A 49,359-nucleotide genomic window follows, 5' to 3' on the forward strand; every position below is an offset into this window, starting at 1 on the left:
GAAGCTTCGAACCCGGCGGCATTGCGGCCGGGCACCGCCAATGTCGCTTGCCGGTAGCGGCCCTGGCGTAAGAATCGAAATATTCGGATCATCGCGAACAAGTTCGCTCCCACAATCTCTGCCGGTAGCTTGCCCTTGTGGGAGCTTGCCCTTGTGGGAGGGAATTTATTCCCGATAGCGAATTTATTCCCGATAGCGAATTTATTCCCGATAGCGAATTTATTCCCGATAGCGGTGAGCATGGCACCCAGACGCCGCTATAGCTATGCGTCGTCGCGCGGCGGCAACAGGTGGGTCAATTGCCATTCGGCGAAGCGCGCACGCAGGTGCGCGCGCACCGCGGTCGGCGTGGTGAAGCGCAGGGTTTCCTCGACCAGCTCCCGGGCCGCGCTCATCGACACGCGACGAATCGCCGCACGCACCCGCGGCAGACTCGGCGCATTCATCGACAGCGCATCGAAGCCCATCCCGGTGAGCAGCAAGGCGCCACAGGGATCCCCGGCCAGCTCGCCGCACACCGACGTGGGAACACCCAGGCGATGGCTCTCTTCCGACAACCTGGCCAGCGCCGACAGCACCGCCGGATGGCAGGCGTCGTAAAGACCCGCCACACGCGGATTGTTGCGATCCACCGCCAGCAGGTACTGGGTCAGGTCGTTGCTGCCCACCGAGAAGAAATCCAGCCGTTGGGACAGCGCCTCGAGCTGATAGAGCGTCGCGGGGACCTCGATCATTACCCCGACCTGGGGCCGCTTGATCCTAGCGCCCTCTTCGTTGATCTCGTCGTTGAGCTCGGCCAGCGCCCGATCGAGCAGACGCAACGCGGCGTCGACTTCGTCGACGTTGGTGATCATCGGCAGCATGATGCGCAGGTTATCCAGCCCGGCCGACGCGCGCAGCATCGCCCGCAGCTGGACCATCAGCACCTCGGGATGGTCGAGGGTCACGCGAATCCCGCGCCAGCCGAGGAACGGATTGGCCTCGTGAATCGGGAAGTAGGGCAAGTCCTTGTCGCCGCCGATGTCCAACGTGCGCATGACCACCGGCAACGGCGCAAACCCCTCCAGCTGCTCGCGATAGAGCCGAGTCTGCTCGTGCTCGCCCGGGAAGCGCTCGGTGATCATGAACGGCACTTCGGTACGGTACAGCCCGACCCCGGCGATACGCGGCTTGAGCACTGCCACCGCATCCACCGCAAGGCCGGTATTGACCATCAACGGGACGCGATGACCGTCCAGCGTTTCGCTGGGCAGGTGCTGCTCGTGCTCGAGCACCTCGGCGAGCGCCAGCTCCTCGTCGATCTGCTTCTGGTAATGACGGGTCAGGTCATCGTCGGGACGCACCAGCAACCGCCCACGGTGACCGTCGAGTATCACCGGCGCACCGTTGAGGCGGGGCAACGGCAGATCGACCATGCCCAGCACGGTGGGAATGCCCATCGCCCGAGCCAGGATCGCCACATGGGAGGTACTCGAGCCTTTCAACGAGACCAGCCCCGCCAGGCGCTCGCGGGGCACCTCGCCGAGCATCGCCACGCTGAGCTCGTCGCCGATCACCACGCAGCGCTCGGGAAAGCCATCGAAACTCTCGCCGGCATCCTGTTGCAGATGTGCCAGCACGCGGCGCCCCAGGTCACGAATGTCCGCGGCGCGTTCACGCAGGTAATCGTCGTCGACGCGCTCCAGGTACTGGACGTGGCGGCGTACCACGTCGGCCAGCGCGCCGGGCGCCCACTGGCCCTCGCGGATGCGCTTCTCGACCTCCTGACCCAGCGCGGCATCGGCCAGCATCTGCTCGTAGACATCGAACAGCGCCAGTTCCTGGCTGGAAATGCGGCTGGCGAGACGCTCCCCGGCGCGCCGGATCTCGTGGCGCACCCGCTCGATCGCCTCGCTCAAGCGGCGAATCTCGAGTTCGATGTCGGTGGGTATCAGGTCGGGCACGTTGTCCAGATCGGCCGGTGGCGCGATGACCACCGCCTTGCCGATCACCATGCCCGGCGAGGCGGCGATGCCCTTGAAGGTCGCCATGCCGTCGGCCCGCGTCGGTCGCGCCAGGGTGCCGGTGGCCAGCGCATGCGCCAGCACGCCGGCGAGCTGCGCCGCCATGGTCACCAGGAAGGCCTCGTCGCCCTCGTCGTAGCGACGCTTCTCCTGCTGCTGGACGACCAGCACCCCCAGCGCGCGGCGCTGATGGATGACCGGCACGCCGAGAAAGCTCGAGAAGCGCTCCTCGCCGGTTTCCTCGAAATAGCGAAAGTGCGGATGCGCCGGGGCATCCTCGAGATTCAGCGGTTCCTCGCGCTGACCGACCAGGCCGACCAGGCCCTCGCCGAGGCGCATCGAGACATGACCCACGGCCTGGGTATTCAGACCGATGGTATCCATCAGCACCAGGCGGTCCTGGGCGGCATCGAACAGGTAGATGGAGCACACATCGGTGTGCATGGCCTTGCGGATGCGTCGCACCATGGTGGCCAACGCGGCCTCAAGACTGCGTGCTCCATTGACCTCCTGGACGATGCGTCTTAGTACATCGAGCATGGGCGTTCTTCTTGTAGTCGAAGGATCGGGGGGTGCCGCAGCGTCAACGCTCGCCCAGGGCGAGTCGCTGGACGCTTGGCGCCAGCTCTCGCAGGGCACGGCGATAGACCTCCCGCTTGAAGGGCACGACCTGCCCCAGCGGATACCAATAACTGACCCATCGCCAGCCGTCGAACTCCGGCTTGGCCGTGGTATCCATGCAGATGCGACTGTCCTGACAGCGAATCTTGAGCAGGAACCACTTCTGTTTCTGGCCGATGCATATCGGCCGCGATTGCGTGCGTATCATGCGCCGGGGCAGGCGATAGCGCAGCCACCCTCGGGTACAGGCCAGCACTTCGACGTCGTCGGGGGTGAGGCCGATCTCCTCCTCCAATTCCCGGTAGAGCGCCTGTTGCGGTGACTCGTAACCCTTGATGCCTCCTTGAGGAAACTGCCATGCATTCTGCCCAACCCGACGCGCCCAGAGCAGCTGGCCCTCAGGGTTGGTAATGATGATACCAACGTTGGGGCGGAAGCCGTCAGCGTCGATCACGGGCTTCACCTTATGAATCCGATATTGGATTCATTCTTCCACAAACGTCGAAAGCGCATCAACACACGGCCGAAAACCCGCGACGGTGGGCAAGCGCCGGGCGTTCTGCAATAATCGCCGCCGCCTTTGAAACCGCCGGCTGCGCCTGACATCAACCAGCCTGACACCAACCAGAGGAGAGTGCTCTTGAGCCTGGCCATCTTCGATCTCGACAACACCCTGCTGGGCATCGACAGCGACCATGCCTGGGGCGAGTTCCTGGTCGAACAGGGCGCCGTGGATCCGATCAGCTATCGCGAGGCCAACCAGCGTTTTCTCGCGGCCTACCAGGACGGCACGTTGGACATTCATGCCTACCTGGCCATGGCCCTCAAACCGCTCGCCGAAAATAGTCCCGAACAGCTGGCCGCCTGGCATCAGCAGTTCATGGCCAGCAAGATCGAGCCGCACATCCTGCCCAAGGGCGAGGAATTGCTGGCCCGGCATCGCGAACGCGGCGACACCCTGTTGATCATCACCGCGACCAACCGCTTCATCACCGGGCCGATCGCCAGGCGCCTGGGCGTCGACGAGCTGATCGCCGTCGATGCGGAAATTCGCGAAGGTCGCTATACCGGCCGCGTATCGGGCACCCCCAGCTTCCGCGAAGGCAAGATCCAGCGCCTCGAGGAGTGGCTGGCGAACCGCGACGTCAGTCTTGATGACGCCTGGTTCTACAGCGACTCGCACAACGACCTGCCGTTGCTCGAGAAAGTCGATCATCCGATCGCCGTGGACCCCGACGCCACCCTCGACAGCATCGCCCGCGCACGTAACTGGCGAATCATAAGCCTGCGATAGAAAAATAGCCGTGCTAGAGATGCTGCATCGCGGCATCGGCACCCTCGCCAGACATCCGCTCAAGTCATTGACTAAGCGGATTTTTTTCGGCCACCACAAAGACAATGTTTTGCTTATGACTAACGCCTCCTGCATAACCCATACCTTTTGAGTGGCTCGTCTTTTCCGCGCCGACCGGTATAATGGGCTTATTTGAATCAGCCCAAAGGGTGACAACCAACCATGCAAGAGGCCGTTGACGTCGTACTGGTAGGTGGCGGAGTGATGAGCGCCACGCTCGCAACACTGCTTCATGAACTGGAACCCACGGCGCGTATCGAGCTCGTCGAGCGCCTGGATTCCATGGCCAGCGAAAGCTCGTTTGCCTGGAACAATGCCGGCACGGGGCACGCCGGCTTGTGCGAACTCAACTACACGCCGCCCGGCGCCGATGGCTCGATCGACATCGACAAGGCGATCCGCATCAACACCCTGTTCGAGGAATCCAAGCAGCTCTGGAGCGCTCTGGTCGCGCATGGCAACCTCGGCGACCCCGCCGACTTCCTGTCGCCGGTGCCGCACCTGAGCTTCGTGCGTGGCGAGAAGAACGTGAGATTCCTGCGCGCTCGCCACGAAGCCATGAGCAACCACCACTGCTTCGAGTCGATGCAGTATTCGCAGGATCCCGCGACCATCGCCGCCTGGGCCCCGCTGCTGATGGCAGGGCGCACGGCCGACGAACCGGTCGCCGCGACCCGCGTCGAAGCCGGCACGGATGTCAACTTCGGGGCCTTGACCAACCGGCTGCTGACCCGCCTGACCGAACAGGACAGCGATCGGGTCGGCATCCGCACGGGCCAGACAATCAGGGATCTCGCGCGCAACGCCGACGGCACCTGGAATCTGCAGATCGAGACCCGCGCTGGCGGGCAGCGCGTCGTGCGCTCGCGCTTCGTCTTCCTGGGTGCCGGCGGGGCCTCGCTGCGCCTGCTGCAGAAAAGCGGCATTCCCGAAGCCAGGGGCTATGGCGGCTTTCCCGTCAGCGGGCAGTGGCTGCGCTGCGACAAGCCCGAGGTCGTCTCGCAGCACCGGGCCAAGGTGTACAGCAATGCCGCCGTCGGCGCGCCGCCGATGTCGGTGCCGCATCTCGACACCCGCCATGTCGACGGCAAGCCCTCGCTGCTGTTCGGCCCCTTCGCCGGCTTTACCACCAAGTTTCTCAAGAACGGCTCCATCCTCGATCTGGTCAAGACCGTGCGCGCGACCAATCTCAGCCCGATGCTGTCCGTCGCGCGCAGCAATGTCAGCCTGATGAAATACCTGCTCGAACAGGTTCGGCTCTCCCACGCTCAACGCGTCGAGGAACTGCGCGCCTTCTATCCGGACGCCCAGGCCGAGGATTGGCAACTCGAAGTCGCCGGCCAGCGCGTTCAGATCATCAAGAAGGATCCCCGGCGGGGAGGCACACTTCAGTTCGGCACCGAGATCGTCACCGCTAGCGACGGTTCCCTGGCCGCCTTGCTGGGCGCCTCGCCCGGCGCCTCGACGGCCACCTCGATCATGCTCGACCTGATCGAGCGCTGCTTCCCCGAGCGCTTCGCCTCCGTACAGTGGCAGGCGCGTCTCAAGCGCCTGGTGCCGGTGCGCGCCGAGACCTTGCAGAAGGACGCAACCCGGCTCGGCGAAGTACGCCGCGAGACGCATCGAATCCTCAAGCTCGGCGCCGCCGACCCCGCTTCCAGCCGCCCTGCCGAGTCGACACCGCGCGCCACCCGCGTGCCGAGCCGCAACGCCGATGAGACGCGGCATGAGTCGATGACGGCTTCCTGAATCATCTTTGCCTGATACACTGACTGCCCCGGCCATGCCCGGGGCAGGTGCGTTTACACGGACGATGGCCCGGGCCATCTTGGCCAAGGGATGGTTACTTCTATTATGCGTTGGCGATTCTCGTTGTCCCCTGCATGGCTCGCCCTGTTGCTCGGCGTGGCGCTATTGGTCTGGCTGGCCTTCGGCGACATGCAGCGCTTTCGCCAGCGGCCCCCCGAGGCGCAAGCGAGCGCTCAATCCAGCCTGCCGCGGGTCGAGGTCGAGACCGCCCAGGCCCAGGCGTATACGCCTCACGTCATCCTCCAGGGGCAGCTCGAATCGCGTCAGGAGGTCACCCTGCGCGCTCGCCGGGCCGGCGAGGTCATCGCCCTGCCGCAGCCCCGGGGCGCCAGGGTGGACGCCGGTACGCAGCTCGTGGAGGTCGACCCCGGCGACCTGCCGGCGCAGATCGAGCGCGCCGAAGCGCAGCTCGCCCTGAGCCGCTCGGAACTCGCCGGCGGGCAAAAGCTCAGCGGCCGCAACCTGGTCTCCGACAATGAATTGCTGCGCCTCAAGAGCGCGCTGGCCCAAAGCCGTGCCGAGCTTGCCGAGTTGCGTGAGTCGCTCGCCGACACGCAGATCGAGGCCCCCTTCGCCGGCGTGCTCGACCGGCTCGAGGTCGACATCGGCGAGTATCTGCAAGCCGGCGAGGAGATCGGCCTGCTGGTCGATATCGCCCAGCTCAAGGCCAAGGCGTGGCTACCCCAGCGCCGCGCCGACGAGGTCCGCGAAGACATGCCGGTCACCGTCACGCTGCTCGATGGGCGCATCCTCGAGGGACAGGTCAGCTTCCTCGCCAGCAGCGCCGAGGACGCCACTCGCAGCTACCCGCTCGAGGTCCGCGTGTCCAACCCGCAGCGCCTGCGCATCGCCGGAGCCAGCGCGACACTCGACATCGCCCTGCCCGAACGGCCGGCACAGCGCATCTCGCCGGCCCTGCTGGTGCTCGACGCACGCGGCCGAATGGGCGTCAAGACCGTCTCGGACGACGCCACGGTACGCTTCATGCCAGTCGACCTCATCAGCGCCGATGCCGATCAGGCCTGGGTCGGCGGCCTGCCTGACGCGGTGCGCCTGATCACCCTGGGCGGCGGTTTCGTCGAAGCCGGGCAGCGCGTCGAGGCGGTGGCGGCCGAGCGATCCACGGCCCAACCCGCCTCACCCGCCCCGGGTGATCGCTGATGCGCGCGCTGATCGATGCCGCGCTGGATCGCTCGCGCACCACCCTGCTGCTGCTGGCGTTCCTGCTGCTGGCCGGCGGCCTCGCCTACCAGGCGATTCCCAAGGAAGCCAATCCCGACGTCGCGATTCCCATGATCTACGTCTCGATGAGCCTCGAGGGGGTCAGCCCCGAGGATGCCGAGCGCCTGCTGGTGCGTCCCATGGAGCAGGAACTGCGCGCCATCGAGGGCATCGAGCAGATGACCGCCCAGGCCAGCGAGGGCTTCGCCTCGATCACCCTGGAGTTCGACGCCGGCTTCGATCCCCGCCAGGCGCTGGCCGACGTGCGCGAGAAGGTCGATATCGCGCGCAGTTCCCTGCCCGAGCAGGCCGAGGAACCGCGGGTCATGGAAGTCAACGTATCGCGCTTCCCGGTGCTCTCGGTGGGTCTGTCGGGACCGCTGTCGGCCGCCGAGCTGATGACCGCGGCACGCGGCCTTAAGGACGCCATCGAGAGCATCCCTCAGGTACTCGAGGTCGACATCGCCGGCGAGCGCGAACGCCTGATGGAGATCGTCGTCGACCCGCTGATCCTCGACAGCTACGGCATCGACTTCGACACCTTGCTCAATCTGGTCTCGCGCAACAACCAGCTGGTCGCCGCGGGCAGCATCGACAACGGCGCCGGTCGTCTGGCGATCAAGGTGCCCGGGGTGATCGAAAACCTCGACGACCTGCTCGGCATGCCGATCAAGGTCGACGGCGACCGGGTGGTCACCTTCGGCGACGTCGCGACCATTAACCGCACCTTCAAGGACCCCGCCGGCTACGCGCGCATCGACGGCCAGCCGGCGATGGTGCTGGAAATCTCCAAGCGCACCGGCGCCAATATCATCGCCACCATCGACGCGGTCAAGGCGCTGCTCGCCGAGGCCGGGCCGCAGTTGCCCGAGACCCTCGACGTGCGCATCATCATGGACGAGTCGACTACCGTCGAGCGCTTGCTCAACGACCTGCTCAACAATGTGCTGACCGCGGTGGTGCTGGTGCTGATCGTGATCCTGGCGACCATGGGGTTGCGCTCGGCGCTGCTCGTCGGGCTGACCATCCCCGGCGCCTTCCTGATCGGCATCCTGCTGATATGGGCGGTCGGCTATACGCTCAACATCGTGGTGCTGTTCGCGCTGATCCTGGTCGCCGGCATGCTGGTGGACGGCGCCATCGTGGTCGCCGAGCAGGCCGACCACAACCTCGTCGCAGGCCAGCCGGCACGCGCCGCCTGGGCCGGCGCGGCGGGGCGCATGGCCTGGCCGGTAATCACCTCCGCCGCCACCACGCTGGCGGTGTTCATGCCGTTGCTGTTCTGGCCCGGCGTGGTCGGCGAATTCATGAAATACCTGCCGGCCACGGTGATCCTGTGCCTGCTCGCCTCGCTGGTCATGGCACTGGTGTTCCTGCCGACCCTGGGCCATCTGCTGAGCCGCGAACGCTCCACCGGCAGCCTCCGGGTCAGCACCGGCGGCCGGCTCTACCGCCGTGTGCTGGCACGCCTGCTGCGTCACCCGGCACTGACGCTCATCGGCACGCTGCTGCTGATGGCGCTGGTCTACGTCGGCTACGCACGCTTCAACCAGGGCGTCGAGTTCTTCCCCTCGGTGGAACCCGACAGTGCCCAGATTCTGGTCCATGCGCGCGGTGACCTGTCGGTCGCCGAAAAGGATGCCGTGGTCCGGCGCGTCGAACGCCGCGTCGCCGGAATGGCCGAGATCAAGGCGCTCTACGCACGTTCTTTCGCGGTCCCCGACGGCCAGCTCGGCGCCGACGTGATCGGCCAGTTGACCTTCCAGTTGATCGACTGGAACCAGCGCCGTCCGGCGCGCCGGATCCTTGCCGAGATGGCCGAGCGCACCGTCGACCTGCCCGGCGTGCGCCTGGAATTCCGCGAACAGGAGCAGGGCCCGACCGGCGGCAAGCCGATCCAGATCGAACTCACCGCGCGCCAGCCGGCAGCGATCGAACCCGCGATCGAGCAGTTGCGCGCGGCGATGAACGAACTCGACGGCTTCCGCGACATCGAGGACAATCGCAGCCTGCCCGGGGTCGAGTGGCGGCTACAAGTCGATCGCGAGGCGGCAGCCCGCTTCGACGCGGATGTCACCACCGTCGGCAGCGCGGTGCAACTGGTCACCAACGGCCTGCAACTCGCCACCTATCGCCCGCCCGACGCCGACGACGAGGTCGACATCCGGGTGCGCCTACCCGGGGCCTGGCGTAGTCTCGACCAGCTGCGCCGCTTGACCGTCACCACCGCGCGCGGCCAGGTGCCGATCAGCCAGTTCGTGCGCCTCGAGCCGGCGCCCAAGGTCGGCACCCTGCATCGCGTCAACGGACGGCGCGCACTGACCCTGAAAGCCGACGTCGCCCCCGGCCGGCAGATCGACGAGCGCCTGCGCGCGCTGAGCGGCGCGCTCGATTCGCTCCCCGAGGGGGTCCGCTACAGCTTCGCCGGCGAGCAGCAAGACCAGGCCGAGACCAGCCGCTTCCTGGGCATAGCCTTCGGCGTGGCGATCTTCATGATGTCGATCATCCTGGTCACTCAGTTCAACAGCCTCTACCAGGCGGGCTTGGTGCTCTCGGCAATCGTCTTTTCCACCGCCGGGGTGCTGCTCGGCCTGCTGCTCAATGCACAGCCGTTCGGCATCGTCATGGTGGGCATGGGCATCATCGCCCTGGCCGGCATCGTGGTGAACAACAATATCGTGCTGATCGACACCTACAATCAGTTGCTGGCCGAGGGCCTGGATGCCTTCAACGCCGCGCTCGAAGCCGGCAGCCGGCGTCTGCGGCCGGTGCTGTTGACCGCCATCACCACGGTGCTAGGGCTGATGCCGATGGTGCTGAGCGTCAATGTCGATCTACTCTCGCCGATCCTGGGTTTCGGCGCGCCCTCGACCCAGTGGTGGACCCAGCTGTCCAGCGCGATCGCCGGCGGGCTGAGCTTCGCCACCGGCCTGACGCTGCTGCTGACGCCGTGCATGCTCTACCTGGGCGCGCGCATCGGGGCGCGACTGCGCAGCCGCCGCGGAACGACGCAAGGGGCGTGATAAAACCTTCAGCCCATGCGCCAGTGGCCATCCAAACCAGTGTTAGATAGGGGTCGGGAAGGGCTGAGCCCTCTCCGCCCTTAACGCTGAAAGTTGAGCATCCGCTCCAGCGGCTTGAGCGCCTCAAGGCGCAGCGCGTCGTCGACGAACACCTCGCCGCTGTAGTCGCGCAGCGCGCCGGCCAGGTTGTCCAGCGCGTTCATCGCCATCCACGGGCAGTGCGCGCAGCTCCTGCAGGTCGCGCCGTTGCCGGCGGTGGGCGCCTCGAACAGCGTCTTGCCGGGCACCGCCTGCTGCATCTTGAAGAAGATGCCGCGGTCGGTGGCGACGATCAGGCGCTGGTGGGGCAATTCGCGGGCGGCGTTGATCAGCTGCGAGGTGGACCCCACCACGTCGGCGATCTCGACCACCGGCGCCGGCGACTCCGGATGCACCAGCACCGCGGCGTCCGGATAGAGCGCCTTGAGGTCGTTGATGCCCTTGGCCTTGAACTCGTCGTGGACGATGCAGGCGCCGTCCCACAGCAGCATGTCGGCGCCGGTCTTCTGCTGGATGTAGCCGCCCAGGTGCTTGTCGGGGGCCCACAGGATCTTCTCGCCCCTGGCCTGCAGGTGCTCGATCACGTCGACGGCGATCGACGAGGTCACCACCCAGTCGGCGCGCGCCTTGACCGCCGCCGAGGTGTTGGCATAGACCACCACCGTGCGCTCCGGGTGCTGATCGCAGAACGCCGCGAACGCGTCGGCCGGACAACCGATGTCCAGCGAGCAGGTGGCTTCTAGAGTGGGCATCAGCACGCGCTTCTCGGGCGACAGGATCTTCGCCGTCTCGCCCATGAAGCGCACCCCGGCGACCACCAGCGTCGCGGCCTCGTGACGGGCGCCGAAGCGCGCCATCTCCAGCGAATCCGCCACGCAGCCGCCGGTCTCCTCGGCCAGTTGCTGGATCGCGTCGTCGGTGTAGTAGTGGGCGACGAGCACCGCGTTGCGGGCTTCGAGCAGGCGCTTGATCTCGTCGATGCGCGCCTCGTCCTCGGCGGGGATCCGCGTCGGGCAATAGGCGCGAGCCAGGTGCTCTTGCACCAGGGCGCGGGAAGTCATGATTGTCATCGTGTCTACCACTGTGACAGGCAGGGGCCCCCCCTGCGTGGCTCGAAGCGCCGGCGATCGATCGCTTCGATCGCGGCGCACCTGACGAGCATGGTACTGCGCACCTTGCGCGCTGCCCAGCCCGTCGTTACCTCATACTGCCTTGGACAATCTCGCGACCGCCAGGTTTCCGGCGGCCCGACACAGCAAAACGCCCCCGCAGCAAGGCTACGAGGGCGTCGAATCGCAATCTGGTGGGTCGTGTAGGATTCGAACCTACGACCAATTGGTTAAAAGCCAACTGCTCTACCAACTGAGCTAACGACCCGCAACGCGCCCTCGCGAGAGCGACGTTCGGCGGAGTGGTGGGTCGTGTAGGATTCGAACCTACGACCAATTGGTTAAAAGCCAACTGCTCTACCAACTGAGCTAACGACCCGCCGCCGGGTCCGTCGAGAATGGTGGGTCGTGTAGGATTCGAACCTACGACCAATTGGTTAAAAGCCAACTGCTCTACCAACTGAGCTAACGACCCTCCCGACAGGGCGCACATATTACCGGCAGCGCCCTCTCCTGGCAATACCTTTTTGTCGACGAATCAGCGCTTAACGCGAGCCCTTGGGCTTGCGCATCGCGCGTACCGGGCGGCGCTTGTTCTTGTCGCGGCTCCAGCGATTCTGCTCGTCGGGGGTCAGGCCCGGCACCTTGCGCGGGGCGAGACCGGCGAGCGTGGACAGGTCGTCGATCTCGCCCTGGGTGAGTTCGGTCCACTCGCCGGCCTTGGCCCGCTTGTCGAGAAAGATGTTGCCGTAGCGCACGCGCTTGAGCCGGCTGACGGTCAGGCCCTGCGACTCCCACAGCCGGCGCACCTCGCGGTTGCGGCCCTCCATGATCACCACATGGAACCAGGTGTTGATGCCCTCGCCGCCGAACTCCTGGACGTCGCTGAAGCGCGCCGGGCCATCCTCGAGCATCACCCCCTCGACCATCGCCACGACGTGCTCGCGCTCGACCTGGCCCATCACCCGCACCGCGTATTCGCGCTCGACCTGGGTCGAGGGGTGCATCAGCCGGTTGGCCAGCTCGCCGTCGGTGGTGAACAGCAGCAGGCCGCTGGTGTTGATGTCGAGCCGGCCGATGGCGATCCAGCGCTCGCCCTTGAGCCGCGGCAGGCGCTCGAAGACGGTGCGTCGGCCCTCGGGGTCCTTGCGCGTGCACAGCTCGCCCTCGGGCTTGTTGTACATGATCACCCGGCGCGACACCTCGGCGTCGTCGCGCAGCGTGACCAGCCGGTCGTCGAAGGCGACCCGATCGCGGCTTGCGATGCGATCGCCGAGCTTGGCCACCTCGCCGTTGACCTTGACCCGGCCGTCGCTGATCGCGGCTTCCATCTCGCGGCGCGAACCCAGCCCGGCGCGGGCAAGAACCTTCTGGAGCTTTTCGGTGTTGCTGTTTTTACTAGAGCTACTGGAGTTGCTGGAACTGTTCATGAGTCTGAGGGTGTCTCATCGGTTGAATGGTCCGCGCCGCCTGAATCGCCGTCATCGACGCCATCGTCTGCGTCGTCGGCGCTCCGTTGCTGGCGGGCGCGTTCGGCCAGGCGCGCTTCGAGATCGGCGAAGCTCAGTCCCGGCCGGCGTGACGCCTTCCCGGCGTGGGTATCGTCGGCCGTCCCGGCCGGCGTGGTGGTTTCGAGGGGTGTAAAGCGCGGCATGTCGTCCGTCGCGTCGTGCCCTGCCCGGTCGTCCCGTGTCGTCTCTTCCTGCGGCACCGGAGCCGCGGATGTCTCCGAGGTCGTCGTTTCGGGCGCATCGGCCATCTCAGCGTCGTCCCGCGACTCGGGGTCAGTGTAGCCCGGCTCGCCGAGATCGATGCCCTGCAATTCGTGCATCGGCGGCAGCGCGTCGAGGGTCTTGAGGCCGAAGTCGTCGAGGAACTGGCGAGTGGTGGCGAATACCGACGGCCGACCCGGCACGTCGCGCTGGCCGACCACGCGAATCCAGCCGCGCTCGCTGAGGGTGCGCATGATCGAGCCGCTCACCGCCACGCCGCGCACCTCCTCGATATCGCCACGCGTCACCGGTTGACGGTAGGCGATCAGCGCCAGCGTCTCGAGCAGCGCCCGGGAGTAGCGCTGCGGACGTTCGTCCCACAGCCGCGAGACCCACGGCGACAGCCGTTGGCGGATGCGTACCTGATAGCCCGAGGCCGACTCGATCAGCTCCAGCGCTGTGCTTTCCAGTCGCGCGCCCAGCTCGCTCAGCGAATCGCGCAAGTCGCGTCGTGCCGGGCGCTCGTGTTCGTCGAACAGCGCCTCGATACGCTCCAGCGACAGCGGTTCGCCGGCCGCCAGCAGGGCCGCCTCGAGAATTTCGTCGAGTCGCGTGCTGAGCGTAATGCCACTCGCTTCCCGGTTCACGCCTCTTCCTCCTCGAAGGCGCTCTCGCCGCCTTCGCTGGTTCGGTCATCGTTTGCCAAGGCCTCGTCGGCGTCGACGGGCTGGCGGGCGCGCACGTGAATCGGCGACAGCGGCACGTTCTGGACGATCTCGATCATCGCCTCCTTGGCCAGCTCGAGAATCGCCATGAACGTCACCACGACCCCCGCCCGCCCCTCCTCGAGGCTGAACAGCGACTCGAAGGGCGTGAACCCCTCGTGATTCAGGCGCTCCATGATGATCAGCATGCGCTCGCGGGTGGAGAGCACCTCGCGGCTGATGGTGTGCGCCTGATTGAGCTCGGCGCGCTTGAGAATCCCCGACAGCGCCTGCAGCAGCTCGTCGAGCCCAACCTCGGGGTGGACCACGCGGGTCTCGAGCGCTGGCAGGCCGGCCTGGGCGCCGAACCAGTCGCGGCCCAGGCGCGGCAGTTCGTCGAGGCCTTCGGCGGCGAGCTTCAGGCGTTCGTACTCCTGCAGCCGGCGGATCAGCTCGGCGCGCGGATCCTCCTCGTCGTCCTCGTCATCGCCCTTGGGCGGACGCGGCAGCAGGGTCCGCGACTTGATCTCGGCGAGCATCGCCGCCATCAGCAGGTACTCGCCGGCCAGGTCGATCTCCAGCGCCTTCATCAGTTCGACGTATTCGATGTACTGGTGGGTAATTGCCGCCACGTCGATGGCCAGGATATCCAGATTCTGGCGCCGGATCAGATAGAGCAGCAGATCGAGCGGCCCCTCGAAGGTCTCGAGGAACACCCGCAGCGCCTCGGGCGGAATGTACAGATCCTCCGGCAGCTCGGTAATCGGCTGGTCGTGCAACCGTGCCAGCACCGCCGCCGCTTGCTGAACGGCGGCCTGCTCGGGCGCTGCGACACTGTCCGGCGTTTCGCTCACGATCGGCGGGGCCTCGGCTGCTGCTGGGGTTGTCGATAGCTTCGATAGCTTCGAAGGTCGTCGAAACCAAAGCCGCTAGTCTATCAAGCCCGGAGCGCGTCAAGCATCCGAAATAGCCTCGTTCAGTACGCCGACCCGGCGCCGTCCGTCTTGCCATAGCGCCCCACGTAGTCGAACAGCTTCTCGCGAACCTGCCAGTGGCGCCCCACCCGTAGGCCATTCGCTTGATGACCTTGATTCAGTTGCTCATGCCCTCCAGCACGCTGGTGTTCAACCGATGCCGGGCGCCAGACGCAGCCCGCGACCGACGATCACCGGCGTGGCGCGATGCCCGCGCACGATTCTATTGAGGTCGTCTTCGGCGAACACCCCGCGGCTGTTCGGTGCCAATCGCGAGAAGTCATAACGCTCGACGCTGGCATCGACCCGCGTGGGGGGCCTGCCTGAGCCGCTCGATCGCCCGGCGATAGCTGGCGTCATCGGCGGGCCCGCCGGCAAAAGCCTCCAGATTGCGCACCACCGACTGCACCGAACCGAACACCACCTGGCGCGCGGCCTGCTTGCGCCCCAGCCCGGCGCTGAAGATGTCCGCCTCGAGCCCATAAGCCCGGTACTTGGCGTGATTCTGCTCGACCAGTTCGCGCACGTCGGCCAGCACCAGCACCCGGCCGCGGGCCCGCAGCTTCGTCGGCGAATCCTGGCAGACCGTCACGCTTGGCACCCTTTGAATTCCGGCGTTGTGCCCAGAAGTAGTCTTTTAGGGCGACAGGATGTTGCCGTCCTTCCATCGCACATCGCAACAACGAGGAGCCTTCCCATGCAAGCACCGACAGGTCCCGAATGCGGCAGCCGCGAGAAGCGTTTTCCGCCGGGCCGCGAAGGCCAGTACTACGTGTTCTGCGACAATTGCGGCCACGACTTCGGCCGCTATGATCAGTTGATCGAGAACTTCCGCCACATTCTGGCCGATCTCGAGGAAAAGCTGGGCATCGACGACGCCTCACCGCGGCCCGCGCCGGATTCGCAAGACTGACCCGCGCCGGAACGCTACGGCGGGGGATCCTTCGGTTTCACCGACAAGGAGAGTGTCATGGCCAACACCACTTACTTCGTGGTCATCGCCGAATTTCAGATCAAACCGGGCCAGGTGCCGACTTTCCTGGCGCTGGCCCACAACGACGCCAGCGAGTCGCTGACCAACGAGGAGGGTTGCCTGGCCTTCGACGTGCTGACCCCGGAAGGCAGCGAGGAGCTGGTCGTGCTGCACGAGGTCTACCGCGATCGCGCCGCCTACGAACATCACCAGCAGATGCCCCACTACGCGCCGTTCAAGGAAGGCAGCGCGCCGCTGCTGAATGGCCAGCCGAGCGTACGCTTTTTCTACACCGCGGTACGGCCCGAGTAAGTACGCAAACGGGCTTGCCGAGTGGCAAGTCCGCTGGATGGCAACTTCCGGTGGCGTTCAGCCGAGCCAGACCCGGGCGTTGCGGAACAGTCGCAGCCAGGCGCCGTCGCGAGTCCATTCGGCCGGCCGCCAGGAGTTGGTGACGGCGCGGGCCACCCGCTCGGGGTGCGGCATCATGATGGTGACGCGCCCGTCCGGCGTGGTCAGCCCGGTCACCCCGGACGGCGAGCCGTTGGGGTTGGCCGGATAGCGGGTGGTCACCTGGCCGTAGTTGTCGACGTAGCGCAGCGCGATCTGCTCGCTGCCCTGCATGGCGCGCAGATGGCCGGCGTCGCGGAACTCGGCGCGCCCCTCGCCGTGGGCCACGGCGATCGGCAGCCGCGAGCCCTCCATGCCGGCGAGCAGGATCGATGGGCTCTGCTCGACCTGGACCATCGACACCCGCGCCTCGAACTGCTCGGACTCGTTGCGCACGAAGCGCGGCCAGTTGTCGGCGCCGGGAATCAGTTCCTTGAGCTGCGAGAACATCTGGCAGCCGTTGCACACGCCCAGCGCGAAACTGTCGTCGCGCGCGAAGAACGCCGCGAACTGCTCGCGAGCGCGGGCGTTGAACAGCGCCGACTTGGCCCAACCGCCGCCGGCGCCGAGCACGTCGCCGTAGGAGAAGCCGCCGCAGGCGACCAGCCCCTTGAACGCGTCGAGGCTCACGCGGCCTTCGAGAATGTCGCTCATGTGCACGTCGATGGCCTCGAAGCCGGCCTTGTCGAAGGCCGCGGCCATCTCCAGCTGGCCGTTGACGCCCTGCTCGCGCAGGATCGCCATGCGCGGGCGGGTCGCGTTGACGAACGGCGCGGCGATGTCCTCGTCGACGTCGAAGCTCGGCGAAGCGGACAGCCCCGGGTCGCGCAGGTCGAGCAGATCGTCGAACTCGGCCTTGGCGCACTCCGGGTTGTCGCGCAGCGCCTGCAGGCGATAGCTGGTCTCGGCCCAGGTGCGCTGGGTCAGCGCCCGGGTGGTCTCGAGCAGCGGCTCCTCGAACAGCGTCACGCGCACCTGATCGTCGTAGCGTGGCCGGGCGATGACGCCGCAGGTGCCGATGCCCGCCGCGGCGAACTGGGCGAGCACGAACTCGGTGTCCTGGCGATCGACCTGGATCACCGCGCCGAGCTCCTCGGCGAACAGCGCGCCGGCCGCCTCGAAGGCGTCGTCGACCAGCCAGTCGAGCTTGATCTCGAGCCCGCCGCGGCCGGCGAAAGCCATTTCCAGCAGCGTCACCAGCAACCCGCCGTCGCTGCGATCGTGGTAGGCGAGCAGCTTGCCGTCGGCATTGAGGCCCTGGATCACGGCGAAGAACGCTGCAAGATCCTCGGCCTCGTCGAGATCCGGGCAGACGTCGCCGACCTGGCCGTAGACCTGGGCCAACGCCGAGCCGCCCAGGCGATTCCGGCCGCCGCCCAGGTCGATCAGGATCAGATCGCTCTCGTCGCGGTCGAGGCGCAACTGCGGCGTCAGCGTGGCGAGCGCGTCGGTGACCGGCGCAAAACCGGTGACGTTGAGGGTCAGCGGCGCGGTGATCGCCTTGTCCTCGGCGTCGTCGCCCTCGCCCGCCTGCCAGGCGGTGCGCATCGACATCGAGTCCTTGCCCACCGGAATGGCGATGCCAAGCTGAGGGCAGAGTTCCATGCCCACCGCGTGCACGGCGTCATACAGCGCCTGGTTCTCGCCGGGGTGATCGGCGGCGCTCATCCAGTTGGCGGAAAGCTTGACGTCGCCGAGCGTGGCGATGGGCGCCGCGGCAAGATTGGTGACCGTCTCGGCGACCGCCAGCCGGGCGCTGGCCGCCGGGTCGATCAGCGCCACCGGCGCTCGCTCGCCCATCGCCATGGCCTCGCCGGCGTGGGTGTCGTAACTGGCGGTAGTCACCGCCACGTCGGCCACCGGCACCTGCCACGGGCCGACCATCTGATCGCGGGCGACCTGGCCGGTGATCGAACGATCGCCGATGGTGATCAAAAAACTCTTCGAGGCCACCGCCGGCAGGCGCAGCACCCGATCGAGGGCCTCGCGCAGGTCGAGATTGTCGAAATCGGCGCCCGGCATCGGCCGCGCCTGGCGCGTGAACTCGCGCTGCATCCTGGGCGGCTTGCCGAACAGCACGCTCATCGGCAGATCGATCGGTGTGCTGTCGAAGTGATCGTCGTGCACGGCCAGGTGATGCGCCTCGACGGCCTCGCCGACCACCGCGTAGGGGCAGCGCTCGCGCGCGCACAGCGCCTCGAAGGTGGCCAGATCGTCGGCCGCCACCGCCAGCACGTAGCGCTCCTGGGCCTCGTTGCACCAGATCTCCAGCGGGCTCATGCCCGGCTCGGCGTTGGGCACGTCGCGCAGCTCGAAGCGCCCGCCACGCCCGCCGTCCTTGACCAGCTCGGGCAGGGCGTTGGACAGCCCGCCGGCGCCGACGTCGTGGATGAAGCGGATGGGATTTTCATCGCCCAGCGCCCAGCAACGGTCGATGACCTCCTGGGCGCGGCGCTCCATCTCGGGGTTGCCGCGTTGCACCGAGGCGAAATCGAGATCCTCGCTCGAGGTACCGGACGCCATGCTCGAGGCCGCCCCGCCGCCGAGCCCGATCAGCATCGCCGGGCCGCCCATCACGATCAGCTTGGCGCCGATGGGTATCTCGCGCTTGGCGACGTGGCCCTCGCGGATGTTGCCGTAGCCGCCGGCCAGCATCACCGGCTTGTGGTAGCCGCGCCGCTCGATGCCGTCGACGCCCACCGCGTCCTGCTCGTAGCTGCGGAAATAACCGGCGAGGTTGGGGCGGCCGAACTCGTTGTTGAAGGCCGCCCCGCCGATCGGCGCCTCGAGCATGATCTGAAGCGCGCTCTGGATGCGTTCGGGCTTGCCGTAGTCGAAGGCTTCCCAGGGCTGGACGAACTCGGGGATGCGCAGGTTGGACACCGCGAAGCCGGTCAGCCCGGCCTTGGGCTTGCCGCCGACGCCGGTCGCGCCCTCGTCGCGGATCTCGCCGCCCGAGCCGGTCGCCGCACCGGGATGCGGGGCGATCGCGGTCGGGTGATTGTGGGTCTCGACCTTCATCAGGATATGGATGGGTTCCTGATGCGTGGCGTATCGCGCCGCTTCGGGCGCGTTGACGTTCGCCGTTCGCGCGGCTTCGGACGCGTTAATTCGCGCGGCTTCGGACGCGTTAATTCGCGCGGCTTCGGGCGCGTTAATTCGCGCGGCTTCGGGCGCGTTAATTCGCGCGGCTTCGGGCGCGTTAATTCGCGCGGCTTCGGGCGCGTTAAATAGCAGCGGCGCGGCGAAGAAACGCCCGGCCCGGCTGCCGCGAATCACCGCGGCGTTGTCGCTGTAGGCCGAGAGCACGTCGTCGCCGGATTGCTCGTGGGTGTTCTTGATCATCTGGAACAGCGAGCGCGGCTGCGCCTCGCCGTCGATCAGCCAGTCGGCGTTGAAAATCTTGTGCCGGCAGTGCTCGGAGTTGGCCTGGGCGAACATCATCAGCTCGACATCGCTGGGATTGCGCTCGAGCTCGACGAATGCCTGGTGCAGGTAGTCGATCTCATCGTCGGCCAGCGCCAGGCCCAGCTCGCCGTTGGCGGCCTCCAGCGCGGCGCGCCCGCTGCCGAGCACGTCGACCTGGGCGAGCGGCGCCGGCGCGCGCTGCGCGAACAGCTTGGCCGCGTCGCTTGAGTTGGCGAGCACCGATTCGGTCATGCGGTCGTGCAGGGTGGCGATGATCGCCTCGAAGGCCGCCTCGCTGAGCACGCCGTCGAGAGTCACCCGGTAGGCGATGCCCCGTTCGATGCGCCGGACCCGGTTCAGGCCGCAATTGTGGGCGATGTCGGTGGCCTTGGACGACCACGGCGACAGCGTGCCGAGTCGCGGCACCACCAGGAACAGGTGACCTTCGCGCGCGGCCGGAGCCTCTTCGCGGGCGCCGTAGGCCAACAGGCTGTCGAGCACGGCGCGTTCACCGGAAGCCCAGTCGCCGTCGTGGTCCACGAAGTGCACGTAGTCGGCGTGCAGCGTCTCGATCTCGGGAACCCGGGCACGCAGCGTGGCCAGCAGCTTGGCATGACGGAAAGCGGAAAGGGCGGGCGCGCCTCTCAGTTCGAGCATGTCGAAAGAAGCCTCTGTGAAAGCCGAAGAATGGGTGCCGCGGGCGGCGATTGAATCGTCCATGATACTAAAAAGCCGTTGCTTCGAGAAATCCGTGGAATGGCCTCAGGTGACAGTCTCGAGGCCCCCGGGTATGGTGAGGCGTCCACTGTTACCGACGGCACCGCATGCTTCAGGCTTTCGCCCGCCACCCGCGTCGATTGGGGCTCAGCATGACAGGCCTTGTGCTGCTTGGCTGGCCGGTACTGAACCCGCCGCCCGAGGCTCCGCTGCTCGATGCCATTCGCGCCCGCGATTTTCTGCAGGTGGATACCCGCAACACCCCGACCACCTACTACCAAGGCCGCCAGGGGCCAACCGGCTTCGAGTTCGAGTTGGTCAGGCGCTTCGCCGAGCGGCTCGGCGTCAGCCTGTCGCTGGACAGCGATGGCAATATCGACGACGTGCTCGACGCCGTGCGCAGCGGCAAGGCCGACCTGGGCGCCGCGGCGCTGCCGCTCGACCCGACCCTGCCCGGCATCCACTTCAGCCGCGCGATCATGACCCTGCAGCCGCTGGTGGTGTATCGCCGCGGGTTGCCGCCGGTCGACGAACCCGGCAAGCTGCTGGACCGTTCGATCGGCGTGATCAAGGGCTCCGGCGCCGGCCTGGTGCTGCGCGAGCTGCAGCAGGACTCGCTGCCCGGGGTGAGCTGGAAGGAGTCGGCCGACATCGAGGTCGCCGATCTGCTCAGCCTGGTCGAGAACGGCGAGCTCGACGTGGCGGTGATCTACGCGCACCAGTTCAAGCTCAACCGGTTGTTCTTCCCCGGCGTCGAGAACGGCTTCTTGCTCGGCGATCCGCTGAGCCTGGCCTGGGCGCTGCCCGCCGATCGGGGGCTGGGTCTGCTGCAGCGCGTCAACCGCTTCCTGGACGAGATGCAGGCCGACGGTACGCTCGCCGCGCTCAGCGCGCGCTATTTCGGCCAGGACGATTATCTGGAATACGTTGGCGCGCGGACCTTCATCCAGCAGGCCAATGCGCGCCTGGACACCTACAAGGATGAGTTCCTCGCCGCCGCCCGCAAGACCGGCTTCGACTGGAAGCTGCTTGCCGCGCTGGGCTATCAGGAATCGCACTGGAAGCCCGAGGCGACCTCGCCGACCGGGGTACGCGGGCTGATGATGCTCACCCAGTCGACCGCCGAGCAGGTGGGCGTGACCAACCGGCTCGACCCGGCGCAGAGCATCGACGGCGGGGCGCGCTACCTGAAGAGCGTCAAGCAGCGCCTGCCGGAGGAGATCGAGGAGCCGGACCGCACCTGGATGGCGCTGGCCGCTTACAACGTCGGTCTCGGCCATCTCTACGACGCCCAGAAGATCGCCGAGATGCGTGGCGGCGATCCCTACGCCTGGGCCGACGTGCGCGAGGCCCTGCCGCTGCTGCAAAAGCGCAAATGGTATTCGCAGGTGCGCTATGGCTATGCCCGCGGCGGCGAACCGGTGATCTACGTGCGCAACATTCGCCGCTACTACGAGATCCTCAACTACATCGAACGCAGCCAGCAGCAGTTCTTCCAGCTCAATCAACGCGAACCCGGCGCGGACGACGGCGGCCTGTTCGACGTGGTGCCGCCGGTTTTGTGAACGCGCCGGGCACGCGGCCAACGCCACGGCCGCGATCCGGTATCGACTGCCCGAAAACGACTCAGCCACCGCCAGCAGTAACCGCGTTACCCCGGGCGCTCGGGGTCCGCGTCTCGCTGGCCATCTGCGCCCGCGAACCGCGCCTCTACGTGGTCATCACCAGCCAGCCCCGCGGCCTCACGGCGCTCGGCGAAGAACGCCTGCAACAGGCGGCGCGCCTGTACCGCCAACAGCCCGCCCTCCACCGTCACGCGATGGTTGAACCACGGCTGGGCGAACAGATTGGCCCGCGACTCGACCATTCCGGTACGCGGCTCGGCGGCGGCGTAGACGACCCGCGCCAGGCGCGCGTGGATGATCGCCCCGGCGCACATCATGCACGGCTCGAGGGTCACGTAGAGCGTGCAGCCGTCCAGCCGGTAATTGGCGAGCCGCCCGGCGGCGTCGCGCAGCGCACGGATCTCGGCATGCGCGCTGGGATCGTGGCCACCGACCGGCGCATTGAAGCCGCGCCCGACGATCGCCCCCGCCGCATCGACCACCACCGCGCCCACCGGCACCTCGCCGGCGGCCTGGGCGGCGCGGGCCTGGTCGAGGGCACGGTGCATGTAGTAGCTGTCGCTGCGCATGGCGGGTGTCTCGGGTATCCTGTCGTGCCGCCCATACTACATGTGCAGCTCATACGCAGGGAGACAACGCATGACACAAGCACTCGACGGCCTGGTCCAGTTGCTGGGCATGGAAACGCTCGAGGAGAACCTGTTCCGCGGCCATAGCCAGGACCTGGGCTTTCCCCAGCTGTTCGGCGGTCAGGTGCTCGGCCAGGCGCTCTCGGCGGCCAGCCAGACGGTCGACCCGGCACGCCGTGTGCACTCCTTGCACGGCTATTTCCTGCTCGCCGGCGACCCCCATCACCCGGTGGTCTATCAGGTCGACCGGGTCCGCGACGGCGGCAGCTTCGCCACGCGCCGGGTCAGCGCGATCCAGCACGGCAAGACGATCTTCTTCTGCAGCGCCTCGTTTCATATCGAGGAAAGCGGTTTCCATCATCAGCCGACGCGTCCGCCGGTGGCCACCCCCGATGAGCTGATCGCCGACGGCGCCCAGCCCGAGCGCTTCGCCGGGCACCCAATCGAATTCTTGCACCTGCCCGAGGCAAGCGACGGCGGCACGCCGCAAAAGCGCTTGTGGTTTCGGCTCGCCGGCGAGCTGCCCGACGACGCCACCTTGCATCGCTACCTGCTCGCCTACAGCTCGGATTTCCACCTGCTGACCACCAGCCTGATCCCCCACGACAGCTATTTCGGCGACCCGCGGCTGCGCATCGCCAGTCTCGATCACGCGCTGTGGTTCCACCGCGACGTGCGCATCAACGACTGGCTGCTTTATGCCATGGACAGCCCCTGGGCCGGCGGCGGGCGCGGCTTCGCCCGCGGCAGCATCTACGACGCCCGGGGTTATCTGGTGGCTTCCAGCGCGCAGGAAGGACTGATCCGCATGCGTGAGTGAGACCGTCCTGGCCCATGCACGAAAACGCCGCCGGTCATCGCGAGCCGGCGGCGTCGTTTTCATGCCAGCGAATCGATCAGACGGCGTCCTTCACGGATGCCATGTCGATCACGAAGCGATAGCGCACGTCGCCCTTCTGCATCCGCTCCCAGGCGGTGTTGATGTCCTTGATGTCGATCATCTCGACATCGCAGGCAATGCCTTTCTCGGCGCAGAAGTCGAGCACCTCCTGGGTCTCGGGGATGCCGCCGATCAGCGAACCGGCCAGCACGCGACGCCGGAAGATCAGGTTAACCCCCTCGACGGCGGGCTCGAGCGGCTGCAACTGGCCGACCAGGATATGCGTGCCGTCGTACTTCAGGGCCTGCAGGTAAGGATTGACGTCGTGCGGCACCGGCACGGTGTCGAGCATGAAGTCGAAGGTCTCGGCGATGGCCGCCATCTGTTCCTCGTCGGTGGAGACCACGACATGATCGGCGCCGTTGCTCCGGGCCTCGTCGACCTTGCTCTGCGAGCGGGTGAACAGCGTCACCTCGGCGCCGAAGGCCTTGGCCAATTTGACGCCCATGTGACCCAGGCCGCCCATGCCGATCACGCCGACCTTGTGGCCCGGCTTGACGCCGTAGTGCTTGAGCGGCGAGTAGGTGGTGATGCCGGCGCACAGCAGCGGCGCGGCGGACTTGAGATCGATGCCCTCGGGCATGCGCAGCACGAAGCGCTCGCTGACCGTCACCTTGTCGGAATAGCCGCCCTGGGTCAGGCTGCCGTCGTGGCGGTCGGGGCTGCCGTAGGTCATGACGAAGCCTTCGGCGCAGTACTGCTCGAGACCGTCGTTGCAGGCCTGACAGTGGCGGCAGGAGTCGACCATGCAACCCACGCCGACCAGGTCGCCCTCCTTGAAGTTGCTCACCTCGCTGCCCACGCCGGTCACCCGACCGACGATCTCGTGGCCCGGCACCACCGGGTAGGAGGCCATGCCCCAGTCGTCGCGGGCGAAGTGCAGGTCGCTGTGGCAGACGCCGCAGTAGAGAATCTCGATGGCGACATCGTCGGCTCGCGGCTCGCGGCGCTCGAAGGCGTAAGGTGTCAACGGGGATTCGGCGGAATGCGCGGCGTAACCCTTGGCTTGCGGCATGCAGGAACTCCTTTTCAAAAGGCAGGTTTTTCAACAGACAGGATCAGCCGCCGAACGCGACCGATTAACTGCTGAACCAACGCTCCTAGTGTGGCCGCTGTGCGTCGGGCAGGCCATGCTCGATTCTGCTTTATGCATGTCCGATACTGCTTGATGACAGCTGATCAGGCACAGTTGAAGCTTTTTCCGTGACCAATGTTACGATACACACCCACTGTCAGCGAGCGCGAGCAGACCATGCATTCAACCGCCCATCCCATCGAGGCGCTGCACGAGGCAGCCCCGATTGCCGATCTTGGCCGACGCATGGCCGCGCTGATCGCCCCGCTGGTCGATGGCGAAGGATTCATGACGACGCGCATGCCCGGCGTGGAGCTATTCACCAGTTGCGGCCAGCCGCGCACGCCGCTGATCTACGACCCCTGCCTGATCGTCGTCGCCCAGGGCGGCAAGGTCGGCTATCTGGAGGACCGGGTGATCCATTACGGCGCCGGCAACTACCTGATCCAGGCGCTGCCGCTGCCCTTCGAGTGCGAGACCCTGGCCAGCCCCGAGCAGCCGTTGCTGGGGGTCATGGTGCGTCTCGACCGGGTAATGCTCGGCGAACTGGCCCGCGCGCTGCCCGCCATTCACGGCGACGGCGAAAGTCCCTCGCCGATGGCCGCGGTGACGATGAATCAGACGATGGGCGACAACGTGCTGCGCCTGCTGGAGTGCCTGCACGACCCGCTGCTCGCCGACACGCTGGGCGGCGGGCGCATCCGCGAAGTGGTCTTCGAGGCGCTGCGCGGCCCCCAGGGCGACTCGTTGCGGCGGCTGATCCGCGTGTCCGGCAAGTACGCCCAGATCGCCGATGCGCTGGCCTTCCTTCACCAGCATTATACCCAGCCATTGACGGTCGACGCGCTGGCCCGGCAGGTCAACATGAGCGCCTCGCACTTCCATCACCATTTCAAGCACACCACCCGGCTGGCGCCGATGCAATACTTAAAGCGCCTGCGGCTACTCAAGGCGCGAGCGCTGCTCGGCCAGCAACAGCACAGCGTGGCGCGCGCCGCCAACACGGTGGGCTATCAGAGCGCCTCGCAGTTCAGCCGCGACTACAAGCGCTACTTCGGCATGCCGCCGGTCAGCGAACGTCGCCGTGCGGCGCTCGGTTGAATGTCGAGCCACCCCCACCCGCAGGTCGGCCGTGGACGACCGATAAGCTCCCGTTAAGAATTCTCGTCCACCCTGCTGCCACATTCATCATGCCATCGCTGGAACTTCGATGCTTCGAACGCTATCCACTCGCCTGTCGTCATGGCCAGGTATCGGTACCTGGCAATCGGGCCTTTTGCTGACCCTGATCATCGCCGTCGTGGCCGTCGTCATCCGCGTCAACTACCTGCCGCTGATGCCCATCGACGAGACGCGCTATCTGTCGGTGGCCTGGGAGATGTGGCAGAACAACAGCTTTCTGGTCCCGCATCTCAACGGCGAGCCCTACCCCGACAAGCCGCCACTGCTGTTCTGGTTGATCCAGTCCGCCTGGGCACTGTTCGGCACCAGTGATGTCGTGGCTCGCCTGGCGATTCCGGCCGTCGGCCTGCTGACCTTCCCGCTGCTGGTGGCCATCCAGCGCGAATGGCCCGAGCAGCAGGCACCGGGCATGCGCTGGGCCCCGCCGGTGCTGCTGGCCATGACCATGTGGTTCGTCTACATGCCACTGAGCATGTTCGACATCCTGCAGACCACCTGTTTGCTGATCGCGACGCTGGGCTGGGTGCGCTACGTGCATCGCGCCGAGCGGCGCTGGCTCGTTCTGGCCGGCTTCGGCCTGGGCCTGGCCCTGCTCGCCAAGGGGCCGGTGGTGCTGATCTACTGGTTGCCGCTGACCCTGAGCACCCGCTTCTGGCGCCCCGACGGCGTGACGATCGGCGCCCGCCACTATTGGGCGATCCTGCCGGCCACCCTGCTCGGTGCCGCCGTGGTGCTCGCCTGGGCGATTCCCGCCGCGATTACCGGCAGCCCCGAGTATGCCCAGGCGATCTTCTGGGGCCAGTCCGCCGGCCGTGTGACCAACGCCTTCGCTCATGCCCGCCCCTGGTACTGGTATCTGCCGTTGCTGCCGTTGCTGACCCTGCCCTGGCCAACCGTCTGGCTGTGGCGACGTCCGCTGGCAAGCGGCTCGCTCGAGCGCTTCGCCCTGTGGGGCTGCCTGCCGCCACTGGTGATTCTGAGCCTGGTCAGCGGCAAGCAGGTCCACTACCTGATGCCGGCCCTGCCCTTCCTGGCGATCTGGGTGGCCGGTCAGATCGAGCGGCACCCGCCCCGGCGCACCTGGCTCTACCGCCTTCTGCTGCTGGTGCTCGCCGGCCTGATGCTCGCCCTGCCCGAGATCGCCCTGCGCTTCTATCCGCTGGCACCATTGCCCAATGCCGTGCGCCTGACGGCACTGGTGCCGCTGGCTCTCATCGTCGGGCTGAGCCTGCATCCCCGGCGAGTGATCATGACGCTGGCCTGGCCGCTCAGCCTGCTGGCCCTGCTGATCGGCCTGTCCCCGGCGCTGGCTCGCTATTACGATGTCACACCGTTCGCCCGCGAGATCGGCTATCAGCAACAGCAGGGCGTGCCCGTCGCCTATGTCGGCGACTACGCCAACCAGTTCCGCTTCCTGGGTCGCCTCACCCAGGACATGACCGTGATCGACTCCGACGAGGTTATCGCCTGGAGTGCCGATCATCCACAAGGCGCGCTGATCGAGGTGGTGGATACGCTTTCGCCCGCCCAGCGCGCCGGGGCGTTGTTCAGCCAGCCCTACCGGGGCAGCTTCCTGGTACTGATGCCTAGCGCCCGGCACGGCCTGCTCGACCGCTGAGCCGATACTCCGACCTCGTACACGACAAGGCCCGGCGGATGCCGGGCCTTGTCGTCTTGGATTGCCGGTTCGCTGGTCAGACACCCGCTCGAGTCGACACAGGGGCGCCCCGCCAGGCAATCAGAGCAGCAAGCCCTGCAGGAGATAGAAGCCACCGATCACGGTGACGATCCAGCGCGTCCAGTAGCGGAAATTGGCATCGGTCAGCCGCCGCAGCATGCCGTTGCCGGCACGTGTGCCGAGGATCGCGAACGGTACCGCCAACGCCACCACGCCCCATTGCTCGCCACTCAGGGCGAGTGCCGAGCCGGCATAGAAGACGATCTTGATGGCGTGCGCAATCACCTGGACCGCCGCCTTGGTGGCGACGATCTGACGCCGGTCCATGGCGGTACGGATGAAGAACAGATCGATAGTCGGCCCCGAGACGCCGGCGGCGATGGTCAGCCCGCCGGCGACGATGCCGCAGCCGAAGGCGTGGCTCGGCCGCGCCGCATCGAAATGGAACCAGGCCTTGGGGATCCATACCAGGATCGGCATCACGCCGATCAACAACGAGACGATCGTCGTATTGGGGTGATAGCCGATCAGCGCCAGCGCGATCGCCGACAGCGCCCCACCCGAGGCGATGACCGCGACGATCCGCGCATTGATGTAGTGGCGCGAGAACCACGCCCGCGAGGCGTTCGAGCACAGCTGGATGACCCCGTGGACGACGATCGCCACGCTCGCCGGCAGCGCCAGCAGCAGGAACCACAGCAGGAGCAGACCGCCGGCCATACCGAAGATGCCGGACAGCAGGGCGGTCAGAAAGACGATGGCGAAGAACACCAGGGCGATCAATAAAGACACGATAACCGGCCAGCAAGTCGTTGAGTCGGTTCATTTTCGCACACTTCAGCCAACACGTGTGGCCGTGCCCGGCAGCTCGGGCCCTTCCACCTTGGTAGCACCCGGAGGACTTATCCGTTAAGCTGCAGGCCCGCTGCCCCGCCGGTTTCCGGCCCCATCCCGCAGCCACCGAGAGAATTCATGAGCTTTGCTTCCCTGGGACTTTGTGCCCCGTTGATGACCGCCGTGGCCGAACAGGGCTACGACACCCCCTCGCCGATCCAGGCCAGGGCGATCCCCGCCGTGCTCGAAGGCCGCGACGTGATGGCCGCCGCCCAGACCGGCACCGGCAAGACCGCCGGTTTCACCCTGCCGCTGCTCGAGCGGCTCAAGAGCGGCGAACGCGCGCGTCCGCGCCAGGTGCGCGCGCTGGTGCTCACCCCGACCCGCGAACTGGCCGCCCAGGTCGGCGAGAGCGTCGCCACCTACGGCAAGCATCTGCCGCTGAGCTCGGCGGTGATCTTCGGCGGGGTCAAGGCCAACCCGCAGATCGACGCGCTGCGCCGCGGCGTCGACGTATTGATCGCCACCCCCGGCCGGCTGCTCGACCTGTTCGGCCAGAAGGCGGTGTCGTTCGACCAGCTCGAAGTGCTGATCCTCGATGAAGCCGACCGCATGCTCGACATGGGCTTCATCCACGACATCCGCAAGATCCTCAAGGTGTTGCCCGCCAAGCGCCAGACGCTGATGTTCTCGGCGACCTTCTCCAACGAGATCCGCCAGCTCGCCAAGGGCCTGGTCAACGACCCGGTGGAGATCTCGGTGACCCCGCGCAACGCCGCCGCGACCACCGTGACCCAGTGGGTCTGCCCGGTGGACAAACAGCGCAAGCCGGCGCTGCTCAGCCACCTGATCCAGCAGCGCGAGTGGCACCAGGTGCTGGTCTTCACCCGCACCAAGCACGGCGCCAACAAGCTGACCCGCTATCTGGAGGGCGCCGGCATCGAGGCCGCGGCGATCCACGGCAACAAGAGCCAGAACGCCCGTACCAAGGCGCTCAGCGGCTTCAAGTCCGGCGAGATCCGGGTGCTGGTCGCCACCGACATCGCCGCTCGCGGACTGGATATCGATCAGTTGCCCCAGGTGGTCAACTTCGAGCTGCCCAATGTCGCCGAGGACTACGTCCACCGCATCGGCCGCACCGGACGCGCCGGCGCCAGCGGCCAGGCCGTGTCACTGGTTTCCAGCGACGAGAGCAAGGAACTCGCCGGCATCGAGCGGCTGATCAAGCAGAGCCTGACCCGCACGCCGATCGCCGGCTTCGAGCCGGGCCAGCCGGGTAGCGCGGCGGAAGAGCCGGCCGCGGACGAACGCCCGCGCCAGCCTCGCAACGACAATGCCCGTCGCGGCACCCGCAAGCCCGCCGGGCAACCCCCCCGCAACAGCGACAAGCCGGCCGGCGAGCGCCGCCGACGCCGGGGCGGTCGCGGCCGTGGACGCAGCGCCAACCAGGGCGAGTAAGCCGCGCTAGTCACCTTGAACGCCGGGAGTCAACGCCAGACGGTGACCCCCGGCGCGCTGGCAAGACCCGCACATTGTGGGTTGACGATGCAGAAACGATGCCCGGTGGGCGCCTGCATCACCACCCACGCCTCCAGCCGTTCGACCACACCGGCACCCAGCGCCTGGGACCAGAAGTAGGCCGCTTCGTTGACGTCGTCCTGACCGTCGACGACCAGACACGCCAATCGGCTCTTGTGCATGACAGCGTTCTCCATCGCAAGGGTTATTAGTCACCTATAACCACTATAGCGCCCCCCGGCGCCCCCTCCCGAATCCTTGCGCGCTCGATCGTCGTTGGATGCCGATGGCTGGCAACAGCCGCGGGCGACCCCGTGCGACAGCCGGATATGATCGTCGAGCAGCGCCCGCGCGGCAGCTATGTCGCGGCTCAGCGCCAGCTCGACCAGTTCGCCGTGCTGGCGGTCGAGCACCTTGCGCACCGCCGGGTTGGGCGGCGCCAGGCGACGGTAGCGGTCGAACTGGTCATGCAGTTGTTCGATGAAGCGCAGCAGCCAGTGCGAGCCGCACGACGCCAGCAGCGCGCGGTGAAAACGCAGATGCGCCTGCTCCCACTCTTCCACCCGCCCGGGATGCTCCTCGGCCCGGCGCAGCCGATGGTGTGCCGCCAGCAACTGCGACTCCCATTCTGGATCGCCCGCCTGGAAGGCCTGGGTCAGCGCCATGCATTCGAGCTGAGTGCGCAGCCCGGCAATGTCGTCGAGTTCCTCGAGACGCATCGCCGGCACCCGAAAGCCGCGCTGGTTGACCTGTTCGAGCAGGCCATAGGCCGCCAGCCGGTTGAGCGCCTCGCGCAGCGGGCTGAGCCCGACCCGGTAATGATCCTTCAGGGCGCTGATGGCGAGTTTCTCGCCGGCCGCGAAGCGCCCGCGAATCAAGTCCTGCTTGAGCGTCTCGAAGATTCGGCTCGAGGCCATGTCGCGGCTGGCGGATGGCGATGCGGTCATGGCGTGGTTCCCGGTGCAGTGTGCAAGGCGCGCTCCCCGATAAGGGTTTCTGGACGATTTTCCCGCGGCGCTGCCACGTCGCGTGAATCCCGTGTTGACGTTAGCCAAGTCCCGCGCCATAGTCATCTCAAGAAAATCGATTTTTTTATTCAAAACGATTTATAACACAACAATCGATTGGAGACGGCATGTTGACGCCCTTTTCCTCGGCAACGCCCTACGCCTCCCAGCGCAGCGCCACCTATGCCAAGCACGGCATGGTCGCCGCCTCGCAGCCCCAGGCCAGCCAGATCGGCCGCGACATCCTCGCCCGGGGCGGCAACGCGGTGGATGCCGCGATCGCCACTGCCGCGGCGCTGACCGTGGTTGAACCCACCGGCTGCGGAGTCGGCGGCGACGCCTTCGCGCTGGTCTGGATCGCCGACAAGAACGGCGAGACGGGGGCGCTGCACGGCCTCAACGCCAGCGGTACCGCGCCCGCCGCGCTGACCCCACAGGCACTCGCCGAGGCCGGCTTCGAGGCCATGCCGCTGTACGGCTGGACGCCGGTCACCGTGCCCGGCATCCCGGCGGCCTGGGCCGAGCTGTCGCGGCGCTTCGGCAAGCTCGACTTCCAGACGCTGCTCGCCCCGGCGATCCGGCTGGCCCGCGAGGGCTTCCCGGTCTCGCCGGTGATCGCCAGCCTGTGGCAGCGCGCCGAGACGACCTTCCGCGAACATCTCACCGACGCCGCCACCGCCGGCTGGTTCGAGACCTTCGCGCCGACCGGTCGCGCGCCACGTGCCGGCGAGTGGCATCGCTGCGAGGACCAGGCACGGACCCTGGAAGCGATCGCCGCAAGCTGTGGCGAGAGCTTCTACCGCGGCGAGCTGGCCGAGCGCATCGACGCCTTCTCGCGCGACACCGGCGGCTATCTGCGCGCCGCGGATCTTGCCGGCTACCAAGCGGAGTGGGTCGCGCCGATCGCCGCCGATTACCGCGGCCACAAGGTCTGGGAGATCCCGCCCAATGGCCAGGGGCTGGTCGCGCTGATGGCGCTGCGCATCCTCGAGGGTTTCGAGATCGACAGCCGCGACAACCCCGAGGTGCTGCACCGCCAGCTCGAGGCGATGAAACTTGCCTACAGCGACGGCCAGGCCCACATCACCCAGCCCGAGCACATGACCCACAGCGTCGCGGCGCTGCTCGGCGACGCCTACACCCGCAAGCGCCGCGCGCTGATCGGCGAGCGCGCGCTCGAGCCGCGCCCGGGCACGCCGCAGGCCGGCGGCACCGTCTACCTGGCGACCGCCGATAGCGACGGCAACATGGTGTCGTTCATCCAGAGCAACTATCACGGCTTCGGCTCCGGGGTGGTGGTGCCGGGCACCGGCATCGCGATGCACAATCGCGGCCACGATTTCAGCCTCGACCCGACCCACGACAACGTGCTCGCGCCGGGCAAGAAAACCTTCCACACCATCATTCCCGGCTTTTTGACCCGCGACAACGGCACGCCGCTCGGGCCGTTCGGCGTGATGGGCGGCTTCATGCAGCCCCAGGGTCACGTCCAGGTGGTGATGAACCTGATCGACTTCGGGCTCAACCCGCAGGCCGCGCTCGACGCCCCGCGCTGGCAGTGGATGGGCGGCAAGCGCATCGGCATTGAGCATGGCTACCCGGCGCCGCTGGTGCGGGCGATGGCCGAGCGCGGCCACGACATGCGCGTCGAGCACGATCCGCGCGGCTTCGGGCGTGGGCAGATGATCATCCGCGACCCGGACAGCGGCATCTACTGCGGCGGCACCGAGCCGCGCACCGACGCCAGTATCGCGGTGCTGTGATCATGCTGCGTACCCAGACCCAGCTGTTTCTGGCTTTCCTGCGCATCGGCCTGTTCGGCTTCGGCGGCGGCCCGTCGATGATCCCGCTGGTCCATCAGGAGGTGGTCGAGCGCCACGCCTGGATGGACGACGAGACGTTCGCCGACGTGCTGGCGATCGGCAACACCCTGCCCGGGCCGATCGCCACCAAGATGGCCGGCTATATCGGCTACCGGGTCGGCGGCGTGCTGGGTGCGCTCAATGCGCTGATCGCGGTGATCGTGCCGGTGATCGTGGCGATGGTCGCGCTGCTCGGCCTGTACGCCCGTCACGGCGACCAGCGCTGGGTGCAGGGCATGGGCCAGGGCGTGGTGCCAGTGGTAATGGTGATGATGGCCAAGCTGACCTGGGACTTCTTCGCCAAGTCGCGGGCCAGCCTCGGCTGGCTTGTGACGCTGACGATGGGCGCCGTCGCCGGCGGGCTGATCTACTGGCTCGGCGTACATCCGGGACTGGTGATCGGGGCGCTCCTGCTCGCCGCGCTGCTGCGCCCCGAGCCCCGCCGTACGGCCAGCGAGGCGAGCAAATGATCTACTGGCAGCTGTTCCTGGCGTTCTTCATTCCCAACATCGTCGGCTACGGCGGCGGTCCGGCGATCATCCCGCTGATCGAAAACGAGGTGGTCGGCCGCTACGGCTGGATGAGCTCGCAGGGCTTCGCCGAGACCCTGGCGCTGGGCAACGCCTTGCCCAGCCCGATCGCCACCAAGATGGCCGGCTATATCGGTTACGACGTCGCCGGCGTGCCCGGCTCGCTGACCGCCATCTTCGCCACCGTCGCGCCGTCGCTGCTGCTGATGCTGGCCGCGCTGGGCACGCTGTATCGCTATCGCGACTCGGTCAAGGTCAAGTCGATGAGCCAGTGGGTACGCCCGGTGGTGATGACGCTGATGGCCTATCTGACCTGGCGCTTTCTCGCTGAAGGGCTGGACACCGCCGGCACCCTGCACACCGCGATCATCGCTGGCGTGGCCGGCGTATTACTCCTGGCGACCCGGGTCCACCCGGCGTTCGTCGTGTGTTTCGGGCTTGGCTACGGCGCCCTGCTACTCGGCTAGCGGGCGACCGGGACCTTGCCCGTTCGCGGTTCGGCGGTACACGCACGAACCGAGTGTGGCCCTCGCGGGCCAGTAACGACGCAATGCATCAATACGATGACCTACAAGGACAAAACAGCCATGTCATTCTTTCCACCACAGTCAAGCAAGCCCCGTTCCACACGTCTCAAGCTGGCCATTGGCGGCCTGGTGCTGGGCACCACGCTCGGCGCCAGTGCATCGGCGCTGGCCCAGTCCGAGGACTATCCCAGCAAGCCAGTGGAACTCATCGTGCCCTGGTCGCCGGGTGGCGGCAGCGATACCCTGATGCGGCTGATCTCCAATAATGCCGAGGAGTACCTGGACCAGCCGATGCCGGTGATCAACATGCCCGGAGTCAGCGGCACCACCGGCCTCAAGGAGCTTTCCAAGCGCGAGCCCGACGGCTATACGGTGGGTCAGATCCACGAGGGCCTGCTGGTCGCCAACGCGACCGGCCTGACCGATCTCAACTGGGACGACTTCACACCGGTGGCCGCGATGACCGCCTCGCCGCAGTACCTGACGGTCAACGCCGACAGCCCCTGGCAAACCTTCGACGAGTTCGTCGATTACGCCAAGAAGAATCCCGGCGAGATCCGTGTCGGCGTGACACTCGGCGGCATTCCCCATGTCCAGGCGGCAATGATAGAAGACGCCGCGAACCTGTCGTTCCGTTACGTCGGCTTCGAGGGCACCGGTGCTCGCATCCGTTCGCTGGTTGGCGGGAACATCGACGCGGCGATCGGCGACATCGCCTCGAGTGGCGAATTCGTCAAGAATGGCGATCTGCGCTTCCTGGCGGTGGGCAGCGCAGAGCGCCAGGAGGAGACCCCGGACGTACCAACCTTCAAGGAACTCGGCTACGACTCGCTCAGCCTCAACATCGTGCGCGGCCTGATCGCCCCCAAGGGCACCCCCGAGGACAAGGTCGCGGTGCTCGCCGACGCCATGCAGCAACTCTCCCAGGATGAGGAGTTCATCCAGCAAGTCCGTAATGCCGGTGCCCAAGTGCAATTCCTAGGCCCGAAGGCGTTCACCGACTACCTCAAACGCACCGACGGGACCATCGAGCGGCTATCAGGGAAGTTGGCTCAATGAGTTCGTCCGCCCCTTCACGGCAGACCCGGTCCTCGGACCGGGTCGTCGTCGACACCGATACCCGACGCGCCAGTGCCCTCGCCCATCTGCTGCTGAACGGCACGCTGTTGGTGCTGTTCGGCGCGCTGTTCGTGCAGGCCGGAGCGCTGCCTTCGTCAGCGTGGGAGCCGCTCGGTGCGGGCAGCTTTCCGCGCTTGGTCCTGGCCGTCCTGATGCTGATCAATCTGGGCATCATGGCCCAGGAGTGGCTGCACTACCGTGGCGCGCCGAGCGCTGCAGCGGGGCTGGTCAAGCGCTGGCTGTGGCGCCAGCGGCTGGCATTCGGCGTCCTTGCGCTGTTCGTCCTGTACATCCTCGGCGTACCGATGCTGGGCTTTCGCCTGGCTTCGCTGGCGTTTTTGATCCTGGTTCAGTTTGCACTCGGCGCACGCCGCCCGCGCAGCCTGGCGATCGCCGCGGTCATTGCCGTGACGTTTTCGTTCGGCCTCGACTGGCTGTTCCGGGATGTCTTCATCATCAGCCTTCCCCGCGGCCCGTTCAGCTGATTCACGGCTCGCGGCTGCCTTCGAAAGGAGATGCAACATGACGGAAGCGCTGTTCGCCGGCATGGACCAGCTGTTCACGCTATCGACGATGGTCACCATGCTGCTCGGCGTGGTCGCCGGCGTCATCGCCGCGGCGATCCCGGGCTTTACCATCACCATGGCCATCGTGCTGACCCTGCCGCTGACCTTCACCATGGATCCGCTACAGGGCGTGGCGACCATGCTCGCGGTCTACGTCGGCGGCTATTCGGGCGGGCTGATCAGCGCCGCCCTGCTGGGCATTCCCGGCACGCCGTCGTCGGTGGCCACCACCTTCGACGCCTTCCCGATGGCGCGCAGTGGCCAGCCCGGCCGCGCCCTGGCACTGGGCATCTGGGCATCGTTCTTCGGCGCCCTGATCAGCGCGATCATCCTGATCATCGCCGCCCCGCCGCTGGCGATGATCGCCGTCAAGCTGGGCGCCTGGGAATATTTCTCGCTGATCATCTTCGCCATGACGGTGGTCGCCAGTCTGGTCGGCAAGTCGATGCTCAAGGGGCTGATGACCGGCCTGCTGGGGTTGTTCATCGCCACCGTGGGCGCCGACCCGATGATGGGCGTGGCGCGCTTCACCTTCGACGCCGACCTGCTCGCCAACGGCTTTCCGTTCTTGGTGGTACTGATCGGCATCTTCGCCGTCAGCCAGTTGCTTCAGGAGGTCGAGGACGCCGAGCAGCCCCAGCGCGGCAAGCAGCTGATTTCTTCCAACGTGGCCTTCAAGCCGCTCGATGCGCTGCGCGAGACGCTGGCCCATCCGGTCAACCTGATTCGTTCGTCGCTGGTCGGGGTGTTCATCGGCGCGGTGCCCGGCGCCGGCGGCAGTATCGCCAACCTGTTGGCCTACGATCAGGCCAAGCGCGCCTCCAAGACCCCCGAGCAGTTCGGCACCGGAGCGCCCGAGGGGGTGATCGCCTCGGAGTCTGGCAACTCGGCAACCTCGGGGGGCGGATTGATTCCGATGATCGCGCTGGGCATCCCCGGCAGCGCCGTCGACGCGGTGCTGATGGCCTCGTTGATGGTCCACGGCATCGGCATCGGCCCGCGGCTGATTCTCGACAACGGCGACCTGGTCTACGGCATGTTCATGGCCATGCTGCTGGCCGCGTTCATGGTGCTGGTGGTATGCCTGTTCAGCATGCGTCTGTTCCTGCGCGTCACCGACGTGCCGCGCTCGGTGATCGTGCCGGTGGTGCTGGTGTTCTGTGTGGTCGGCGCCTTCGCCCTCAACAATCGCGTCACCGACATCTACCTGTTGCTCGGGGTGGGGATCTTCGGTTACATCCTCAGCAAGCTCAACTATCCGCTGGCACCGCTGGTGCTCGGGGTGATCCTTGGCCCGATCGCCGAAACCAACCTGCGCCGCGCGCTGATGATCGACGAGAACTGGGCGCTGTTCTTCACCCGGCCGATCTCGCTGACGCTGCTGATTCTCGCCGCGGTATCGGTGGCCTTCGCGATTCGTCACCGGCTGCGCCAGCGTCACGCCGCGACACCCGCCTGAGCCGGCCCCTGCGGGGGCCGCTTTGGCCCTTCGACTACGACCTGCGCCCCGCCTCGCGGTTGTAGCTCGCATCACCAGACTACCGTTCGGCGGAATCCGAACGCGTCACCCCTGGTCTGCCTGATTCGCCAGATAGGCATGGATCGCGGCGAAATCGTCGCGGCCATGGCCGGCCGCCTTGGCGCTGCCGTACAGCGACTTGGCCAGGCTGGCGAGATACAGTGGCTGATTCTGCTCGTAGGCGGTCAGGTCGAGCAGTTGCAGGTCCTTGTGCATCCACTCCAGCGGGAACTGGGCGGCATAATCGCCGCTGCGGATCAACTCCGCCTTGCCGGCGAGAAACGGCGCCGACACCGGCAGGTTGGGCAGCGTATCCATCAGAAAATCCCGCGAGAAACCGAGGTTTTCGCCGAGCAGGGCGGTCTCGGCGTAGACCAGCATCGATTGCGCCAGCTGGGCGTTGACCAGCATCTTGAAGGCCGCGCCCTGCCCCGTCTCACCGGCATGCACGATCTTCTGGCCCATGCAGTCGAGAAGCGGTCTCAGGATCTCGACATCCTCGCGTGCGCCGCCCACCAGGAACGTCAGCGCGGCCTCCTCGGCCGGCTGCTTGGTGCCGGCGACCGGCGCATCGACGAAACGCAGGCCATGCCCGCCGGCGCGGGTCGCCATCGCGCGGCTGAACGACGGGTTGACGGTAGAGCAATCGACCCACAGCGCGCCTTCGCCCATCGCCGCCACGAAACCGCCCTCGCCGAACGCCACCGCTTCGACGACGCTCGGTTCGGCGAGCATGGTGAAGACGATGTCCGCCTCGGCGACGGCCTCCTCAGCCGAGTTCGCTCCGCGGGCGCCAGCCTCGACCAGCGCCTCGACCGGCTCCGGCGAGCGGTTGAAGACGCTCAGCGTCAGGTCATCGTGGCGCATCAGGTTACGCGCCATGTGCCGGCCCATGATGCCCAGACCAATGAAGGCTACTTTCATGATGCTTCTCCCTGTCGGTTGGCGACGTTCGATACATCCCGGTACGCGAACGCATCGACCTATCCTGTGCTAGTGAAAATCGCGTCGGTTCAACTAGGCTAGACTTCGGCTTGATAACCCGTGGCCTAGCCGGCCGTGCCTACCACTTTCCAGAAAGCGCTCCATGACTACAGAAACTCGCAACGGCAGCCCTGAAAGCAATAGCGACCCGACACCTCACAAGCGCTGGTCAAGCACGCTTCCAACCTGGGTCGGCATCGGTATCTTCATCTATCTCTCGGTTTTCGCCCTGGGCTTTGCCCAGCTGTTTCTGGTGCCCGTGGTGTTGGCCTTTCTGCTATCGATGGTGTTCAGCCCGATACGCCGTTTCTTCGACCGGCGCGGCCTATCCCAAGGGCTGTCGGCGCTCATCATCATCACCTCCCTGCTCACCGGTCTGTTCGCGATCGCGGCCGCCCTGGCGGTCCCCGTCAGCGGCTGGATAAACAATGCGCCGCAGATAGAGATGCGCATAGAAGGCCGACTCAACGAAATAACCGGCCCGTTCAGCGAGCTGTTCGAAGCCAAGGAAAAGCTCGATTCGATGGCGAGCTCCGATTCACCAAAGGTTCAACAGGTCGAAACCCAGGATGACAATCTCAGCCAGAAACTCGCGGCGCTCGTGCCCACCGTGATGACGCAGTTCCTGTTCACCCTGGTGCTTCTGCTCTTTCTGCTCGCCTCGGGCGACATGTTCTACGAGAAGCTCGTGCACATCATGCCCACTCTGCGCGACAAGAAACGCGCGGTGCGGATCACTCACGATATAGAACGTAAGTTGTCGCGCTACCTGTTCACCATCACCGTCATCAATGCCGGCTTGGGTGTCGCGGTGGCGATCGCCATGTGGGCCCTGGGCATGCCCAGTCCACTGGTCTTCGGGATCATCGCCTTCCTGTTCAATTTCGTCCCGTACCTCGGCGCCTTGGCGGGCATCATCATTGCCGCCATGGTTGCCATCGTTTCGTACGACTGGATTGGCTGGGCACCCATCGTCGCCGGCACCTATTTCTTCCTGACCACGCTCGAGGGGCAACTCATCACCCCCTATTTCGTCGGCCGCAGCCTGCGTCTCAATACCGTGGTGGTGTTCCTGACCATCTCGTTCTGGGCCTGGCTATGGTCCGTGGTGGGCATGATCGTCGCCGTCCCCCTGTTGGTCGCGGTCAAGACGCTCAGTGAGCACATCGATGGCCTCGAGCCGCTCGGCCACTTTCTCAGCGAGCGCCACGCCGAACGGCAACCGGAAGCGTCCATCGGCGAACGCTGACGGCTACATGACGAGGGCCCGTATCATCATGCGGGCTTTTTTAGGACATTACACTGCCGGTGACTCCACGTCGCCTCATCAGAACTCCAGGCAGATCTTGCCGAAGTGCCGTTGGCCTTCCTGGTGACGGAACGCATCGGCGATCTCGTCAAGCCTAAAACGCCGATCGATCACCGGACGCAGACCGCTGACCTCGATGCCGCGGATCATCTCGATCTGGTCCTGGCGGCTGCCCACGATCAACCCCTTGAGCGAAGCCTGCCTGGCCATCAGCTTGGCGGTGGGCACCTCGCCGCCACGCCCGGTCAGCACGCCGATCAGCGCGATGTGTCCGCCGATGCGTACCGCGTCGATCGACTGCGGCAGCGTCCCCGGGCCACCGACCTCGATGACGTGGTCGACGCCGCGCCCGTCGGTCAGTTGCTTGACGCGCTTGCCCCACTCCGGCTCGCGCTTGTAGTTGAGCGTATGATCGGCGCCCAGTTCGCGTAGCCTGGCGATCTTGTCATCGGATGACGAGGTGGCGATCACCGTCGCCCCCATCTGCTTGGCGAACTGCAGGGCGAAGATCGACACCCCGCCGGTGCCCAGCACCAGCACGCTGTCGCCGGGCTTGATGCCGCCGTCGACCACCAGCGCCCGCCAGGCGGTGAGCCCGGCAGTGGTCAGCGTCGCCGCCTCGGCATGGCTGTAACCCGCCGGCGCGCGGGTGAACCAGCTCGCCGGCCGGATCACCTGCTCACGGGCATAGCCGTCGACGCCGTCGCCGGGCACGGTCTTGAAATCGCCGACCAGCGCCGGGCCGGTCTGCCAGCTGGGAAAGAAGCCCGAGACCACGCTGTCGCCGACCTTGAACTCGTCGACGCCTTCACCGAGGGCCTCGACCACGCCGGCGCCGTCGGACATCGGAATGCGTCCGTCCTCGGTGGGCATCGCCCCCGAGACCACGCCGTAATCGTGATAGTTGAGCGAGCTGGCATGGATGCGCACGCGGATCTCGCCCGGCCCGGGCTCGCCGGGCGCGGGCTGCTCGCCGACGTCGAGACGATCCAGCCCACCGGGGCTTTTCACTGTAACGACCTTCATGGCGCTCTCCTTGCTGATTGACGGCTATCCATCTCAGTCGATGGTGGCCTCGAACGCAAACTTCAATGGCTTTGCCGGCTTCCCGGCCCTCAGCGACGACTCGAGAGGCGCTGCGAATTGGCCGTGGTGCGCCGATGCAGGGGAGGCATGGTGCGTTGACTGGTCACTCAGTAGTCGTCGTCCTCGGCGTCGTCGCGCTCGCGCTCGCGGCGCTCCTCGGCCTCTTCGCGGGCGTCGTCGATCACCGCCATCAGCTCCATCACGTCGACGCTGTGGGTGTCGGGTTCGAAGTGCCCGGTGAGCCGGCTCTCCGGGTGCAGCTCGCCGGCCTCGAAAAGCGCCCAGATCTCCTTGCCGTAGTCGGTGTCGAGCAGCGCCGGCTCGAAGCGTCCGAACCAGTCGCGCATGGTGTCGACGTCGCGCACCAGCAGCATCGGCGCGCTGTTGTTGCCCGCCGCATCGACCGCCTGGGGCAGGTCGATGATCACCGGGCCGTCGCGATCGACCAGCACGTTGAACTCGGACAGGTCGCCGTGCACCAGCCCGGCGCACAGCATGCGCACCACGTCGGCGATCACCCTGTCGTGATAGTCGCGGGCCTGCTGTGGGCTCAGCGTCACCTCGCCGAGCCGCGGCGCGACATCGCCCTCGCCGTCGCTGATCAGGTCCATCAGCAACACGCCGTCGACGAAGCCATGGGGGCGCGGCACGCGCACCCCCGCCGCGGCCAGCCGGTACAGCGCATCGACCTCGGCGCTGAGCCAGGCCGCTTCCTGTTCCTTCTGGCCGTAGCGGGTCTTCTTGGCCATCGCCCGGGCGCGCCGGCTGTTGCGCTCCTTGCGGCCCTCCTGATACTGCACGGCCTGCTTGAAGCTGCGCTGGCTGGCCTCCTTGAAGACCTTGGCGCAACGCCGCTCGCCGCCGCAGCGCACCACATAGACCTGGGCTTCCTTGCCGCTCATCAACTGGCTGACGACCTCGTCGATCAGGCCGTCGTCGACCAGGGGCTGGAGTCGCTTGGGTACTTTCATATCACCTTTTTATGGTATGGCCCGACAATCGGCACAGCATCGCATGGCCGCCCGATTTGCCCAAGCCAGCGGATTTCATGGCATACCGGCATCGCGAATAAATTCGCTTATATGGACCCGTCCCGTTGTGCAAGCCAGCAGCGACGAGACATGAGGTGAGACTGCACGCTTATATCCGGCCTCTTCATGGCACCTGCTGCGGCACCGGGCCCTGATGGAATGCGCGCTCTCTGGCCTCTTATCTCCCACGCGGCCTCAATGGGCCTAGCGAATTATCAGTGTGCCAGAGAGCCGGTCTTGCCGATCATGTCATCGAGGCAACTTGCCCGCGCAACCTCGGGAAAACTCTTTTCTGTATCCTCTTCCTCTTCTTGCCTTCTCTTCTGGCCTTCCGGCCCTCAGATCGCCTGGCCCTGAGGCTGGTAAGGCCGGCCATGAGCCAGCACGGACCAACAGATCCGGGCCAGCTTGTTGGCCAGCGCCACGATCGCCGTGCGCTCGCGAACCAGGCGCGTGCGTACCCGATGCACGGCCTGAAGCGCCTGTTGTGCCTCGGTCTTGATGGCTACGTGGGGCGTGGCGGGGCGCGCCGCCGCCTCGGCGATCCCCGCGGCATCGCGGGCGTCGTTCTTGTGGCCCTGGACGAAGGGCTTCACGGCCTGGGGCGGCAACAGGCGCGCGTCATGCCCCATCGCGCGGATCTCGCGCGCCCAATAATGGGCCGAACCACAGGCTTCCATCGCAACCCGGCAAGGTGGCATCCGGCTCAGTGTCAGGCGCAGTTGCTGCCGGCTCACTGCCTTGCCGAAGACCTTACGGCCGTGTGCATCGATGGCGTGCAGCTGGAAGACATGCTTGGCGAGATCGATCCCCACAATGCTAATGTGATTCATGGATGGACCCTCCTCTCGGGATGCCGTGGGTGCCCCATGCACCGATAGATGGCGTTACACACGCATCTTGGCACAAGGGGGGGACGGGTCCATCCCATTTCCCACGAAAACCGGCCTCGAGGGCCTATGAGCGGCCCGTTGCCCGTAGCCCGTAGCTCGTAGCTCGTAGCTCGTAGCTCGTAGCTCGTAGCTCGTAGCTCGTAGCTCGTAGCTCGTAGCTCGTAGCCATATAACTAACCAAGGAGAAGTCATGCACACCAAAGCCGTACTCAACTTGAGCGACGTCAACGCCATCCTCGATGCCGCGCAGCAGGAAGCCGAGGCCAACCACTGGGCGGTGACCATCGCCGTCGCCGACGATGGCGGCCACCTGCTCGGCCTGCGACGGCTCGATGGCGCCGCGCCCTTCTCGGCCGGCGTGGCCAGCGAAAAGGCCCGCAACGCCGCCATCGGCCGCAAGGAGACCCAGGTCTTCGAGGAGATGATCAACAACGGCCGCACCGCCTTCGTCACCGCGCCGCTCAAGGCGCTGCTCACCGGCGGCGTGCCGGTGATCGTCGACGGCCAGGTGATCGCCAGTGTCGGCGTCTCCGGCGTCAAGCCGGATCAGGACGCACAGATCGCCAAGGCCGCTGTCGCGGCTATCGGCTGAGCGCCCCGGCGAGACGCACTGGCGCCAGCCACGGCCAGGTTCCTATACTCAGGGATCGTCCGATCAATCGATGGCTAGCCCGAGCCGAGGAGATATCATGGCCGGCGGATGGTCGCGGGATGGTGCCGTGCAGGACCAGATCGACAGCACGGTCAAGGATGCCGTGCAACGCTCGCGTAGCCAGTTGCCACGCGGCGAGAGCCTGACCCACTGCGAGGAGTGCGACGCGCCGATTCCCCAGGCCCGCCGTGCGGCGGTACCCGGGGTGCGGCTGTGTATCGTCTGTCAGGATCAACGTGACAAGCGTCAATCGGCGTTCAGCGGCTACAACCGCCGCGGCAGCAAGGACAGCCAACTGCGCTGAGCGAATGTCACCGTTCGGTGCGCTCGTCATCGACCATGCAGTTGCCCAGATAGTGGCCCATCCGCTGCGCCACGTCGCCAGCAGTGGCTGAACGGGCCACGCAGGCACGCCCCATTGAACCCATCGGGCGTACGTGTGTCCGAACGCATCGCGTGACTACTATTTAGCCGGCGAACTTGTTTCAGCAGATTGCCCTTGCCTGCTAGGCTTGCTGCCGCAAGTCCGCAGCCATCACGGAGGAACCATGTCGCAATCACCCGTCACCACCCAGTGGATCGATATCGCCAGCCACGACGGCCAGACCTTCAAGGGCTACCTGGCCCTGCCGCCGGCCGGCAACGGCCCGGGCATCGTGCTGATCCAGGAAATCTTCGGCGTCAACCGGCACATCCGCAGCGTCGCCGAGCAGTACGCGCTGGACGGCTACGTGGTGCTCGCCCCGGACGTGTTCTGGCGCCAGGAACCGGGCGTCGAGCTGGCCTACGAAGGCAATGACATGGACAAGGCCTTCAGGCTGGTCAACGAGATCGACTTCACGGTCGCCGTGAAGGATCTGGCCAGCACCACCCAGGCACTGCGTCAGCGCCCCGAATGCCAGGGCGAGGTGGCCTCGCTGGGCTACTGCATGGGCGGGATTCTCGCCTATCTGGCCGGCATCGAATCCGGCGTCGACAAGGCCGTGTGCTTCTACCCCGGCGGCATCGCCAAGCATCTCGACAAGTCGGACGCACTCAAGGTCCCGGCGCAATTCCACTTCGCCGGCAACGACGGCCATATCACCGACGAGCACATCGGCCAGGTACGCGATACCTTCGCCCAGCGCGACGACGTCGAGATCCACGTCTACGATGGCGCCGATCACGGCTTCAACTGCTGGGCGCGCAGCGCCTATCACCGTCACGCCGCCGCGCTGTCACACGGCCATGCGCTGACCTTCCTGGAAAGCGCCTGAAGCCATCGCCCCGCTCCGGCATCACTACACGGGCGAGGCCACTGTCAGAAATCTTGCGATGTCCTCTTGCTTATTCGTTACCAACAGTCATCACTCGTCCTGGTCGATGCGTCCTTAGGGTCCGTTGGGAGCGCCGACGTTCCTTTCGCGGAGAGGGTGCCGCCAATTCGGCGCTTGTCGTTTCCGCCATCCACGACTAGCTTCCAGAGGGCATGTCAGGAAGGCATGCCCAGACCATGAATCAACTAGGGATAGACGCGATGGGAATTATTGCGTGGATCATCTTCGGCCTGATCGCCGGTGCGATTGCCAAGCTGATCATGCCGGGTAAAGATCCGGGTGGCTTCATTGTCACTATCATCATCGGCATTCTCGGCGCCGTCGTTGGCGGCTGGATAGGAACCGCACTGGGCTTCGGTGACGTCTCCGGCTTCAACATCGGCAGCTTCATCATTGCGGTGATCGGTGCCATCGTGTTGCTGATCATCTATCGCGTCGTGCGTAAATGAGCTGTGCGTAAATAACCAGCGCCGAGATAGCCGGTCCGGCGGCTTAGTCCGCCGGGCCGGCCCGTTACCTTGCGCTCGCATGGTATCCTGACGCCATGGACTGACGAATCAGGAATCCCATGTCGCTCGACGATCTTCACCTCAACCTGCGCAATCTGGCCCCCGACGACTATCCGCAGCTCAAGACACTGATGGATGCCGTCTACGACGACATCGGCGGGGCCTGGCCGAAGCACACCATCGACAAACTGATCGGCGAGTTTCCCGACGGCCAGATCCTCATCGAGGACGATGGCCGCATCGTCGGCGTGGCGCTGACCGCACTGGTCGATTACGACGCCTTCTCCAACCCGCACCAATACGACGACCTGATCGGCCATCGCGAGGTGATCCTCAACGATGCCAACGGCGACGCGCTGTACGGCCTCGACGTGCTGATCGACCCGGCCTACCGCGGCTACCGCCTGGGCCGGCGCCTCTACGAGGCGCGCAAGGAGCTGTGCCGCTCGATCAACCTGCGTTCGATCCTCGCCGGCGGGCGAATTCCCAACTATCACCAGTACGCCGCCGAGATGTCGCCCACCGAGTACCTGGAAAGGGTCGCCCGCAAGGAGATCCACGACCCGATCCTGTCGTTCCAGCTGGCCAACGACTTTCAGGTCAAGCGGCTGCTGCGCAAGTACCTGCCCGAGGACGAGAAATCCCAGGGCTACGCGACGCTGCTGGAATGGAACAACATCCTCTTCGAACCCGCCGAGCGGGTGCTCGAGACGCGCAAGACCCAGGTGCGCGTCGGCGCGGTGCAGTGGCAGATGCGCGAGTTCGCCTCGGTGGAATCGGTGCTCCAGCAAGTCGAGTACTTCATCGACGCGGTGGCCGACTACCAGAGCGACTTCGCGGTGCTGCCGGAGCTGTTCAACACACCGTTGATGGGGCTCACCGACCAATCCAACCAGATCGAGGCGATCCGCTTTCTGGCCGGCTTCACCGAGCGCTTCAAGAACGAGATCTCGCGCATGGCGGTGTCGTTCAACATCAACATCGTCGCCGGCTCGATGGTCGAGATCGGCGACGACGACAAGCTCTACAACGTCTCCTACCTGTGCCATCGCGACGGCGAGATCGACCGCCAGGCCAAGCTGCACATCACCCCGCAGGAACGCCGCGACTGGGTGGTGGAGGGCGGCGACGAGCTGTGCGTGTTCGACACCGACGCCGGCCGCGTGGGCATCCTGATCTGCTACGACGTGGAGTTCCCGGAACTGCCGCGGCTGCTCGCCGACCAGGACATGGACATATTATTTGTGCCGTTCTGGACCGACACCAAGAACAGCTACCTGCGGGTGCGCCACTGCTCGCAGGCACGCGCCATCGAGAACGAATGCTACGTGGTGCTGTGCGGCAGCGTCGGCAACGTGCCGTCGATCGAGAATCTCGACATCCAGTACGCCCAGTCGTCGGTGTTCTCGCCGTCGGACTTCGCCTTCCCCCACGATGCGGTGCTCTCCGAGACCACCCCCAACACCGAGATGGTGATGTTCTCGGATCTCGACCTGACGAGACTCAAGGTGGTGCGCAGCGAAGGCTCGGTGACCAACCTCAAGGATCGCCGCCAGGATCTCTACGACCTGCGCCTGCGCGACTGGTCGTGGAAGTCGGGGGGCCGGCCATCCGGAAGCAGACAGGACGATGGCAACTGACCAGCGGCTGAATGTACACCAGCGAGACGCACCATGAGCCTGTGGAATGAGCTCAAGCGCCTGGGCGGCGCACGCCGGCCCTTCCCCGAAGCCGACTGGCGGGAGGCTCGCCGGCGCGTGCCGCTGCTCGCGACACTCGACGACGCCGACACCGAACGGCTCGGTGAGCGCGCCTGGGCGTTCTTGCACCGCAAGCGTCTGACGCTACCCGACGACGACGCCTTCGACCTGCCCGCGCGCCTGGGCCTGGCCGCCCAGGCCTGCCTGCTGACGCTCGGCTGGGACGACAGAGCGGCCCGCGAGGCGTTCGCCAACGTCCATCAGGTGGTGGTGGTCCCCGACGCGTTTCGGCGCCATGTGGAAGAGATGGACGACGCCGGCGTGGTGCACGAATACGAGGACGAGCGAGTCGGCGAGACCTGGTACCAGGGGCCGATCGTGGTGTCGCTGGCCGACCTGGCGGACAGCGGCGACTGGAGCGGCTTCAACGTGGTGATCCACGAATTCGCCCACAAGCTCGACATGGGCAACTCGCAGGAGGCCGACGGCTGCCCGCCGCTGCCGCGGGATATCGCCGCCGAAGAGTGGCACCGGGTATTCACGGCGGTATGGGACGATCTGCAGGCGCACCTCGAGCGTGGCCAGCCCACGCCGATCGACGACTACGCCGCGACGCATCCCGGCGAGTGCTTCGCGGTATGCTGCGAGACCTTCTTCAGTGCCCCCGACGTGCTCGATGGCGCCTACCCCGAGCTCTATGCACTGCTCGCACGCTACTTTCGCCAGGCGCCCTTGGCTCGCCTGCCGCGCTGAGTCCTCGGCTCTTCACACAAACGCAAAGGCCTCGCCGAATGCGGCGAGACCTTTTGCGTTAGAGGATGCGCGATTACGGCGTCATTACCCGAGTCGCGCCCGCTGCCGGCCATGCCAGAGTCACTTCGAGCCCGCACGGATCGCGATTGGCCAGCGTCAGCCGCGCTTGCTGACGCTGTGCCAGCTCGAGCACGATCGACAGGCCCAGTCCGCTGCCGGTAGTGCGCTGGTCCGTGGCGCGCCGAAAGCGTTCGGTGACCCGTGCGAGCATGGCTTCCGGGACCCCGGGACCGTTATCGCGCACGATCAGCCGCGCCTCGCCCGCGGCGCTCGCCAGCTCGAGCGTCACGCGCCCGTCGTCAGGCGTGTAGCGCAGTGCGTTATCCACGAGATTGCGCACCAGGATGCCCATCTCGACCGGGTCGGCGCGGACCCGAAGCGATGTCGACCCTGTCACTTCGAGCGTCTGGCCACGCGCCTGAGCCCAGGGCCAGAGTTCAGCGACCAGTTCCAGCACCAGCGGGTAGATATCGATATCATGCGCCTGCTGGGCGTCGCCGCGGTCCAGTCGGGCCAGTACCAGCAGCTGCTCGACGACCCGCTGCAGGCGCGCCACACCGGTGTAGGCCTTGTCCAGCGAGGCGCCTTCGCCGGCACGCGCGTTATCCAGGTGAATCTTGATTCCGGCCAGCGGGGTGCGCAGCTCATGGGCTGCATCGGCAGTGAAGAGCCGCTCACGCTCCAGCGTCTCGCGCAAGCGGGCGATGAAGGCGTTGATCGAGGCCTGCAGGCCGCCCAATTCCCGCGGCACAGTGGCCTCGATGAAACTCAGCTGGCGGTCATTGCGACTGGCCACTTCACGCGACAGAGCGTCGATAGGTCTGAGGCTGCGCTTGACGATCCATGCCGTGGCCAGCAGCAGCAGCGGCAAGGCGATCAACATCGGAATCAGGTTGCCCAGGGTGATCTTGCCGCCAAGCTCATCGATGAACTCCTCCTGGATGCCGACACGTATCCAGGTCTCGCTGCGCGTATCGAACAGCGAAAACACCCGCCAACGATCACCGCCATAGTCGATCCAACGATACCCCACGGCACTCGGCGGCGGAAAGGGAACCTGGTCGTTCCATTTCGCGCCTAGCAAACGCGGCGTGCCATCGCCGTTCCAGAAACCCACCGCGAGCATGCGCTCCTCGTGGCTATAACGCACTGCCTCGCCCGGGGCATCGGGGGGCTCCGCCCGACCCTCGGTATAGCGTCGCGCCGGATGCCCGGGCTGGCTGAGCTGTGCGGCGATCTCGCGATAGGTCGCAAGGGGCGTGTCGGCGCTGATCTGGGCGGCGATCAAACGCGCTTGCAAGCTCAGTTGAGCATCGAGTATCTCTTCCATCTCATACTTGGTGATCAGGTAGGCGGCGGTGATGCTCAGTGCCGTGATCGCGGCCAGCACCAGCGCCAGGGTGCGGGTAAGATAGCGCCTGATCGAGATCATTCGCAGTTCGGGCTCAGGCGATAGCCGATACCTCGCACGGTGGCGATCAGCCGTTTGTCGAGCTTTCGGCGCAGGTGATGAATATGCACCTCAACGGCATTGGAGGCTATCTCTTCATTCCAGCCGTAAAGCAGGCTCTCGAGATGCGGACGGGTCATGATCTTCTCCGGATGGCGGGCAAGTTCGAGCAGCAATGCATACTCGCGTCGCGCCAGCGGCACCACCCGGGCATGCCAGGTCACTTCATGGCTCGCCTCGTCGATCCGCAGCGGGCCGATCTCGATGATCTGCGAAGCCCGCCCCTGGGCGCGACGCATCACTACACGTAGCCGCGCCAGCAGTTCCTGCAGATCGAAGGGCTTGAGCACGTAATCGTCGGCGCCCCCATCGAGTCCAGCGATACGCGCCTCGATGTCATCACGGGCAGTCAGGATCAAGACAGGCAGGACACTGCGGCGGCGAATCTCCTTCAACACCTGCATGCCGTCAAGATCGGGCAGCCCCAGATCCAGCACCACCACCGAGAAGGTATCGTAGCGTACCGCGGCCAGCGCATCGTGGCCGCTTAACAGCCAGTCCACCGCGTAGCCCTCACGCTGCAGGGCCGTCTTGATACCGTCGCCCAGCAGCGGGTCATCCTCTACCAGTAATACGCGCATGCCGGCCTCATCGCTCCATTCTCTGTCCAGTCTCTTGAATGCGATAGCCTCGCTGATTGCCACCGTCCATCGTTTCTGCCTGACACGAGCTCAAGGAAAGCATGCAAACTCCAGTCTCTTGAATGCGATAGCCTCGCTGATTGCCACCGTCCATCGTTTCTGCCTGTCACGAGCTCAAGGAAAGTATGCAAACTCCAGTCTCTTGAATGCGATAGCCTCGCTGATTGCCACCGTCCATCGTTTCTGCCTGTCACGAGCTCAAGGAAAGTATGCAAACTCCAGTCTCTTGAATGCGATAGCCTCGCTG

General features: G+C 66.2%; 43 protein-coding genes, 3 tRNA genes and 1 pseudogene (1 of these 47 only partly in view). 25 read left to right on the plus strand and 22 right to left on the minus strand.

Annotated features, from left to right (window positions below):
* Positions 1–71 carry the end of an NRDE family protein gene (locus K7I12_RS03780; protein WP_031382659.1) on the plus strand. It extends 715 nt beyond the left edge of the window, so only the last 71 of its 786 coding nucleotides appear in the window; its start codon lies off the left edge, out of view; the stop codon is at positions 69–71.
* 192 nt (positions 72–263) lie between these two features.
* Here K7I12_RS03780 and ptsP read toward each other — a convergent pair whose 3' ends face one another.
* Together ptsP and K7I12_RS03790 are read right to left on the minus strand one after the other, a co-directional pair.
* Positions 264–2,543 carry a phosphoenolpyruvate--protein phosphotransferase gene (ptsP, locus tag K7I12_RS03785; protein ID WP_031382658.1) on the minus strand — a complete coding sequence of 760 codons (2,280 nt, stop codon included), beginning with the start codon at positions 2,541–2,543 and terminating at the stop codon, positions 264–266.
* Positions 2,544–2,586: 43 nt separating this feature from the next.
* Positions 2,587–3,078 carry an RNA pyrophosphohydrolase gene (locus K7I12_RS03790; RefSeq protein ID WP_031382657.1) on the minus strand — a complete coding sequence of 164 codons (492 nt, stop codon included), beginning with the start codon at positions 3,076–3,078 and terminating at the stop codon, positions 2,587–2,589.
* Positions 3,079–3,264: 186 nt separating this feature from the next.
* On the opposite strand from K7I12_RS03790, the gene K7I12_RS03795 reads away from it, so the two are divergent.
* From K7I12_RS03795 to K7I12_RS03810, 4 genes are all read left to right on the plus strand, one after another.
* On the plus strand, positions 3,265–3,918 hold the full coding sequence (locus tag K7I12_RS03795; protein ID WP_031382656.1) for an HAD family hydrolase: 654 nt from the start codon (positions 3,265–3,267) through the stop codon (positions 3,916–3,918).
* 222 nt (positions 3,919–4,140) lie between these two features.
* Entirely contained in the window at positions 4,141–5,727 is a 1,587-nt protein-coding gene (mqo, locus tag K7I12_RS03800) for a malate dehydrogenase (quinone) (protein WP_231663079.1), read from the plus strand.
* Positions 5,728–5,850: 123 nt separating this feature from the next.
* Positions 5,851–6,948, plus strand: a complete 1,098-nt coding sequence (locus tag K7I12_RS03805; protein WP_231663080.1) for an efflux RND transporter periplasmic adaptor subunit — start codon at positions 5,851–5,853, stop codon at positions 6,946–6,948.
* Positions 6,948–10,031, plus strand: a complete 3,084-nt coding sequence (locus K7I12_RS03810) for an efflux RND transporter permease subunit (protein WP_231663081.1) — start codon at positions 6,948–6,950, stop codon at positions 10,029–10,031. The genes K7I12_RS03805 and K7I12_RS03810 overlap by 1 nt, the downstream gene beginning before the upstream one ends.
* An 80-nt stretch (positions 10,032–10,111) precedes the next feature.
* On the opposite strand, the gene nadA is transcribed toward K7I12_RS03810, so the two are convergent.
* The 8 genes and pseudogenes from nadA to K7I12_RS03850 all read right to left on the minus strand — a co-directional run.
* Positions 10,112–11,140 (minus strand): quinolinate synthase NadA, encoded by a 1,029-nt coding sequence (gene nadA / locus K7I12_RS03815; protein WP_442908013.1) that lies wholly within the window; start codon positions 11,138–11,140, stop codon positions 10,112–10,114.
* Positions 11,141–11,371: 231 nt separating this feature from the next.
* Positions 11,372–11,447: transfer RNA gene (locus K7I12_RS03820), tRNA-Lys, on the minus strand.
* Between the two features lie 35 nt (positions 11,448–11,482).
* A tRNA-Lys gene (locus tag K7I12_RS03825) sits at positions 11,483–11,558 on the minus strand.
* A gap of 20 nt (positions 11,559–11,578) precedes the next feature.
* A tRNA-Lys gene (locus K7I12_RS03830) sits at positions 11,579–11,654 on the minus strand.
* Between the two features lie 70 nt (positions 11,655–11,724).
* A complete protein-coding gene (gene rluB / locus K7I12_RS03835) occupies positions 11,725–12,609 on the minus strand; it encodes a 23S rRNA pseudouridine(2605) synthase RluB (RefSeq protein ID WP_231663083.1) in 885 nt (294 codons plus the stop codon).
* Entirely contained in the window at positions 12,606–13,538 is a 933-nt protein-coding gene (scpB, locus tag K7I12_RS03840; RefSeq protein WP_231663084.1) for an SMC-Scp complex subunit ScpB, read from the minus strand. Before scpB ends, rluB begins: the two co-directional genes overlap by 4 nt.
* Entirely contained in the window at positions 13,535–14,449 is a 915-nt protein-coding gene (locus tag K7I12_RS03845) for a segregation and condensation protein A (protein ID WP_442908014.1), read from the minus strand. The genes scpB and K7I12_RS03845 overlap by 4 nt, the downstream gene beginning before the upstream one ends.
* A gap of 300 nt (positions 14,450–14,749) precedes the next feature.
* Positions 14,750–15,179, minus strand: a pseudogene (locus K7I12_RS03850) (hypothetical protein); the annotation flags it as partial.
* A gap of 87 nt (positions 15,180–15,266) precedes the next feature.
* Here K7I12_RS03850 and K7I12_RS03855 point away from each other — a divergent pair.
* Together K7I12_RS03855 and K7I12_RS03860 are read left to right on the plus strand one after the other, a co-directional pair.
* Positions 15,267–15,482, plus strand: coding sequence for a hypothetical protein (locus tag K7I12_RS03855; RefSeq protein WP_231663086.1), 216 nt, complete (start codon positions 15,267–15,269; stop codon positions 15,480–15,482).
* Between the two features lie 57 nt (positions 15,483–15,539).
* Entirely contained in the window at positions 15,540–15,854 is a 315-nt protein-coding gene (locus K7I12_RS03860) for a putative quinol monooxygenase (RefSeq protein ID WP_031382646.1), read from the plus strand.
* A gap of 57 nt (positions 15,855–15,911) precedes the next feature.
* Here K7I12_RS03860 and purL read toward each other — a convergent pair whose 3' ends face one another.
* The gene (gene purL / locus K7I12_RS03865; protein WP_231663087.1) at positions 15,912–19,997 is read right to left on the minus strand and encodes a phosphoribosylformylglycinamidine synthase; all 4,086 of its coding nucleotides are present in this window, start codon (positions 19,995–19,997) and stop codon (positions 15,912–15,914) included.
* A gap of 167 nt (positions 19,998–20,164) precedes the next feature.
* Here purL and mltF point away from each other — a divergent pair, with 167 nt between their 5' ends.
* Complete coding sequence (gene mltF / locus K7I12_RS03870; RefSeq protein ID WP_442908015.1) at positions 20,165–21,622, plus strand: membrane-bound lytic murein transglycosylase MltF; 1,458 nt, start codon at positions 20,165–20,167, stop codon at positions 21,620–21,622.
* A gap of 86 nt (positions 21,623–21,708) precedes the next feature.
* On the opposite strand, the gene tadA is transcribed toward mltF, so the two are convergent.
* Positions 21,709–22,251: a tRNA adenosine(34) deaminase TadA gene (gene tadA / locus K7I12_RS03875; protein WP_231663089.1), complete on the minus strand. Its 543-nt coding sequence runs from the start codon at positions 22,249–22,251 to the stop codon at positions 21,709–21,711.
* Positions 22,252–22,321: 70 nt separating this feature from the next.
* Here tadA and K7I12_RS03880 point away from each other — a divergent pair, with 70 nt between their 5' ends.
* Positions 22,322–23,131 carry an acyl-CoA thioesterase gene (locus tag K7I12_RS03880; protein ID WP_031382642.1) on the plus strand — a complete coding sequence of 270 codons (810 nt, stop codon included), beginning with the start codon at positions 22,322–22,324 and terminating at the stop codon, positions 23,129–23,131.
* Between the two features lie 76 nt (positions 23,132–23,207).
* Here the strand turns inward: K7I12_RS03880 and K7I12_RS03885 are convergent, their stop codons facing one another.
* Positions 23,208–24,266 (minus strand): NAD(P)-dependent alcohol dehydrogenase, encoded by a 1,059-nt coding sequence (locus K7I12_RS03885; protein WP_031382641.1) that lies wholly within the window; start codon positions 24,264–24,266, stop codon positions 23,208–23,210.
* Between the two features lie 237 nt (positions 24,267–24,503).
* On the opposite strand from K7I12_RS03885, the gene K7I12_RS03890 reads away from it, so the two are divergent.
* Together K7I12_RS03890 and K7I12_RS03895 are read left to right on the plus strand one after the other, a co-directional pair.
* The gene (locus K7I12_RS03890) at positions 24,504–25,427 is read left to right on the plus strand and encodes an AraC family transcriptional regulator (RefSeq protein ID WP_084173280.1); all 924 of its coding nucleotides are present in this window, start codon (positions 24,504–24,506) and stop codon (positions 25,425–25,427) included.
* A gap of 109 nt (positions 25,428–25,536) precedes the next feature.
* On the plus strand, positions 25,537–27,126 hold the full coding sequence (locus K7I12_RS03895; protein WP_231663090.1) for an ArnT family glycosyltransferase: 1,590 nt from the start codon (positions 25,537–25,539) through the stop codon (positions 27,124–27,126).
* A gap of 120 nt (positions 27,127–27,246) precedes the next feature.
* Here K7I12_RS03895 and K7I12_RS03900 read toward each other — a convergent pair whose 3' ends face one another.
* Positions 27,247–27,978, minus strand: coding sequence for a TSUP family transporter (locus tag K7I12_RS03900; protein WP_031382638.1), 732 nt, complete (start codon positions 27,976–27,978; stop codon positions 27,247–27,249).
* A 180-nt stretch (positions 27,979–28,158) separates the two neighbouring features.
* On the opposite strand from K7I12_RS03900, the gene K7I12_RS03905 reads away from it, so the two are divergent.
* Positions 28,159–29,478: a DEAD/DEAH box helicase gene (locus K7I12_RS03905; protein WP_031382637.1), complete on the plus strand. Its 1,320-nt coding sequence runs from the start codon at positions 28,159–28,161 to the stop codon at positions 29,476–29,478.
* A 29-nt stretch (positions 29,479–29,507) separates the two neighbouring features.
* Here the strand turns inward: K7I12_RS03905 and K7I12_RS03910 are convergent, their stop codons facing one another.
* Positions 29,508–29,720, minus strand: a complete 213-nt coding sequence (locus tag K7I12_RS03910; protein ID WP_051907335.1) for a hypothetical protein — start codon at positions 29,718–29,720, stop codon at positions 29,508–29,510.
* 30 nt (positions 29,721–29,750) lie between these two features.
* Positions 29,751–30,485: a GntR family transcriptional regulator gene (locus K7I12_RS03915; RefSeq protein ID WP_084173278.1), complete on the minus strand. Its 735-nt coding sequence runs from the start codon at positions 30,483–30,485 to the stop codon at positions 29,751–29,753.
* A gap of 188 nt (positions 30,486–30,673) precedes the next feature.
* Here K7I12_RS03915 and K7I12_RS03920 point away from each other — a divergent pair, with 188 nt between their 5' ends.
* From K7I12_RS03920 to K7I12_RS03945, 6 genes are all read left to right on the plus strand, one after another.
* A complete protein-coding gene (locus K7I12_RS03920) occupies positions 30,674–32,308 on the plus strand; it encodes a gamma-glutamyltransferase family protein (RefSeq protein ID WP_031382636.1) in 1,635 nt (544 codons plus the stop codon).
* 2 nt (positions 32,309–32,310) lie between these two features.
* The gene (locus K7I12_RS03925) at positions 32,311–32,877 is read left to right on the plus strand and encodes a chromate transporter (RefSeq protein ID WP_031382635.1); all 567 of its coding nucleotides are present in this window, start codon (positions 32,311–32,313) and stop codon (positions 32,875–32,877) included.
* Positions 32,874–33,404, plus strand: a complete 531-nt coding sequence (locus K7I12_RS03930; RefSeq protein WP_031382634.1) for a chromate transporter — start codon at positions 32,874–32,876, stop codon at positions 33,402–33,404. Before K7I12_RS03925 ends, K7I12_RS03930 begins: the two co-directional genes overlap by 4 nt.
* Before the next feature lie 120 nt (positions 33,405–33,524).
* Positions 33,525–34,523: a Bug family tripartite tricarboxylate transporter substrate binding protein gene (locus tag K7I12_RS03935; protein WP_084173276.1), complete on the plus strand. Its 999-nt coding sequence runs from the start codon at positions 33,525–33,527 to the stop codon at positions 34,521–34,523.
* On the plus strand, positions 34,520–35,068 hold the full coding sequence (locus K7I12_RS03940) for a tripartite tricarboxylate transporter TctB family protein (RefSeq protein ID WP_031382632.1): 549 nt from the start codon (positions 34,520–34,522) through the stop codon (positions 35,066–35,068). Before K7I12_RS03935 ends, K7I12_RS03940 begins: the two co-directional genes overlap by 4 nt.
* A gap of 37 nt (positions 35,069–35,105) precedes the next feature.
* Positions 35,106–36,608 (plus strand): tripartite tricarboxylate transporter permease, encoded by a 1,503-nt coding sequence (locus K7I12_RS03945; protein WP_031382631.1) that lies wholly within the window; start codon positions 35,106–35,108, stop codon positions 36,606–36,608.
* A 105-nt stretch (positions 36,609–36,713) separates the two neighbouring features.
* Here the strand turns inward: K7I12_RS03945 and K7I12_RS03950 are convergent, their stop codons facing one another.
* Entirely contained in the window at positions 36,714–37,592 is an 879-nt protein-coding gene (locus tag K7I12_RS03950; RefSeq protein WP_031382630.1) for an NAD(P)-dependent oxidoreductase, read from the minus strand.
* Positions 37,593–37,755: 163 nt separating this feature from the next.
* On the opposite strand from K7I12_RS03950, the gene K7I12_RS03955 reads away from it, so the two are divergent.
* Positions 37,756–38,901, plus strand: coding sequence for an AI-2E family transporter (locus K7I12_RS03955; protein WP_084173274.1), 1,146 nt, complete (start codon positions 37,756–37,758; stop codon positions 38,899–38,901).
* A 78-nt stretch (positions 38,902–38,979) separates the two neighbouring features.
* On the opposite strand, the gene K7I12_RS03960 is transcribed toward K7I12_RS03955, so the two are convergent.
* The 3 genes from K7I12_RS03960 to K7I12_RS03970 all read right to left on the minus strand — a co-directional run bounded on the left by K7I12_RS03960 (position 38,980) and on the right by K7I12_RS03970 (position 41,911).
* A complete protein-coding gene (locus tag K7I12_RS03960; protein WP_031382628.1) occupies positions 38,980–39,987 on the minus strand; it encodes a zinc-dependent alcohol dehydrogenase family protein in 1,008 nt (335 codons plus the stop codon).
* A 167-nt stretch (positions 39,988–40,154) separates the two neighbouring features.
* A complete protein-coding gene (locus tag K7I12_RS03965; RefSeq protein ID WP_031382625.1) occupies positions 40,155–41,018 on the minus strand; it encodes a PA4780 family RIO1-like protein kinase in 864 nt (287 codons plus the stop codon).
* 398 nt (positions 41,019–41,416) lie between these two features.
* Positions 41,417–41,911: an IS110 family transposase gene (locus K7I12_RS03970; RefSeq protein ID WP_051907334.1), complete on the minus strand. Its 495-nt coding sequence runs from the start codon at positions 41,909–41,911 to the stop codon at positions 41,417–41,419.
* A 250-nt stretch (positions 41,912–42,161) separates the two neighbouring features.
* Between K7I12_RS03970 and K7I12_RS03975 the strand changes: the two genes are divergently transcribed.
* The 6 genes from K7I12_RS03975 (at position 42,162) to K7I12_RS04000 (ending at position 46,901) form a co-directional block, all read left to right on the plus strand.
* On the plus strand, positions 42,162–42,563 hold the full coding sequence (locus tag K7I12_RS03975; RefSeq protein ID WP_231663091.1) for a heme-binding protein: 402 nt from the start codon (positions 42,162–42,164) through the stop codon (positions 42,561–42,563).
* A gap of 97 nt (positions 42,564–42,660) precedes the next feature.
* The gene (locus K7I12_RS03980; RefSeq protein WP_231663092.1) at positions 42,661–42,927 is read left to right on the plus strand and encodes a DksA/TraR family C4-type zinc finger protein; all 267 of its coding nucleotides are present in this window, start codon (positions 42,661–42,663) and stop codon (positions 42,925–42,927) included.
* Between the two features lie 244 nt (positions 42,928–43,171).
* Complete coding sequence (locus K7I12_RS03985) at positions 43,172–43,879, plus strand: dienelactone hydrolase family protein (RefSeq protein ID WP_231663093.1); 708 nt, start codon at positions 43,172–43,174, stop codon at positions 43,877–43,879.
* Positions 43,880–44,139: 260 nt separating this feature from the next.
* Positions 44,140–44,388: a GlsB/YeaQ/YmgE family stress response membrane protein gene (locus K7I12_RS03990; RefSeq protein WP_031382621.1), complete on the plus strand. Its 249-nt coding sequence runs from the start codon at positions 44,140–44,142 to the stop codon at positions 44,386–44,388.
* Positions 44,389–44,507: 119 nt separating this feature from the next.
* The gene (locus K7I12_RS03995) at positions 44,508–46,088 is read left to right on the plus strand and encodes a bifunctional GNAT family N-acetyltransferase/carbon-nitrogen hydrolase family protein (protein ID WP_231663094.1); all 1,581 of its coding nucleotides are present in this window, start codon (positions 44,508–44,510) and stop codon (positions 46,086–46,088) included.
* 33 nt (positions 46,089–46,121) lie between these two features.
* The gene (locus K7I12_RS04000) at positions 46,122–46,901 is read left to right on the plus strand and encodes a zinc-dependent peptidase (RefSeq protein WP_031382619.1); all 780 of its coding nucleotides are present in this window, start codon (positions 46,122–46,124) and stop codon (positions 46,899–46,901) included.
* 73 nt (positions 46,902–46,974) lie between these two features.
* On the opposite strand, the gene K7I12_RS04005 is transcribed toward K7I12_RS04000, so the two are convergent.
* Both K7I12_RS04005 and K7I12_RS04010 read right to left on the minus strand, forming a co-directional pair.
* Complete coding sequence (locus tag K7I12_RS04005) at positions 46,975–48,393, minus strand: ATP-binding protein (RefSeq protein ID WP_231663095.1); 1,419 nt, start codon at positions 48,391–48,393, stop codon at positions 46,975–46,977.
* Entirely contained in the window at positions 48,390–49,052 is a 663-nt protein-coding gene (locus K7I12_RS04010; RefSeq protein WP_031382617.1) for a response regulator, read from the minus strand. Before K7I12_RS04010 ends, K7I12_RS04005 begins: the two co-directional genes overlap by 4 nt.
* Positions 49,053–49,359: the final 307 nt, after the last annotated feature.

This window comes from Halomonas sp. IOP_31 (assembly GCF_021151495.1).
Taxonomy (GTDB): Bacteria; Pseudomonadota; Gammaproteobacteria; order Pseudomonadales; family Halomonadaceae; genus Modicisalibacter; species Modicisalibacter zincidurans.

What these genes read in the sequence shown, in the direction of transcription:
- ptsP (WP_031382658.1), bottom strand. Translation starts at nt 2,543, where the DNA reads ATGCTCGATGTACTAAGACGCATCGTCCAGGAGGTCAATGGAGCACGC.
- mqo (WP_231663079.1), top strand. Translation starts at nt 4,141, where the DNA reads ATGCAAGAGGCCGTTGACGTCGTACTGGTAGGTGGCGGAGTGATGAGC.
- K7I12_RS03810 (WP_231663081.1), top strand. Translation starts at nt 6,948, where the DNA reads ATGCGCGCGCTGATCGATGCCGCGCTGGATCGCTCGCGCACCACCCTG.
- nadA (WP_442908013.1), bottom strand. Translation starts at nt 11,140, where the DNA reads ATGACAATCATGACTTCCCGCGCCCTGGTGCAAGAGCACCTGGCTCGC.
- rluB (WP_231663083.1), bottom strand. Translation starts at nt 12,609, where the DNA reads ATGAACAGTTCCAGCAACTCCAGTAGCTCTAGTAAAAACAGCAACACC.
- K7I12_RS03855 (WP_231663086.1), top strand. Translation starts at nt 15,267, where the DNA reads ATGCAAGCACCGACAGGTCCCGAATGCGGCAGCCGCGAGAAGCGTTTT.
- K7I12_RS03860 (WP_031382646.1), top strand. Translation starts at nt 15,540, where the DNA reads ATGGCCAACACCACTTACTTCGTGGTCATCGCCGAATTTCAGATCAAA.
- purL (WP_231663087.1), bottom strand. Translation starts at nt 19,997, where the DNA reads ATGCTCGAACTGAGAGGCGCGCCCGCCCTTTCCGCTTTCCGTCATGCC.
- mltF (WP_442908015.1), top strand. Translation starts at nt 20,165, where the DNA reads ATGCTTCAGGCTTTCGCCCGCCACCCGCGTCGATTGGGGCTCAGCATG.
- tadA (WP_231663089.1), bottom strand. Translation starts at nt 22,251, where the DNA reads ATGCGCAGCGACAGCTACTACATGCACCGTGCCCTCGACCAGGCCCGC.
- K7I12_RS03880 (WP_031382642.1), top strand. Translation starts at nt 22,322, where the DNA reads ATGACACAAGCACTCGACGGCCTGGTCCAGTTGCTGGGCATGGAAACG.
- K7I12_RS03885 (WP_031382641.1), bottom strand. Translation starts at nt 24,266, where the DNA reads ATGCCGCAAGCCAAGGGTTACGCCGCGCATTCCGCCGAATCCCCGTTG.
- K7I12_RS03890 (WP_084173280.1), top strand. Translation starts at nt 24,504, where the DNA reads ATGCATTCAACCGCCCATCCCATCGAGGCGCTGCACGAGGCAGCCCCG.
- K7I12_RS03895 (WP_231663090.1), top strand. Translation starts at nt 25,537, where the DNA reads ATGCTTCGAACGCTATCCACTCGCCTGTCGTCATGGCCAGGTATCGGT.
- K7I12_RS03905 (WP_031382637.1), top strand. Translation starts at nt 28,159, where the DNA reads ATGAGCTTTGCTTCCCTGGGACTTTGTGCCCCGTTGATGACCGCCGTG.
- K7I12_RS03910 (WP_051907335.1), bottom strand. Translation starts at nt 29,720, where the DNA reads ATGCACAAGAGCCGATTGGCGTGTCTGGTCGTCGACGGTCAGGACGAC.
- K7I12_RS03915 (WP_084173278.1), bottom strand. Translation starts at nt 30,485, where the DNA reads ATGACCGCATCGCCATCCGCCAGCCGCGACATGGCCTCGAGCCGAATC.
- K7I12_RS03920 (WP_031382636.1), top strand. Translation starts at nt 30,674, where the DNA reads ATGTTGACGCCCTTTTCCTCGGCAACGCCCTACGCCTCCCAGCGCAGC.
- K7I12_RS03925 (WP_031382635.1), top strand. Translation starts at nt 32,311, where the DNA reads ATGCTGCGTACCCAGACCCAGCTGTTTCTGGCTTTCCTGCGCATCGGC.
- K7I12_RS03930 (WP_031382634.1), top strand. Translation starts at nt 32,874, where the DNA reads ATGATCTACTGGCAGCTGTTCCTGGCGTTCTTCATTCCCAACATCGTC.
- K7I12_RS03935 (WP_084173276.1), top strand. Translation starts at nt 33,525, where the DNA reads ATGTCATTCTTTCCACCACAGTCAAGCAAGCCCCGTTCCACACGTCTC.
- K7I12_RS03940 (WP_031382632.1), top strand. Translation starts at nt 34,520, where the DNA reads ATGAGTTCGTCCGCCCCTTCACGGCAGACCCGGTCCTCGGACCGGGTC.
- K7I12_RS03945 (WP_031382631.1), top strand. Translation starts at nt 35,106, where the DNA reads ATGACGGAAGCGCTGTTCGCCGGCATGGACCAGCTGTTCACGCTATCG.
- K7I12_RS03950 (WP_031382630.1), bottom strand. Translation starts at nt 37,592, where the DNA reads ATGAAAGTAGCCTTCATTGGTCTGGGCATCATGGGCCGGCACATGGCG.
- K7I12_RS03955 (WP_084173274.1), top strand. Translation starts at nt 37,756, where the DNA reads ATGACTACAGAAACTCGCAACGGCAGCCCTGAAAGCAATAGCGACCCG.
- K7I12_RS03960 (WP_031382628.1), bottom strand. Translation starts at nt 39,987, where the DNA reads ATGAAGGTCGTTACAGTGAAAAGCCCCGGTGGGCTGGATCGTCTCGAC.
- K7I12_RS03965 (WP_031382625.1), bottom strand. Translation starts at nt 41,018, where the DNA reads ATGAAAGTACCCAAGCGACTCCAGCCCCTGGTCGACGACGGCCTGATC.
- K7I12_RS03970 (WP_051907334.1), bottom strand. Translation starts at nt 41,911, where the DNA reads ATGAATCACATTAGCATTGTGGGGATCGATCTCGCCAAGCATGTCTTC.
- K7I12_RS03975 (WP_231663091.1), top strand. Translation starts at nt 42,162, where the DNA reads ATGCACACCAAAGCCGTACTCAACTTGAGCGACGTCAACGCCATCCTC.
- K7I12_RS03980 (WP_231663092.1), top strand. Translation starts at nt 42,661, where the DNA reads ATGGCCGGCGGATGGTCGCGGGATGGTGCCGTGCAGGACCAGATCGAC.
- K7I12_RS03985 (WP_231663093.1), top strand. Translation starts at nt 43,172, where the DNA reads ATGTCGCAATCACCCGTCACCACCCAGTGGATCGATATCGCCAGCCAC.
- K7I12_RS03990 (WP_031382621.1), top strand. Translation starts at nt 44,140, where the DNA reads ATGGGAATTATTGCGTGGATCATCTTCGGCCTGATCGCCGGTGCGATT.
- K7I12_RS03995 (WP_231663094.1), top strand. Translation starts at nt 44,508, where the DNA reads ATGTCGCTCGACGATCTTCACCTCAACCTGCGCAATCTGGCCCCCGAC.
- K7I12_RS04000 (WP_031382619.1), top strand. Translation starts at nt 46,122, where the DNA reads ATGAGCCTGTGGAATGAGCTCAAGCGCCTGGGCGGCGCACGCCGGCCC.
- K7I12_RS04005 (WP_231663095.1), bottom strand. Translation starts at nt 48,393, where the DNA reads ATGATCTCGATCAGGCGCTATCTTACCCGCACCCTGGCGCTGGTGCTG.
- K7I12_RS04010 (WP_031382617.1), bottom strand. Translation starts at nt 49,052, where the DNA reads ATGCGCGTATTACTGGTAGAGGATGACCCGCTGCTGGGCGACGGTATC.